This window comes from Streptomyces sp. NPDC054770 (genome assembly GCF_053611985.1).
Genome location: NZ_JBSHBL010000038.1, coordinates 56,514 through 111,276, shown reverse-complemented (window position 1 = coordinate 111,276; position 54,763 = coordinate 56,514). Strand labels below are relative to the sequence as shown.

Sequence of the window (54,763 nt, the reverse complement as noted above, 5' to 3'; positions counted from 1 at the left end):
GTCGCGCTCGACGACGCCCGTGTAGATCTGGCGCGGGCGGCCGATGCGGGAGCCCGGCTCCTTGATCATTTCCTGCCACTGGGCGATCCAGCCGGGCAGCCGGCCGAGGGCGAACAGGACCGTGAACATCTCGGTCGGGAAGCCCATGGCCCGGTAGATCAGGCCGGTGTAGAAGTCCACGTTCGGGTAGAGGTTGCGCGAGACGAAGTAGTCGTCGGAGAGCGCGTGCTCCTCCAGCTTCAGCGCGATGTCCAGCAGCTCGTCGGACTTGCCGAGGGCCGAGAGGACGTCGTGCGCCGCCGCCTTGATGATCTTGGCGCGGGGGTCGAAGGACTTGTACACCCGGTGGCCGAAGCCCATCAGGCGGACGCCGTCCTCCTTGTTCTTCACCTTGCGGATGAAGGAGTCGACGTCACCGCCGTTGGCCTGGATGCCCTCCAGCATCTCCAGGACGGACTGGTTGGCGCCGCCGTGCAGGGGGCCCCACAGCGCGTTGATGCCGGCCGAGATCGAGGCGAACATGTTCGCCTGCGAGGAGCCGACCAGACGGACCGTGGAGGTCGAGCAGTTCTGCTCGTGGTCCGCGTGCAGGATCAGCAGCTTGTCCAGCGCCGAGACGACGACCGGGTCGAGCTCGTACTCCTGCGCCGGCACCGAGAACGTCATGCGCAGGAAGTTCTCCACGTAGGAGAGGTCGTTGCGCGGGTAGACGAACGGGTGGCCGATCGACTTCTTGTACGCGTACGCGGCGATCGTCGGAAGCTTGGCGAGCAGGCGGATCGTGGAGAGGTCCCGCTGCTTCTCGTCGAACGGGTTGTGGCTGTCCTGGTAGAAGGTGGACAGCGCGGAGACGACCGACGACAGCATGGCCATCGGGTGGGCGTCACGCGGGAAGCCCCGGTAGAAGTTCTTGACGTCCTCGTGCAGCAGGGTGTGCCGCGTGATCTCGCTCTTGAAGGTGCTGAGCTCGTCCACGGTCGGCAGCTCACCGTTGATCAGCAGGTACGCCACCTCAAGGAAGGTGGAGCGCTCGGCCAGCTGCTCGATCGGGTAGCCGCGGTAGCGGAGGATGCCCGCCTCGCCGTCGAGGTAGGTGATGGCGGATTTATAGGCAGCGGTGTTGCCGTAGCCGCTGTCCAAAGTCACGAGACCGGTCTGGGTGCGGAGCTTCCCGATGTCGAAGCCCTTGTCGCCGACGGTGCTGTCGACCACCGGGTAGGTGTACTCGCCGTCGCCGTACCGCAGTACTACAGAGTTGTCGCTCACGTCTTCCCTCACCGACGTAGTGCCTCATCTTCGAGGTGCCCTGACTGTCTCTACCATCCCCCATTTGGCTCAGGAGAGTGCACTCGGGGTCGACCATTGGGCCTATCGGCGGCACTCAGTGCCGCCAACCTGCTCATCCTGCCCCCTTGTTTCCCAATCGGAAAGGGCTCTGTGACCTTCACGACTCATTTGATCGATCATTTTTCCGGAGATCGCTCCGCCCAAGCCGGAAGTCCAGTGCCGTACAGCGCCGGCCTGCCGAGACCGTGCGCACGGCCTGCCCGATCGCCTTGCGCGAACCGACCAGGACGACGAGCTTCCTGGCCCGGGTGACCGCCGTGTAGAGCAGGTTCCGCTGGAGCATCATCCACGCTCCGGTGGTGACCGGGATCACCACCGCGGGATATTCACTCCCCTGTGAACGGTGGATGGTCACCGCGTAGGCATGGGCCAGTTCGTCCAGTTCGTCGAATTCGTACGGGACCTCCTCGTCCTCGTCCGTCAGCACCGTGAGGCGCTGGTCGACCGGGTCCAGCGAGGTGACCACGCCGACGGTGCCGTTGAAGACGCCGTTCTCGCCCTTCTCGTAGTTGTTGCGGATCTGGGTGACCTTGTCGCCGACCCGGAACACCCGTCCGCCGAACCGCTTCTCGGGCAGGTCGGGCCGGGCCGGGGTGATGGCCTGCTGCAGCAGTCCGTTGAGCACGCCGGCGCCGGCCGGTCCCCGGTGCATCGGCGCCAGCACCTGCACATCGCGCCGCGGGTCGAGCCCGAACTTGGCCGGAACGCGCCGGGCGGCGACATCCACGGCGAGCCTGCCCGCCTCCTCCGTCTCGTCCTCCACGAAGAGAAAGAAGTCCTTCATGCCGTCGGTGACGGGCTGCTGCCCGGCGTTGATCCGGTGCGCGTTGGTCACCACCCCCGACTGCTGGGCCTGCCGGAAGACCTGGGTGAGCCGGACGGCGGGGACGGGGCTGCCGTCGGCGAGCAGGTCCCGGAGCACCTCGCCCGCCCCGACGCTGGGCAGTTGGTCCACATCCCCCACGAAGAGCAGATGCGCACCGGGCGGCACGGCCTTCACCAGCTTGTTGGCGAGGAGCAGATCGAGCATCGAGGCCTCGTCGACCACCACCAGGTCGGCGTCCAGCGGGCGGTCCCGGTCGTAGGCCGCGTCGCCGCCCGGCTTCAGCTCCAGCAGGCGGTGCACGGTCGACGCCTCCGCCCCGGTCAGCTCGGCGAGCCGCTTGGCCGCACGGCCGGTGGGGGCGGCGAGCACCACCTTCGCCCGCTTCGCCCGCGCCAGCTCCACGATGGACCTGACGGTGAACGACTTGCCGCAGCCGGGCCCGCCGGTCAGCACGGCCACCTTCTCGGTCAGCGCCAGTCTGACGGCGGCCTCCTGCTCGGGGGCCAGGTCGGCGCCGGTGCGGTCCTTCAGCCAGGCGAGCGCCTTGTCCCAGGCGACGTCCCGGAACGCCGGCATCCGGTCGTCGCCGGTGCGCAGCAGCCGCAACAGCTGTGAGGCGAGCGCGACTTCGGCCCGGTGGAACGGGACCAGGTAGATGGCGGTGACCGGTTCGGCATCCGGGGTGGCACCGGGCAGCTTCTCCCGTACGACCCCCGGGTCCTCCCCCTCCTCGGGTGCCGCCGCCAGTTCGGCGAGGCAGTCGATGACGAGACCGGTGTCGACCTGGAGCAGCTTCACCGCGTCCGCGATGAGCCGCTCCTCGGGGAGGTAGCAGTGCCCCTGGTCGGCGGACTGGGACAGCGCGTACTGCAGCCCCGCCTTCACCCGCTCCGGACTGTCGTGCGGGATCCCGACGGACTGCGCGATCTTGTCGGCGGTCAGGAACCCGATGCCCCACACATCGGCGGCGAGCCGGTACGGCTGGTTCTTCACGACGGAGATCGACGCGTCCCCGTACTTCTTGTAGATCCGCACGGCGATCGACGTGGACACCTCGACGGTCTGGAGGAAGAGCATGACCTCCTTGATCGCCTTCTGCTCCTCCCAGGCGTCGGCGATCTTCTTCGTCCGCTTCGGCCCGAGCCCCGGCACCTCGACCAGCCGCTTCGGCTCCTCCTCGATGATCCGGAGGGTGTCCACCCCGAAGTGCTGGGTGATCCGGTCGGCGAACACCGGCCCGATGCCCTTGACCAGCCCCGAGCCCAGATAACGCCGGATGCCCTGCACGGTGGCGGGCAGCACGGTCGTGTAGTTCTCGACGGTGAACTGCTTGCCGTACTGCGGATGCGACCCCCAGCGCCCCTCCAGCCGCAGCGACTCCCCCACCTGGGCACCGAGCAGCGCACCGACGACCGTGAGCAGATCGCCGGCGCCTCTGCCGGTGTCGACCCGGGCGACCGTGTAGCCGCTCTCCTCGTTGGCGTACGTGATGCGTTCGAGCACGCCTTCGACGGTGGCGAGCCGTCGTTCGCCGGTGGGGGTCCCCGTCTGCTGAGCCATGACCCCGACGGTACTGGTGGGGACCGACAGCCGGCGGGGGCCTGTGGATATCAGGGCGCCACCGTCATGATGCTTCGCAGGATCTCGGAGTGCCTCGGAGGTGCTGCATGCGATGGTTCCGCCCGGGTGAGACCGCTGTCCGCCGTGACGTGTTCCGCCGGAAGGTGTGGAGCGCCCATGCGTTCCATGTGGTCGAGGACAGTGCCGAGGCGCTGGTCGTCGGGTGCCCGCCCGGCGCGGACGTGCTGGCCCCGACGAGCTGGATCGAGTGGCTGCTGACCGGGGACGAGGAGGCCAGGATCAGGGCCCTGCCGAACCTGGCCGACGGCAGCTGGCGGCTCGGGCGCTGGTCGTGGCGCGACACGGCACATCTGCAATGGGTCCCGCCGGACACCTGGTTCAGCGTGAACGCGTTCTACGACGTCTCGGACGGCCACCGGCTGACGCACTGGTACGTCAACTTCCAGCGGCCGATGCGCCGCACGGACCTGGGCTTCGACACCTTCGACCTCCTCCTGGACCTGGTGGTGGCGCCCGACCTGTCGCGGTGGGACTGGAAGGACGAGGGCGAGTACGCCCACGGCCGCCGGCTCGGCGTGGTGAGCGAGGCGGATCACCGGGCGGTCGAGCGGGCCCGCGGGCAGGCGGTGGCCATGATCGAGGAGCGTCGCGGACCGTTCGCGACGGAGGCGAACTGGCGTACCTGGCAACCCGATCCCGACCGGCCGGCTCCGTCCTTGCCCGGTGACATCCAGCGCCCGGGCTGTGCCTGAGCGGTTGCCAGAGGGCAAGGCGGTGCCGTTCGGGATCAGTCCTTGCGCGGTGCGCGGATCCGGCGGCCTACAGGCCGCCGACCTTGGCCGGGAACTTCTGGATCGTCGCGACGACGGTGTCGGGGTCTTCCAGGTCGACGAAGTCGACCGGCTGCTGCAACTGGAACAGGTCGCCCCGCGGGGGGTACTGGGTCAGCTGCCCGACGAGCGTGAACCGGTTCTTCGTGGTCAGGACCAGCGGCTCGCTGCCCGGCTGTTCGATGACCATGGTGCAGGGGCTCAGGACCAGGGAGCACTCGTACTTGGGCGGGAACTGCTGCGTCAGCCTCAGCAGGCTGGCCGAGTCGACGTCGATGTCACTCTGCTCGATGGTGATGGAGCCGCCTTCGGCTCCCCCGTCGTCCAGTGCGGGGAGTTCCGCGCTCGTCTTGAAGCCGACCAGCCGCAGCCGGACGCTGTTCATCGGGTCGTTCGGGTTGACGTCGACGCGGTGCTTCCAGCCACCGCGGAAGTCCACGGAGACGAGCTTCTTCCGGATCTGCAGGGGGGTGTTGATGGCCAGCGAGCTGCACGGGATCTCGGCGCCGATCGGGGGAAGAGCGGGCATGCGGCATTCCTTCGCGTTGCGGGGTGGGATGGGGACCCATCACCCCACCCTTGGGCCGCGCACGAGCCCCGCGCGAACGGTGCCGTCCGTACAGCCCACAGGTTCACCCCCGGCACGCGCCGGTGCCGTCCTCGGTCAGCCGCGCCGTCGGCACGGGCTTCGGTGCGGTCGGCTCGGGCAGGGTGCGGAAGAGCAGCCAGCTCAGGGCGGGCATGAGGATCAGCGGTGCCAGGGCGGTGCGCAGGGAGGTCGCGTCGGCGATGCTGCCGATGAGGGGGCTGACCAGGCCGCCGATGCTGACGGTCAGTCCCAGCGTGACCCCGCCGGCGGTGCCGACGCGGGTGGGCAGGTAGTCCTGGCCGAGGGTGACGTGCAGGGAGAAGGGGACGTACAGGCCGGCCGAGGTCAGCGCCACGAACACGTAGAACACCGGACCGGGGACGAACACGGTTCCCGCGACGGCGGCGACGGTGAGGAGGTACGACCAGCGGGCGACGGTGACCCGGTCCCAGCGGTTGGCCAGGCTGCCGCCCAGTACCGAGCCCAGCGCACCGCCGGCGTAGAGCACGAACAGCGCCGCGGTGCCCGCTGCCGTACCGCCGCCCGTGCGCTGCCGGGCGTAGAGCGAGATGAACGTGCTCAGGCCGACGAAGACGACGGACCGGAAGACCACGGCCAGCGACAGCTTCACGAACGACGCCCTGTCGTCGACGCCCACCGCGACCGCGGTGCCGGGGCCGCCCGGCGCCGTCCTCTTCCGGAGCACGCGCAGGACGGGCAGGCAGAGCAGGCAGCCGGCGAGGGCGGGCAGCACCAGCAGGGGTGACCGGTGCAGGCCGCCGGAGGCGACGACGGCGGTGACCATCAGCGGCGCGGCGGCGAAACCGAGGTTGCCGCCGACGGAGAACCAGCCCATCGCGCTGTGGCTGCCCTCGCTGGCGAGCCGGGCGATGCGGGCGGACTCGGGATGGTAGGCGGCGACCCCGACGCCGGACACCGCCACGAACACCAGGGTCAGGAGGTAGGAGCCGCTCAGGCCGCTCAGGGCGATGCCGAGTCCGCCGAGGACGGTGCTCACGGGCAGGATCCAGGGCATCGCCCAGCGGTCGGTGAGCAGGCCGAACACGGGCTGGGCCACCGAGGACAGCACCGACGCGGCGAGCACGATGCCCGATACCGCGGCGTAGCTGTAGGCGCGCTCGGCGACGAAGAAGGGGACGAGAGAGGCGACCGCGCCCTGGTAGATGTCCACACAGGCATGGCCGACCGACAGCAGGGTGATCGATCTGTTCCTTGACACATCACCATGCTCACGGCCGGGCAGCGTGTCGCGCTTCCGATAAACTGCCAAGCAATGACAGAAATCCGCCACCAGGCCGTGGCGCCGACCCGCACCCAGTGGCTGGCGCCCGGAGCCGGCATCGACGCGCACCGCCACGACGACCACCAGATCGTCTACGCGGGCCGGGGCGTGCTCGCCGTGACGACCAGCACCGGCACATGGATCGCGCCGGGCACCCGCGCCATCTGGGTGCCGGCCGGCACCGTGCACGCCCACCAGGCCCACGGCGAACTGGAACTCCATCTGGTCGGCCTGCCCGCCCGCGCCAACCCGCTCGGCCTGGACCGGCCGACCGTCCTGGCGGTCGGGCCGCTCCTGCGGGAGCTGATCCTCGCCTACACCCGCACCCCGCACAACGACAGCCCCGAACGCGGGCGGCTGCGGGCCGTGCTGCTCGACCAGCTGCGGGCCTCACCCCAGCAGCCCCTGCACCTGCCCACCCCGACCGCCCCTCAGCTCAAGGCGGTCTGCGAGATCCTGCGCGCCGACCCCGCCGACGACCGCACCCTGGCAGCCCTCGGCAGGGAAGTCGGCGCCGGCGACCGCACCCTCTCCCGCCTCTTCAAGGCCGACCTCGGCATGACCTTCCCGCAGTGGCGCACCCAACTGCGCCTGTACCGCGCCCTGGTCCTGCTGGCCGAGGACACCCCGGTCACCGCCGTGGCCCACCTGTGCGGCTGGTCGTCCGCCAGCGCCTTCATCGACGTCTTCCGCCGCACCTTCGGCCACACCCCGGGAACGCACCAGCCGCGCCGGCGGGCGGATTGACCGTCACCGGGACCTCGCCCTACGCGGTGCCTTGATCCCCTCGACGAAGGCGGCGAAGGCTCCCGCCGGGAAGGTGAGGGTGCGAGCGGCGGGGGCTTTGGAGTCGCGGACGGAGGTGTGGGTGGGGGTGGTGGCTATTTCGACGCATTCGTTGCCGTCGCCGCCGCCGGAGTAGGACGACTTCCGCCAGTTGTCGGGAGTGGTCATCGCTGCCTCACAGCTCCTTGGCCAACCTGTTGATGAAGTCGCACGAGCGCCCGGGGTCGAGTGACACCGCTTCCAGTTTATGGAAGCGCACTCGGAAGGCGTTCAGTTGAGCCTCAGAGTCGATGAAGACGGTGCCATGAGGAGCGTCACGTACGACCGTGTCGAGTTTTGGAACGGTCCCACCCACGTAAGTCATAGCGCTACCAGCTTGGGAGAAGCCGTCCAAGTCGAAGGGGATCACCCTTACCGAGACGTGCTCCGCATCCGAGAGTTCCAGGACTCGGCCGAGTTGAGCGCGTGACACCGCGCGGTCGCCGACCCTGATGCGTAGGGCAGCTTCGTGGATCACGACCTGAAGGTGGATGGGCGTGGGGGCCTCGATGATCACACGACGCGCCATGCGGTGGCGCACCCGCAACTCAAGTTCGTCTTCGGCAAGTTCCGGGATCCTGTCGGAGAACACGGCGCGGGCGTAGCCCTCCGTCTGCAAGAGGCCGGGCACGTAGGTGATGGCCACGTGCCGCTGAAACCGGGAGTGGTGGTCCAGCTCAGCCAGATCGAGGAACGACGTGGGCAGCGACCCCCGGTACTCCTCCCACCAGCCCCGTGTCCGATCGGTCGCCATCGCGACCAGGGCGCCGATGAACTCCTCGTCCGTGCAGGCGTAATGGGACGCCAGTCGGCGCAGCCGCTGCTCACTGACGCCTGACAAGCCTGCCTCGATCTGGCTGATCTGGACGTTGCTCACACCGAGCAACTTGGCTGCCTCGCGGGCCGTGAGGCCGGCCGCGTCACGTAGCCTGCGCAGCTCCGTCGCCAGGCGCAACTGCCGGGCCGTTGGTTCGCGCCTGGTGCCCATCGACCGCTCCTTGCTCCAACGCGTCTGTCGACACGACTCGTTCGGGGGTCAGATTACGCGACCGGCTTGCCCTGCCGAAACTTTCAGGTCTACCGTCAGTGACGCAACGCTCACGCAGCGGAAGTGCACCGCCCCGCCCTGCCACGGTGGCCGCGGCAACGCCACCCTGCCTGAAACTCCCCCACAACCACCGGAGTTGATGACGCATGCCCGAAGCCTGGGAGTACACGCTCACCATCCCCAACGACCTTCGTGCCGTCACCGTCAGCCGTCACGCGCTCAGACTCATCCTCACCGCACACGAACTGACGCGCTTCCTCGACGTCGCCGAGCTGCTCGCGACCGAGCTGGTGTCCAACGCCGTACGGCACACGAAAGGACCCGCCGCCCTGCGCATCCGCTGGTCGCCACCTGGGACGCTGCGCATCGGCGCGTGGGACGCGGACCCCGAACCGCCGGAGCCGCCGGTGCCGTTGGAGCGGATCGGGGAGGTGGAGGAGGGGCGGGGGCTGGCGCTGGTGCGGGCCTGTTCGGATCTGTGGGGGTGGCAGCCGCTGTCGCGGTTCGGCAACCGGGGGAAGTACGTGTGGTGCGAGCTGGCCGCGGCGTGACGCAGGGTTCAGGCGAACCTGGCGGCCAGGCGGCGGAAGAGAGCGGGGGCGGCGCCGTGCAGGCGGGCCGGGAAGCGCATCCAGGTGGGGGTGAAGGATTCGTCCCGGTGGCCGCCCACCGCGCGGAGGACGGTCTCCGCGACCCGGTCGGGTGGGATCCGGGCGGGGAACCCGCGGCCGTACGGGATTCCCCGGCGTTCGAAGAACGGCGTGTCGACGGCGCCGGGTACGACGACGGAGACCCGTACCCCGGCTCCGACCTCGTAGCGAACGCTTTCGGCGAAGGCGTTCAGGCCCGCCTTCGTGGCGGAGTACACGGCCTCGCCGCCGACGGCGACGCAGCCCGCGATCGAGGAGACGAAGAGCAGGTGCCCGCGTCCGCGCCGCACCATGCCCGGCAGGAGTGCCCGGGAGAGGTGGAGGGGGGCCAGGAGGTTGACCGCTAGCAGCCGGTCGATCATCTCGGGGGGCGTGTCGGCGAAGGCCCCGGCCCAGCCGATTCCGGCGTTGGCGACCAGCAGGTCCACCTCGCCGACCAGGTCGAGCGTGGCGGCGGCCAGCTTCTCCGCGCCGCCGACGGTGTCGAGTTCCATGGGGAGGGTGAGTCCGCCGGTACGGTCGGCGACCCGGGAAAGCCGTTCCTCGTCACGGCCGTTGAGCACCAGCCGCCACCGGCCGCTCGCCGCGAGCCGGTCCGCGACGCAGGCCCCGATGCCGGAGGAGGCCCCGGTCACCAGGGCCACGGGCAGCGTCACCGGGCCGCCCGGGCGGGCAGTACGGCGTCCCAGGTGACCGGCACGGCCACCGGGCCCGGCACGACGAAGTCCTCCCGGTAGACGATCCGGTCGAGCGGGACCGCCGGGCGGACGGTGGGTATCCGGCGCAGCAGCGTCTCGAAGACCACCTTCAGCTCCAGGCGGGCGAGTTGCTGCCCGACGCACTGGTGCGGTCCGTGGCCGAAGCCGAGATGCGGCACCGGCTTGCGCCCGATGTCCAGCACGTCGGGGTCGGGCAGGAGGGCCTCGTCCCGGTTGGCGTCGTGCAGGACCGTGACCACGTAGTCGCCCGCCGACACCGGCAGGTCCGCTATGCGGGTGTCCTCGGCGGCCCTGCGCAGGACGGTGCCGGGGAGGCTGCTGGTGCCGAAGCGGATCAGCTCCTCCACGGCGCTTCCCACCAGTTCGGGCTCCGCGAGCAGCCGGTCCAGCTGGGCCGGCTGCTCGAACAGGGCGAGCAGTCCGAAGGAGGCGACACCGGCGGTGATGGCGAAGCCGCCCACCAGCAGAGCGGCAGTCGTCACGGCCAACTCGGCGTCGGTGAAGGGCCGTTCGCCCCGCTCTCCGTGGGCGATGATCCGGCTGAGGACGTCCTCGCCGGGATTCTTCCTTCTGTCCTGTACGAGGTTCAGCGCGTACTCGAAGAACGGCGCCCCGGCCTCGATCACCTCGTCCGCGCTGGACCCGGTGTCGAGCAGGGTCATGGTGATCGTCTGGAACAGCCCGCGGTCGGCGTACGGAACGTCGAGCAGCGCGGCGATGACCTGCGTGACGATCGGCATCACCAACTGGGCGTGGAAGTCGACGGGACCCGGCGCCGCGGCCACCTCGTCGATCACGTCGTCGACGATCCGCTGGACGGCGGGGCGGAACAACTCCAGCTGGCGGGGGGAGAGTTCGGGGGCAATGGCCCGGCGGAACCGCTCGTGCTCGGCGCCGTCCATCCGCGGGAAGTCGCCCTCGATGATGGGCGAGTCGGGGTTCATGCCGTAGACGCGATGGGCGATGGATCCGGGCTGGGAGCTGAACCGTGCGGAGTCCGCGAACACCTCACGGACGTCGGCGTACCGGGTGACCAGCCAGGCGTCGATGCCGGTGGGGCAGACCACCTTGGCCGTCGGGACCTCGGTCCGCGATCGGGCCGTCTCCGGGGTGAAGCCGAAGGGGCATCCCGGCCCCTGTTCAAAGGTACTTTCGCCAGACAATACCGATCACCCCTGTTCGCTTCCGGAACGGCCGCGATCAAGCTAACTGCGAAAACAGGACAGGGAGGAAAGACCGGTACGAAGAGACATCCACGCCTTCCCGTTCGTACCGGGTGAGCATCCGCATCGGCTCAAGCCAGGCCACTTTGTCGTCACTGGCCATGTCCCGACCGCATGGGCACCCGTTGTGATGGAGGCTGATTCCGTCACCGAGAGGCCGTGATGACCATGCCGCCGCGCACCCGTTCCTTCGTCCAGGTCGACGTGTTCTCGACGAGCCCCTACCGCGGCAACCCGGTCGCCGTCGTCCTCGACGGGGCGGACCTGACGGACGAGGAGATGCAGCTCGTCGCGCGGTGGACCAACCTGTCCGAGACCACGTTCGTGCTGGCTCCCACCGTCCCGGAGGCGGACTACCGGCTGCGCATCTTCACCCCCGACGGCGAACTGCCGTTCGCCGGGCACCCCACCCTCGGCTCCGCGCGCGCCTGGCTGGACGGCGGCGGTGCGCCCCGGCACGCCGACCGCATCGTGCAGGAGTGCGCCGCCGGTCTGGTCACCGTGCGCCGCGGTGACGGCGTGCTGTCCTTCGCCGCCCCGCCGCTGGTGCGCGAGGGCGCACTCGACGACGGGTACCTGGAGCGGATCGTGGCCGCGTTCGGCATCGGCCGTGACCGGGTCCTCGCCCACCAGTGGGTCGACAACGGGCCGGGCTGGGCGGTGCTCCGGCTGGCCACGGCCGAGGAGGTGCTGGCCCTCGAACCCGACCTCTCCCGCATCCCGGACGCGATGGTGGGCGCGATCGGCGCCTACCCCGAGGGTTCCCCGTACGACTTCGAGCTGCGCACCTTCGCGCCTCGCGTCGGAGTGCCCGAGGACCCCGCCTGCGGCAGCATGAACGCCGGCGTCGGGCAGTGGCTCACCGGCACCGGCGCGGCCCCCGCCGCCTACCGGGTCTCCCAGGGCGCGCGGGTGGGCCGGGCCGCGACCATCGAGGTCTCCGCCGACGCGGACGGCACGGTCTGGGTGAGCGGCGCCACCACCGTCTGCATCCGCGGCACCATCGTCGTGTGAGCACAAAATTGCGCGAGACGATCTGCTAGCACAATTCTGTACTCACAATGCGGCGCAACTTGCTGCCAATATTGCCCAGATCGGCTCACTTCCGCACGTCCGTCGGTCACTCTTGACGACGTCACACCGACGGACCACGGAAGGGCACGCAACCATGCCGGGCAGCAGCACAGTCACCGTCCACGCCGATCGTGAGGTCCTCCCCAACCGCGCCGTGGCACCGCCCATCTACCAGACGGCCGCCTTCTCGGCCCCCGACGGCGACACGTTCGCCCAGGCCGCGGTCGAACCGCGCGGCCAGGACTTCTACACCCGCTTCGGCAACCCGAACCACGCCCAGGTCGCGGCCGTCGTCGCGGAACTGGAGAGCACCGAGGCGGCCATGGTCACCGCGTCCGGGATGGCCGCGCTCACCACCGCCGTACTGGCCCTGGTGTCCGCCGGCGACCACGTCATCGGGCAGCGGTCCACCTACGGCGGTACGGCGTCCGTCCTGCTGAACCTGCTCCCCCGGTTCGGCGTGTCGACCACCCTGGTCGACCAGACCGACCCCGAGGCGTTCGCGAAGGCACTGACCCCGCAGACCCGCCTGATCCTCGTGGAGACCCCGAGCAACCCGCTGCTCCAGATCACCGACCTGCGCGCCGTCGCGGACCTGGCCGGCGCGCACGAGGTCCTGACCATGGCCGACAACACCTTCGCCACCCCGCTGAACCAGCGCCCGGCGGACTTCGGCATCGACCTGGTCTGGCACAGCGCGACCAAGTACCTCAACGGCCACACCGACGTGTCCGCCGGGGTGCTGGCCGGCCCGGCCGAGCTCCTGGACCGGGTCTGGGACGCCGGTCTGCTCACCGGTGCCGTGCTCGGCCCGTTCGACGCGTGGCTGCTGCTGCGCGGCATGCGCACCCTCCCGCTGCGGCTGCCCCGGCACAACGCCAACGGGCAGGCGCTCGCGGAGGCGCTGGAGGCCCACCCCGCCGTGAGCCGGGTGCACTACCCCGGCCTGGCCTCGCACCCGCAGCACAAGCTGGCCGCCGAGCAGATGAGCGGGTTCGGCGGGGTGCTGAGCGTCGAGTTCACCGACGGCTTCGCGGCGGCCGACGCGTTCCTCGGCCGGCTGCGCTACGCCCGCCGGTCGGCGAGCCTAGGCGGCGTGGAGTCGCTGGCCGTGCACCCGGCGTCCATGTGGCGGGGCATGCTCGACGAGGAGCAGATCGCCGCCGCGGTTCCGGCGGGCCTGGTCCGGCTGGCCGCGGGCACGGAGGACACGGCCGACCTGGTCGCCGACGTGGTCGCGGCGGCCGACACGGTGACGGCCACCGGCTGAACGGCCCCGCGCTCACGGGGTCCTGAACCGCCCCGTACTCACGAGGTCGGGGCGGAGAGCGTCTTCATCGTGACGTAGCTGCTGACGGTGGCGACGCCGGGAAGGTCGGCCAGCCGGTTGGCGTGGAAGTCCTCGTAGGCCGGCAGGTCGGCGACCTCGACCTGGAGCAGGTAGTCGTAGTTTCCGGTGACGTGGTGGACGTGGACCACCTCGGGCAGTCGGACGACCGCGTGTTCGAACGCGGCCACGTCGCCGCGCTTGTGCCGCATCAGGCGGACGCCCGCGAACACGCGGAGGCTGCGCCCGACGGCCGCCGGGTCGATCTCCGCCCGGTAGCCGCGGATCACCCCCGTCTCCTCCAGCCGGTGCACGCGCCGCAGGCACGGGGACGGCGACAGGCCGACCCGCGCGGCGAGCTCGGCGTTGCTGATCCGCCCGTGCTTTTCGAGCACGGTGAGGATGGCCCGATCCACTTCGTCCATGGGGGCAGATTATTGCCCGCCTCGCTCCCCTAGCACCATCTGGTGCCCCGCTCCGGCGCAATTTCCTGCCAACGTTGCCGGGATCCGCTTACATCGACGCGCCGCCCGGGAAGACTTGTCCGCATCACGAATTCGGACAAACAACCACTTTTCGCCAAGTTTCGTAGAGGAGTTTTCTCATGAGGATCCTGCTTACCGGCGGCACCGTGGTCAGCATGGACCCGGCCGTCGGCGATCTCGAACGCGGTGACGTGCTGATCGAGGACGGCGTGATCGTCGAGGTGGCCGGGACCATCGAGGCCCCCGACGCCGAGGTGATCGACGCGACCGACCGGATCGTCATGCCCGGCTTCGTCGACACCCACCGGCACAGCTGGCAGACCGCGTTCCGCGGCATCGGCGCGGACTGGACGTTCCCCGAGTGGGCGCAGGCGATGCACCGCACGCTGAAGCCCCGCTACCAGCCGGAGGACGTCTACCTGGGGACGTTGCTCGGCCGCCTGGAGGCCCTGCACTCCGGTGTGACCACGATGCTCGACTGGTTCCACTGCGCGCAGAGCCCGGAGCACGCGGACGCCGGCGTCGCGGCGCTGCGGGACGCGCCGGGACGGTCCGTCTTCTGCCACGGCGCGGGCTGGGGCACCAACGCCTCGGTCGAGGCCGAGATCCGCCGCGTGCGGTCCGTGCTCTCCGGCGACGACGGCCTGCTCACCATGTCGTTCGGGCTGCGCGGTGCGGAGGACACCTCCTTCGACACCGTCGCCGACGAGCTGAAGCTGGCGGCCGAGCTGAACCTGCGGAGCAGCCTGCACGTCGAGTCCGAAGGGATCCGGCGCCCGGTCGCCGACCTGCACGAGCACGGCCTGCTGCGGGACACCACCACGTTCGTGCACGCCAACGGGCTCGGCGACGACGAGATGCGGATGCTCGCCGACGCCGGCGCCTCGGTGTCCATCAGCCCGGACGTCGAGCTGAAGATGGGCTTCGGCCGGCCGATGACGGGCCGGATGCTCGCCGCCGGCCTGCGCCCGACGCTCTCCATCGACGACGTCCCGTCGGTCGGCGGCGACATGTTCTCCACCATGCGCACCACCTTCGTGGTGCAGCGGGGGCTGGACGGCGGCCTCAACTCCCGTGACCTGCTGGAGTTCGCCACCGTCGACGGCGCCCACGCACTCGGCCTCGCCGCCCGCACCGGCAGCCTCACCCCCGGCAAGGAAGCCGACGTGATCCTGCTGCGCACCGACGACCTCACCGTCTTCCCGGTCACCGACCCGGCCGGCACGATCGTCGCCGCCGGCCACCCCGGCCTGGTCGACACGGTTCTCGTCGCGGGCCGCGTCGTGAAGCGGGACGGCGTACTGGTCGACGTGGACCTGCGGGCACTGCGGACCCGCCTGCTGGAGTCGCGCGACCGGGTCGCGGCGGCCGCCGGCGTCCCACTGGACGGCACCTGGCGCCCGCAGCCGAAGACCGCGTGACCGCTCCGCACAGCTCGACTCGTCTCAGGAACAAGGAGGTTGACCCGTGAAGCTGGTGACATTCACCGAATCCGGGCGGGTGTCGCTCGGCCGCGCGGACGACGCCGGCAGGGTGCACGACCTCGGCGAGGTGGTCGGCGACCGCTCGCTCCTCGACGTCATCGACGCATGGGAGCACTTCGGCCCGCCGATCGCCGCGGCCACCGGTCTGCCGGTGGTGGAGACGCCCCGGCTGCTGGCACCGATCCCGCGGCCGCGCCGCAACCTGTTCGCCGTCGGCAAGAACTACCGCGACCACATCACGGAGTTCGGCCGCTCCGGCTACGAACAGCCGGACCGGGTCGACGCCGTCCCGGCCGTGCCGATCGTCTTCTCGAAGGTACCCACGGCCGTGACCGGGCCGTACGACGAGATCGACCCGCACCTCGGGGTCACGTCCGCGCTGGACTACGAGGCCGAGCTGGCCGTCATCATCGGCCGTGGCGGACGCGGCATCCCCGCGGAGCGCGCCCTGGAGCATGTGTGGGGATACACGGTCATCAACGACGTCACCGCCCGGGACCTGCAACGGGACCACCAGCAGTGGCTGCTCGGCAAGTCCCTGGACACCTTCGCGCCGATGGGCCCGTGGGCGGTCACCGCCGACGAGGTCGGTGACCCCGCGAAGCTGGTGGTCTCCTCCACGGTGAACGGCGAACCCCGCCAGAAGGCACCCGTCGCGGACCTGATCTTCGCCGTCCCGGAGCTCGTCCGCGTCATCTCCGCGGGGATCACCCTGCAGAGCGGCGACATCATCGCCACCGGCACCCCGGCCGGCGTCGGCATCGGCTTCCAGCCGCCCCGCTTCCTCGCCCCGGGCGACGTCGTCGAATGCACCGTCACCGGCCTGGGCACCCTGCGCAACACGGTGCGGAGCAAGTAGGACGGAGAGGGTGGGGGCGAGCCGGGCACGGCGCAGGCTCGCCCCCTACTTCTCAACATCCCGAACATCCTGAGCATCCTGCCCGTCCTGAACGAAGCCGGACCGGGTGAACGCCCGCCGGCTGTGCACGAGCAGTTCGCGCACCGACGGATGGGGCGCGCTCCTCCACACCAGGGCCAGCAGTGCCGGTGCCTCGACATCGTCGATGGTGCGGGCGACGAGCCGGTCACGGTGGCCCGCGGCCATCGAGTCGCTGAGGACGGCGATACCGAGCCCGCGGGCCGCGAGGTCGGCGATGGCGTCAGGGGCGCTGGCCTGCAGCGCGATCGCGGGCCGAAGACTCCGCTCGGCGCAGGCCTGGTCGAACACCGCGCGCAGGCCGGTGCCGGTCGGCATGCACACGATCGGATGGCTCATCAGGTCGCACAGGGTGACGCGCTCCTGCCCGGCCAGGGGGTGTCCGGCCGGGGCCGCCGCGACAAGCCGTTCGCTGATGATCGTCAGCGACTCCAGCCCGTCGGGCGCGGCGGACGCGGCGCCGATGAGCGCCAGGTCCACGGCCCCGCCGCGCACGCCCTCCACGAGCCGGTCGGAGCTGTCCTCCAGCAGCAGGATCTCCACACCGGGATGCGCCTCGTGGAATGCGGCGAGGGCGTCGAACAGCGGGGTCAGGGTGCAGCCGGTGACCATCCCGACGGTGAGCCGGCCCCGGATCAGGCCGGTCACCTCGCCCACCGCCTGACCGACCGCCCCGGCCGCGGTGAGCGCGGCCCGGGCGTAGGCGAGCGCGGCCCTTCCCGCGGCGGTGAGGGTGACCGTGCGGGCCGACCGGTCGAACAGCTCGGCACCGAGCTCGCGTTCGAGCTGGCGGATCTGGGCACTGACGCCGGACTGGCTGATGTGCACCCGCTCGGCCGCACGGGTGAAGTTCCGCTCTTCGGCGACCGCCACGAAGTACTCCAGCTGCCTCAACTCCATGACTCTGGATTCTAGTTTGCAGAACATCAATCTGTTGGACTTCTGATCGGCGGGCGCCCAGGCTGGAGGTACCGGAGCCCGACCTCAGGAGGTATCCATGCCGGAGTACGAGAAGGCCATGCGGCCCGAGGACATCACCCGCCTGTTCGTCGAGCGGTCCAACGCCGGTGACGCGGCCGGGGTCGCGGCGCTCTACGAGGAGGACGCGGTGCTGGCCTTCCCGCCCGGCGAACTGACGGTGGGGCGGGAGGCGATCCGCGCGCTGTGGGAGAAGGTGCTGGCGGGCGGTCCCCGCTTCGAACCGGAACAGCCGCTGCCCACGTTGCTCAGCGGCGACATCGCCCTCACGTCGACCCCGCCGAAGGACGGGACCGGCGCCCGGGCCCAGGTCGTCAGGCGCCAGCCCGACGGCAGCTGGCTGCGCCTGCTCGACCAGCCCGAGTTCGCCCCGGCACCGGAGAGCCGGGGAGCGTGACCCGGCCGCCACCGGAGCCGACCGTAAAACCTCGGTGGTTCCGGTGGCGGGAAAGGGCCGGGACGGTGAAGGTGGGCGGCGGGGAACTTCTTCGCGCGCAGGGAGAAATGCACATGCCCGAGATCACCACTCCGTACCCGACCGGCACCCCGTGCTGGGTCGATCTGATGGCGCAGGACCAGCAGGCGGCGCTGGACTTCTACCGTGACCTGTTCGGCTGGCAGGGCGAGGTCGGCGGGGCCGACTTCGGCGGGTACGCGGTCTGCACGCTGCACGGCAAGCCGGTGGCCGGCATCGGCGCGGCCATGGCGCCGGAGGGGCAGCCGGAGCCGCCGACCGTGTGGACCACCTACCTGGCCAGCACCGACGCCCAGGCCACCCAGGACACCATCGTCTCCGCGGGCGGCACGCTGATCGCCCCGGTGATGGACGTCGGCGACATCGGCCGGATGCTGATCGCGGCCGACCCGCAGGGCGCGGTGTTCGGGGTCTGGCAGCCGGGCGACTTCCACGGCGCCGGGCTGGTCAACGAGCCGGGCACGCTGATCTGGAACGAGCTGAACACCAGCGATGTGCTCGGTGCCACCGGCTTCTACGGCGAGTCCTTCGGGATCGAGATCCAGCCGATGGAGGGCGCCGGCGGGAACTACTGGTCGCTGAACGTCGGCGGCCGGGGCGTCGGCGGCGCCGCCCGGCTCGGCGACGACCGCCCCGGCGTCCCGCCGCACTGGCTCACCTACTTCGCGGTCGACGACGTCGACTCCACCGTGGATGCCCTGGTCAAGCGCAACGGCACCGTGTTCGCACCGCCGTTCGAGATGATGGCCGGCCGGATGGCCGTGGTCGCCGACCCGCAGGGCGCGACCTTCGCGGTGTTCAAGCCGAAGGAAATGTGAGCCGCCGGCGGCAGAGTGGCTCCTTGCCGTAAGCACCAGACCCTGACCCCCTTCCGCTTTCCGTACGGCCCGGGATACCCCTGAGGTGACCGGCGGTGAGGGAACGGAAGGGGACGGGGTCATGGGGACCGGACAGGCCGTGCACGGCTGGCGGGTGGACGAGCGCTGCACGAACTGCGATGCGGCGCGGCAACTCGCCCCGGGGCTCATCGGGGAGGTGTCGGGCCGCTCGGCGGTCCTGCGCCAGCCGCGCGACGCGGCGGAGGCGGAGCGCCTGCACGCGGCGGCGCATGCCTGTCCCACCCGCTCCGTCCGTCCCCCGGGCGGCCGCCTGGACCCGGCGCGGGACCCCTTCCCGCTCGCCCTGGACGACACCGGCACCGTGCTGCTGTGCGGGCACAACTCGCCGCACACCGCCGGCGCCAACTCCTACCTCCTGCAACGCCCCGACGGCACGTCGATGATGATCGACACACCGCGCTGGAGCCCGGCGCTCGCCGCCCGTCACGAGGCGTCGGGGCCCGTCACCGACGTGCTCCTCACTCACCGCGACCACGCCGCGCACGGCCGCCGCTACGCCGACCAGTTCGGCGCCCGGCTCTGGATCCACGAGGGCGATCTCGACGCCGCCCCGGACGCCGACCGGGTGCTGCGCGGCACCGGTCCGACCGAGATCGCCGACGGCGTCCTCGCCCTCCCCTTCCCCGGGCACACCCGGGGCAGCGTGCTCTACCTGGCCGACGAGCGGTACTGCTTCAGCGGCGACAGCTTCTACTGGTCGCGTACGACGGCGGACATCGAGGTGGTCGACAGCGTCACCTGGTACTCCATCCGCGAACTGGCCGCCTCGCTGACCCGGGCCGCCGACCGGCTGCCCTTCGAGTGGCTGCTGCCGGGGCACGGAGACCGCCGCCGTCTCCCCCGCGAGGAAATGGCCGCCCGGCTACGGCACTTGGCGGCCCGCACCCGGGAACTCCGGCCCCGCCCGGTGGACTTCACCGCGGTGCGCTGGTGAGTTTTCTCGCCCGGCCCGACAACCCATGTCCGCGTTCCGCTCCGTCCCCCGCTGTGCGGTGGTAGGACGGAGCTGCAACCAGGGGACGGGGAAGGGGAGTTGGGCATGGCGGCACAGAACATCGATGACGTCGTGGACGGGCTTGCCGGAATCGTGCGGGAGGCCGGCCGCACCGGTGACCGGATCGGGTACTTCGCGGCGCTGTACCGCCAGGTGACCGTCGAGATCCGCGCCGCCATACACGCCGGACTGTTCGACGACGGCGCCCGCATGGACCGCTTCGACACGCTCTTCGGCAACCGTTACTTCGACGCGTACGACGCCTGGCGCCGTGACCGGAGCGGGCCGCGCTGCTGGCGCGAGACGTTCGGGCTGCTCGACGACGCCGACACCGTCATCGTCCAGCACCTGATCCTGGGCGTGAACGCCCACATCAACCTCGACCTGGCCGTCGCCGCCGCACGGACGGTCCCGGGCGAGGACATCCAGGCCCTGCGGCACGACTTCCTGCTGATCAACGACATCCTCGCGCGGGTGGTGCTGGCGGTGCAGGACTCCGTCGACGCCCTGTCGCCCCTGCTGTCGCTGCTGGACAAGGTCGGAGGCCGCTCCGACGAGCGGATCCTCGACTTCAGCGTCCGTGAGTCCCGCGCGGAGGCATGGCACAACGCCGTCCTGCTGGCCGGCCAGAACGAGGAGGAGCGCGCGGCCACCATCGAACGGCTCGACAGCCGGGCCACCGTACTCGCCCGGCTGATAGCGCGGCCGGGCGGCGTCGTCCGGCCGGCCCTGGAGCTGATCCGGCACACCGAGAGCGACGACGTGCCGACGGTCATCAGCCATCTGGACAACGCCGTACAGCAGGCCTCCGCCGCCCGGCGGACACCGTCCGGTTCCCCCGGTCCTGGGTGAATCGGCTGGTGCTGCCGCACGTGACCGGTCGAGGATGGTGGCATGACCGTGCAGCAGGTGATCCTGCGGAAGATGACTCCGGCAGAGTACGGCGCCGCGACCGAGCACCGTGAGGCCGAGTCGGTGCATGTACTGAGCAGGGTCATGCCTGAAGAAATCGCGCGCGAGCGGGTCCGGAGCGGCACGGCCAGGTTCCTGCCCGATGGTCTCGACACGGCCGGCCATCATCTCCTGACGGCGGAGAACGAAGCCGGCGAGGCGGTGGGGAACGCGTGGATCGGCCCGGATCCCGGCCGGGCTTCGGGCAGCGCGAGCTCCGCGTGGCTGTACGACATCAACGTCTTCGAGCCGTTCAGGCGCCTCGGGTACGGATCCGCCGTTCTCGCGGCCGCCGAGAAGATCGTCGCCGGCGAGGGCAGGACGGCGCTGGGCCTGAACGTCGTCGGGGACAACGAGGCGGCCATCGCCCTGTACCGCCGCAATGGCTACGAAGTGACCTCTATGTCCATGCGCAAGACCGTCTAGAGGCCGCGCCGGCGGCGGACGAGGTCTCGGAGGTAGATCGCCAGTTCGCTTCGGGTCATGCCGGAATTCCACAGGTCAGGCCACAAGTGGGCCAGTCCCCTCCGGTTCCCCCTTCGGTCACGATTGGATTTCGGCCAGCTCCGGCCCCTTGCCCGACGCCCGTGTAATCGATTCCAATCCTCGGTACACGAGGTCGTGTAATCGATTCCACGAGGAGGTGGAGCGGCGATGGCGAGCATCAAGGACGTGGCCGCCGAGGCGGGCGTTTCCGTCGCCACGGTGTCCCGGGTCCTGAACGACCATCCGTCGGTCAGCGACGACGCCCGTACCCGCGTACGGGCCGCCGTCCAGACGCTGGGCTACCGCCCGAACGCCGTCGCCCGCTCCCTGCGCACCGACCAGACCCGCACCCTCGGCCTGGTCATCAGCGACGTGATGAACCCCTACTTCACCGAACTGGCCCGGTCGGTCGAGGAGGCGGCCCGTGCCCTCGGCTACAGCGTCATCATCGGCAACGCCGACGAGCGGCCGGAGCTCCAGGACCACCACGTACGGACGCTGCTCGACCGGCGGATCGACGGGCTGCTCGTCTCCCCCACCGACGGCGGCTCGCCGCTGATGCTGGAGGCGGCGCGGGCAGGGACGCCCATGGTGTTCGTCGACCGGTGGATCCCGGGCGTCGACGTGCCGGTGGTACGGGCGGACGGGCAGGCCGCGATACGGGACCTCGTCGCGCACCTGCACCGGCTGGGGCACCGGCGGCTCGCGATCATCGGCGGACCGGCGGCCACCACCACCGGCAGCGAACGTGTGCGGGCCTTCCGCGAGGCCCTCGCCGAGCACGGCGTCCCCCTCCCCGACGCCTACATAGGCCAGGGCGACTTCCAGGCCGAGAGCGGGCGGCGGGTCACCGAGGGGTTCCTCGACCTGCCCGAGCCGCCCGAGGTCGTGTTCGCCACGGACAACCTGATGGCGCTGGGTGCGCTGGACGCGGTGCGGGCGCGGGGGCTGCGGGTGCCATGTGACATAGCACTGGCCGCCTTCGACGACATCCCCTGGTTCGTCCACACCGACCCGCCCGTCACCGCCATCGCCCAGCCGACCGGCGAGCTCGGCCGCGCCGCCGTACGCGCGCTGGTCGACCGTATCGAGGGCCGGCCCGCGCGGTCCGTCACCCTCCCCGCCCGGCTCGTCGTCCGCCGCTCGTGCGGCGAGGGCCACGACCCCCACCCCCCGCAGTCCCCCACCCCTGTGCAAAGGAGCACGTCGTGAGCAACCCGGACGAGTTGCTGCGCATCGAGGGCATACGCAAGTCCTTCCCCGGCGTGGTCGCGCTCGACGGCGTCGACTTCGATCTGCGCCGGGGCGAGGTGCACGTGCTCCTCGGTGAGAACGGCGCGGGCAAGAGCACCCTCATCAAGATGCTCTCCGGCGCCTACACCCCCGACGCCGGGCGGATCCTGGCCGCCGGCAAGGAGGTGCGCATCCATGGTGCGCAGGACTCCGAGCGGCTCGGGATCGCCACCATCTACCAGGAGTTCAACCTGGTACCCGACCTCACCGTGGCCGAGAACATCTTCCTCGGCCGGCAGCCGCGCCGCTTCGGGATGATCGACCGAAAGCGGATGGAGGCCGACGCCGAGGTCCTGCTGAAGCGGGTCGGCGTGACCGTGTCGCCCCGCGCGCGGGTCCGTGAACTCGGCATCGCCCGGCTCCAGATGGTCGAGATCGCCAAGGCGCTCAGCCTGGACGCGCGCGTGCTCGTGATGGACGAGCCGACCGCCGTGCTCACCTCGGACGAGGTGGAGAGGCTCTTCGCGATCGTGCGGCAGTTGCGCGCGGACGGGGTGGGGATCGTCTTCATCACGCATCACCTGGAGGAGATCGCCGCTCTCGGGGACCGGGTGACGGTGATCCGGGACGGGAAGAGCGTGGGGCAGGTGCCCGCCGCCACCCCGCAGGACGAGCTCGTACGGCTCATGGTCGGGCGGTCAATCGAGCAGCAGTACCCGCGCGAGCGAGCCGAGACCGGGGCCGCGCTGCTGTCCGTCCAGGGGCTGACCCGGGACGGGGTCTTCCACGACGTGAGCTTCGAGGTGCACGCCGGGGAGGTCGTGGGGATCGCCGGGCTTGTGGGTGCGGGCCGTACGGAGGTCGTACGGGCCGTCTTCGGAGCCGATCCGTACGACAAGGGGGCCGTGCAGGTCTCCGGTACGGTGCTGCGGCGGTACGACGTCACCGCGGCCATGGCGGCCGGGATCGGGCTCGTCCCGGAGGACCGCAAGGGGCAGGGGCTGGTGCTCGACGCCTCGGTCGAGGAGAACCTCGGCCTGGTGACCCTGCGCAGGGCGACCCGGGCCGGGATCGTCGACCTCAAGGGGCAGCACGCGGCCGCCGAGCGGATCGCCGGGCAGCTGGGCGTGCGGATGGCCGGGCTCGGGCAGCACGTGCGCACGCTCTCCGGCGGCAACCAGCAGAAGGTCGTCATCGGCAAGTGGCTGCTCGCCGACACCAAGGTGCTGATCCTCGACGAGCCGACGCGTGGCATCGACGTCGGCGCCAAGGTCGAGATCTACCAGCTGATCAACGAGCTCACGGCCGCCGGGGCCGCCGTACTGATGATCTCCAGCGATCTGCCGGAGGTCCTCGGGATGAGCGACCGGGTGCTGGTGATGGCCCAGGGCCGGATCGCGGGCGAACTGGCCGCGGACGAGGCCACCCAGGACGCCGTGATGGCACTCGCCGTCAGCACTCCCACCGCAACCGCCGCCCCCACCACAACCGACAAGGAGGCCGGACGTGGCCACTGACACGCTCAAGAACAGCAGCACGGGCGCCGCGGGCGTGCGCCGGCTGCTCCTCGACAACGGCGCGCTCACCGCGCTGATCGTTCTCGTCATCGCCATGTCGGCGCTGTCCGGGGACTTCCTCACCACCGACAACCTGCTCAACGTCGGCGTCCAGGCGGCCGTGACGGCGATCCTGGCCTTCGGCGCGACCTTCGTGATCGTCTCGGCCGGCATCGACCTGTCGGTCGGCTCGGTGGCGGCCCTGTCGGCCACCGTGCTGGCGTGGAGCGCCACTTCGCACGGGGTGCCGGTGTTCCTGGCCGTCGTGCTGGCCGTGGCCACGGGCATCGCGGCCGGTCTCGTCAACGGCTTCCTCATCGCGTACGGCAAGCTGCCGCCGTTCATCGCGACGCTCGCCATGCTGTCGGTGGGCCGCGGCCTGGCGCTGGTCATCTCCGGCGGCTCCCCCATCGCCTTCCCGGACTCGGTCTCCCACCTCGGGGACACGCTCGGCGGGTGGCTGCCGGTGCCGGTCCTCGTCATGGTCCTGATGGGGCTGATCGCTGCCTTCGTGCTCGGCCGGACCTACATCGGGCGTTCGATGTACGCGATCGGCGGCAACGAGGAGGCCGCCCGGCTGTCCGGGCTGCGGGTGAACAAGCAGAAGCTCGCCATCTACGCCTTGTCGGGGCTGTTCGCGGCCGTCGCCGGCATCGTGCTGGCCGCCCGGCTGTCCTCCGCGCAGCCGCAGGCCGCCAACGGCTACGAACTGGACGCCATCGCGGCGGTCGTGATCGGCGGCGCCTCGCTGGCCGGCGGCACCGGCAAGGCGTCCGGCACGCTGATCGGCGCGCTGATCCTCGCGGTGCTGCGCAACGGCCTCAACCTGCTCAACGTGTCCGCGTTCTGGCAGCAGGTCGTCATCGGTGTCGTCATCGCGCTGGCGGTCCTCCTGGACACCGTGCGCCGCAAGGCCGGCGCCACCCCGCTCGCGGCCGGCACCGGGGGCGGCAAGGGCAGGCAGGCCGGGACGTACGCGCTCGCGGCGGTCGTCACCGTGGCCCTGGTCGCCGCGACCTCCGTCCTGCACACCGGCTCCTCCTCGGGCAACCCGAAGATCGGCCTGTCCCTGTCCACCCTCAACAACCCCTTCTTCGTGCAGATCCGGGCCGGTGCCCAGGCCGAGGCGAGGAAGCAGGGCGTGGACCTGACCGTCACCGACGCCCAGAACGACGCCTCGCAGCAGGCCAACCAGCTGCAGAACTTCACCAGTTCGGGGCTCGGCGCGATCATCGTCAACCCGGTCGACTCGGACGCGGCGAGCAACTCCGTGAAGACCGCGGACAAGGCCGATATCCCGGTGATCGCCGTCGACCGCGGCGTCAACAACGCCACGACGGCGACGCTGGTCGCCTCCGACAACGTCGCCGGCGGCGAGCTGGCCGCGAAGACGATCGCCGAGAAGCTCGGCGGCCAGGGCAGGATCGTGATCCTTCAGGGCCAGGCCGGTACCTCCGCCGCCCGGGAGCGGGCGCAGGGCTTCGCCGCCGGCCTCAAGGCCTACCCCGGCATCCAGGTGGTCGCCCAGCAGCCCGCGGACTTCGACCGCACCAAGGGCCTCGACGTGATGTCGAACCTGCTCCAGGCCCACCCGGACGTGCAGGGCGTCATCGCCGCCAACGACGAGATGGCCCTCGGCGCGATCAAGGCGCTGGGTTCCAAGGCCGGTTCGTCGGTCTCGGTGGTCGGCTTCGACGGCACCCCGGACGGCCTGACCGCGGTCAGGAACGGCACGCTGTACGCGTCGGTGGCCCAGCAGCCCAGCCAGCTCGGGAAGATCGCCGTGGACAACGCCCTCAGGGCCGTCAAGGACCAGAAGATCCCGTCGGCGATCAAGGTGCCGGTGAAGGTGGTCACGAAGGACAACGTGGCCGGGTTCACGGGCTGAGCCATCGAGGAGGCGGCCGGGCGGTTGAATTGAGCCCCGGCCGCCTCGACCCGTTTCTCTAGGGAGTCATGTGATGTACGACTACGACCTCCTGGTCGTGGGCTCCGCCAACGCCGACCTGGTGATCGGCGTCGAGCGGCGGCCGGGCGCGGGTGAGACCGTGCTCGGCGGCGACCTCGCCACGCACCCCGGCGGCAAGGGCGCCAACCAGGCGGTCGCGGCCGCCCGGCTCGGTGCCCGGACCGCCCTGCTGGCCCGGGTCGGCGACGACGCGCACGGCAGGCTGCTGCTCGACTCGCAGCGGGCGGCCGGGGTGGACACGGTGGGTGTGCTGGTGGGCGGGGCGCCGACGGGGGTCGCCCTCATCACCGTGGACCCCTCCGGCGACAACAGCATCGTGGTGTCGCCGGGCGCGAACGGCCGTCTCGCACCGGCGGACGTCCGGGCCGCGGTCTGCCTCTTCCACGCCTCCCGGGTGGTCTCCACCCAGCTGGAGATCCCGCTGGAGACGGTCGTGGAGGTGGTACGGAACCTGGCCCCCGGCAGCCGTTTCGTGCTCAACCCCTCCCCGCCGCGGCCCCTCCCCGGTGAGGTTCTGGCGGCCTGCGACCCGCTGATCGTGAACGAGCACGAGGCGCGGGTGATCCTCGGCGAGGCGTGCGTGAGCGAGGAACCGGCCGACTGGGCGCGGCTCCTGCTGGCCAAGGGCCCGAAGTCGGTGGTCGTGACCCTGGGCGCGGAGGGGGCGCTGGTGGCCGACGGCCACGAGGTCGCCTCGGTGCCGTCCGTGAAGGTGGCCACGGTGGACACCACGGGCGCCGGGGACGCGTTCACGGCGGCCCTCGCGGTCCGGCTCGGCGGCGGCGCCACCCTGGCCGAGGCGGCGGCGTACGCGGCGCGGGTCGGGGCGGCGGCGGTGACGAAGCGGGGTGCGCAGGAGTCGTACCCGACGGCGGCGGAGGTGGACGCGCTGCGCTGTGCTGTCCCGGGGGACGCAGCATCCGACAGCGGCTCCGCCGCGGGCCGGACCCCCGGCCGGGGGTCGGACAGCGCGCCCGGGTCTGGTGGTCAAGGCGGGATGCTGTGAAGCGGGCGGGGATCCTCAACCGTCATCTCGCGGGTGCGCTGGCCGAGTTGGGGCACGGGCACAGGGTGCTGGTGTGCGACGCGGGGATGCCGGTGCCGAAGGGGCCGCGGGTCGTGGACCTGGCTTTCCGGGCCGGGGTGCCGTCCTTCGCCGAGGTGCTGGAGGGGCTGCTGGCGGAGCTGGTGGTGGAGGGCGCGACGGCGGCGACGGAGGTACGCGAGGCCAACCCGGCCGCCGCCAGGCTCCTGGACGGCCACTTTCCCGACCTCGCGCTGGTCCCGCACGAGCGGCTGAAGGAGTTGTCCGCGGACGCGCGTCTGGTCGTACGGACCGGGGAGGCCCGGCCGTACGCGAACGTGCTGCTGCGGTGCGGGGTGTTCTTCTAGGGCCGGTACGGCCGCTACGGCTCCGGGAACACCAGGGGCACGCCGTACCGCTTCCCGGCGGCGCGCAGGGCCGGGACGAGGCTGGTGCGCAGCGCGCGGACGGCGTCGGCGTGTTCGGGGGCCGCGAGGAAACGGGTGCGCAGCCTGGCGCGTGCGGGTTCGCGCACGGCCTCGACCGGGCGCATGCAGGCGGCGTACGCCTGGCCCAACTCGTGTTCCCGCGCCGGGAGTCCGCTCGCGTCGGCGGTCTGCATCAGCCGGTCGGCGAGGGCGAAGAAGGCGTTCTCGTCACGGGCCCGGATGCCGTACCGGGCCAGGCAGTCCGGCAGGGTGCGCAGCGCGCGGAGGGTCGCGGGGTCCCGGCGCAGTGCGGTGAGCGTGCCGAACCACTGCCCCTGGACCTCGGCGTAGCGGCCGCGCAGTGCCTTGGCGGCCGCCGTTCCCCGGGCGAGGCAGGCGCGTGTCTCGGCGGCGGTTCCGGTCCGGGCGGGGGCGGGGCTCGCCGACGGCGCGGGCACGGTGGCGCTCTCGCTGGTGCCGTGGCGGTCGATGAAGTCCAGGTCGGGGAGTTCGTAGTAGCGGATGAAGGCGATCGGCACCTGGGCGGGCAGGGTGAAGCCGCGGGCGCGGGCGCAGGAGACGGCCGCGGCCCGCTGCACCTGCTGCACGAACACCTCCAGCCCCTGGCTCCAGCGGGACTCCGCACCGGTCGTGGGCAGGACCATGCGCACGGGGTCGGCCGGCAGGGTGTCGCCGAGCCGGGCCGGGGTCACGGTGGCCGCGCGGGGGCCGGCGGCGGGCTGCGCGGCCTCGCCGGTCGTGCAGGCGGTGACGGCGGTGGCGAGCAGGGTGAGGGTGGCGGCGGCGAGCGCGGGGCGGGCCGAACGGAGCATCCGGATCATGGGGTCCTGCCTACGGGTGGAGGCGGGTGCCGCGGACCGCTCGGGCCCGCGGCACCCATGGAGCTCTTGAACCGGGTCAGTGCGTGATGTGGACGGTGTCGCCACCGTCGATCTTGCTCGCCACCGTGAACTTCGTGTTGTCGCTCACCACGGTGCACAGCGCGTAGGTGGAGTCGTTGACGCTGTGGCTGCCGTCGCTGGCCCAGACGTAACCCTTGTTGCAGGTCACCCAGGTACCGGTGGAGGTGTGGTAGAGGCGGCCGGCGTAGTCGTCGCCGATCGTGGAGGTGGAGTCGTCGGAGTAGGTCAGGTTGAGGTCGTTGCAACTGCTGGTCGCCGACTTCTTCGCCGTGTCGCCGACGCCTTCGTAGGCGCCGGTCTTCAGCGTGACGGTCACGCAGGCGTCCGGGGCTGCGGACGCGGCGGGCGCGAGCACCAGACAGCCTGCGGCGGAGACGAGCGCGAACACGCCGGCGGCGATGGCCTTCCTCATGGTTCCCCCTGGTGGTGATCGGGTGTGGGTGCCTCGGTCACCCGGAACGCTCGCAGAGCACGTGCCACGCGGACCACGTCTTTCGACGGAGCTCTAAAGTCCCTCGCCGGGCCGCGGAGTTCGCCGCTCCGTCGGCGCTCGGGACTTTCACGTGGCCCGTGGGGTGAGACCGGGCCGCGGCGCGCGCTGCGGAGTTGCCCTGAGCATCGCGGCGCCCAGGGGGGTGAGGGTGTGCAGCACGGTGTTGTGGTGGCGCTGGCTGACGACCAGGCCGGCGTCGCGCAGCACGGTGGTGTGGTGGGTGGCCGTGGGCACCGACACCCCGAGGAATCCGGCCAGTTCGGAGGTGGTCGCGCCGAGTGCGAGGGACCGCAGCGCGGCCGCCCGGGTGCGGCCCAGCAGTGCCGCGAGCGAGGCGTCGGACGGGCGCTCGGGGGTGGGCGCGCGGAGGCCGTGCACGGGGTAGACCAGCAGCGGCTGGAGGGTGTCGTCGGCCATCGACACCGGCGACTGCCAGCAGAAGTAGGAGGGGACCAGGCGCAGTCCGCGGCCCGCGAGGTGCAGGTCGCGGTCCTCGACGTAGTCGACGTGCAGGACCGGCGGCTGCCAGCGGATCGCGGGTGACAGGCCGGCGAGGAGTCCGTCGACCCCGGCCGCGAGGGCTTCCCGGCCGCGCAGGGCGCGCTCCGCGGCGACCGTGGCGAGAATGCGGCTCGCATGCGGCGCGATGACCGCTTCGTGGTAGGCGCGCAGGAGTCCGGCCAGCTCCTCCCTGGCCTCGCGTTCCAGCAGCCGGGGCGCCCAGTCGGGGGCGCCGCTGAACCGGTCAAGGAGCTGGATCTCGTGGGCGACCCGCTCGGGCGGGGTGTCGACGATCGCGGCGAGCCCGCGGTCCAGGCCGTCGGCGGCGTCGTGCGGGGTGAGGAAGTCGGGCAGGTAGCGGGCCCGGGGCAGCACGGGGATCAGGAGCCGGCGGACGGCCGCACCGAGCGGGGTGCCGCTGAGGGTGGTCCGGGTCTCGCGGTACCAGTCGGCGTACGCCCAGCGGCCCCGCGCGGTCTGTAACCGGTGCAGGCTGCAGGCGATCTCCCAGAGCGGGTCCGGTTCGCTCGCCATCCGGACGCGGGCCAGATCCTGAGTCGTGAAGTGAATACGCAGCACGAAAACCGCCCCCCGAGTCGAACATTCGTCCCGCTCAGGAGCAGCCTGGGGCACACGGCACTCAGGAACAACACAGGAACCGGCCGCGACGGCACCGCGCCCGCGCGGCGGACCGGGACATGCTTCGAGGGGGCCCGGTCCGTCGACCGAACCCCCTCGGCTTACCCCCTCCGCATCAGAACCCCCGTGATCCCCCCGGATCCCCCTCCGAAAGCCCTGACGCCCAGTGAGACCGGCGGGGTGGGGGGAGGGTTGTACGCCGGAACAAGATTTTTCCGGTCCGGTCCGGGCCGGGCCGTCCCGCGGCGTGGCAACCTCCGACGGGGGCCAGATGGTTACCCGTTCGTGCATCCCTACCGATCTGTGGCATCACCTCGCGAACGCCGACGCCGAAAGCCGCTCACGACGGTGGCCCTCACCCTGACCGCGGTCACCGTCCTGCTTTCCGGCTGCTCCTCCTCGACGAGTCCGCCGGTCGCGGGGGCGGGCGGCCCGGCCGGGGCGGCGGCCGGGGCGGCGGGCCCTTCCGGAGAGAGCGAGCCGGTCTACTCGTACCAGAAGGCCGTCCGGGAGACCGTCTGGGTCGACACCGGGCTCGACGAGGACGGCGACGGAAAGCACGACCGGGTGGCCGTCGACATCGTGCGCCCCGGTGAACCGGCCGCCAAGGGCCGCAAGATACCGGTCATCATGGAGGCGAGTCCCTATTACTCCTGCTGCGGTCGTGGCAACGAGAACCAGAAGAAGACCTACGACGCGGGCGGGCGGCCGGTCCGCTTCCCGCTCTTCTACGACAACTACTTCGTCCCGCGCGGCTATGCCTTCGTCGCGGTCGATCTCCCCGGCACCGGCCGCTCCGACGGCTGCACGGACGCCGGCGGGCCCATCGACATCCGGTCCGCGAAATCCGTCGTCGACTGGCTGAACGGGCGCGCCCCCGGCTACACCAGCCATACGGGCACCACCCGCGCACGGGCCACCTGGACCGACGGCGCCACCGGGATGATCGGCAAGAGCTGGGACGGCAGCATCGCCAACGGGGTCGCGGCCACCGGCGTCGAGGGGCTGAAGACGATCGTCCCGATCAGCTCCATCTCCTCCTGGTACGACGCCTACTTCTCCCAGGGAACCTGGCTGGTCGGCAGCGCGCCCACGCCCGGTGCGCTGATCCGCACGGTCGAGAGCGACGCCGCCGGCAAGCGCTGCGCCGCCGTGAACAAGCCGCTCGGCGAACCGGCCGCCGTCAAGTCCGGCGACTGGTCGCCGCTGTGGGCCGAGCGGGACTATGTGGCGGACGCGGACAAGGTCAGGGCGAGCGTGTTCGTCGTGCACGGTCAGCAGGACCTCACGGTCCGCACCAAGGAGTTCGGCCAGTGGTGGGACGCCCTCGCCGAGAACGGCGTCGAGCGCAAGATCTGGCTCTCCCAGACCGGGCACGTCGACCCCTTCGACTACCGGCGCGGCGCCTGGGTCGACACCCTGCACCGCTGGTTCGACCACGCACTCCTCGGCTACGGCAACGGTATCGACCGCGAGCCGATGGCCGACATCGAACGCACCCCCGACCACTGGACCACGGACGCCGTCTGGCCGCCGAAGGCGACGGCCGCCGTGGCCCTCGGCCCCGGCCAGGGCACGCAGCCGGGGGTGGGCACGCTCGGTACCCACGCCGGGAGCGGGACCGAGACCTTCACCGACGATCCGGAGAAGAGCGAGACCGACTGGGCCGCGCACCTCGACCAGCCGACCGGGGAGAAGGCCGGCTTCGTCACCGGATCGCTGGTGAAGCCCCTCCGCGTCTCCGGGGCCCCGAAGGTCACGGTCACCGCCACCTCGACGACCGCGACCGCGAACCTGTCGGCGGTCCTGGTCGACCTGGGGCCGGCCACCGTCCGCGACTACCACCCGGCCGGCCTGGGCATCTCCACGGTCTCCGGAAAGTCCTGCTGGGGTGAGAGCACGGCACAGGACAGCGCCTGCTACAAGAAGACGGCGGCCGACACCATGCACGTCACGAACACCGTCTTCAGCCGGGGCTGGGCCGCGCTGGGCACCGCCGCCGACGCGCACAGGGTCCAGCCGCTCACGCCCGGCAAGCCGTACACCCTCACGCTCACGCTGGCGAGCACCGACCACGTCGTCCCGGCCGGCCACCGGCTCGCCCTGATCGTCGCCGGGACCGACCGGGGCATCGCCTACCGTGCGGCCGACCGGCCGACGATCACCCTCGATCTGGCCCACACGTCCCTGCGGCTGCCGGTGGTCGGGCAACCCGGCTGGCCCTCCACCTAGTTCCCTGGGTATGGGATCCATGAACACGGCAGGGGCAAAACGGAGTGAACCAGGTGGAGGCGGCGGATACCGAGTGGAGTTTCGAGGAGTTCGTCGCCGCCCGCGGAGACCGTCTGTACCGGGCCGCGTGGCTGCTGACGGGAGATGCCCACGCGGCCGAGGACCTGTTGCAGACCGCGCTGGCCAAGGTGTGGCCGAAGTGGTCGCGGATCGCCGGCGACAACCCCGAGGCGTACGCACGCCGGGCGCTGGTCAACACCCATGCCTCGTGGTGGCGCCGGCGCTGGCGCGGCGAGACCCCCACGCCGGAACTGCCGGACGTCACCGCGGCCCGGGACGTCTTCGCCGAGGTCGACCTGGAGCAGTCGCTGGCCGGCGCGGTCCGGCGGCTGCCACCGAGGCAGCGGGCGGTCGTCGTCCTGCGCTACTTCGAGGATCTCAGCGTCGAGGAGACCGCGCAGGTGCTGGGCTGCCGCCCCGGCACGGTGAAGAGCCAGGCCGCCAAGGCGCTGCGGGTCCTGCGCGGGCACCTCGGTCCGGCACACGTACGGGAGGGCGGTGAGCAGCCGTGACACGTACGACCCAGGACGCGGAGGAATACGAGGAGGGGAACGGGGAGCGGCGCGCGGAGGAGGAACTGCTGCGTGTGGTGCTGGGCCGGATCACACCGCCGGGCCCGAATCCCCGGCGCATGCAGGAGATCCGGCGGCGGGTGGTGGCCCGGCGCCGGCGCCGGGTCGCGCTGACGGGCGCCGCCGCTGTCGCGTTGGCGGCGGCCGTCACGACGCGGGTCTGGGACTCGCCCCCCGCCGGGGACCGGACCGCGGCGACGCGCGAGGTGTCCTGGGCGCCGCCCGGCTTCACCGGACTCCCCCTGTCCGGCCGGTCCGCGGTCCCGCCCGCCGGGTGGCACACCGTGCTGCGTCCGGACGGAGAGCCGGGCACGGCTGTCGTCGCCGCGTTCAGCCCGAAAGCCTCGCCCGCACCGCTGACTCCCGTCGCCGAGGGCGGGGCGCTGGTGTTCTACGTCCAGACCGAGGCCGGAACTCCGCGTGCCGCCGTACGCCGGCTGGACCGGGTCGACGCCTGGTGCGAGCGGGCGGGCGGCTCACAGGAACTGATGCGCATCGCGTCCCCGGCCGGGGACGGGGCTGCGGCGCGCACCGGCTATGCGTGCCTCAACAACCCCACCGCGACCGTGATCCAGCAGACCACCGAAATCCTGGCCACCGCCACTGTCACGCGAAACGACACGCCACAACCGTGAGCGCGTCAATTAACGACAATCTAAGGGAGCCGCGAAGACAGGCCACCCATAGGATCCATAGGATTCGGCGAGCGCGTGAGCGCCCCGACGACACCTGCCCCACCCCGGATCGGACGGGGTGGGGCAGGATCTCAGGGGCGTCGGTCAGCGGACCGTGACGGACACGTTCTTGGAGACGGTGCTGCCGTCCTTGACGCGCAGGACCTCGACGCCCTTCTTGTCGAACTTGTCGGTGAGCTTGTAGGCCGCCTTGGAGACCTTCGCCGTCGCGGGCAGCGAGACCCACTTCTTGCCGTCCTTGACCTGGAGGGTCACCTTGCTGCCCTCCTTGATGCCGTCGACCTTGCCGGTGAAGGTGACGACATCGCCCAGCCTGACCTTGGCGGCGCTCGCCTTGAGGGTGATCGAGGGGGCCGGGGCCGGGGCGGCGACGGCGGCGGTGGCACCGGCGGCGACAAGCGCGGCGGAGGCCACGGCAACGGCGGCGATACGCATGTTCACAGAGAACTCCTTGGTTTTCAATTAGCTTTTCCAACCGCAATTCCAGGCCCTTTGCTCGCCCCTTGCGGCCGACTCGAATCCTATAGACACGACCTGGCCGGACCCGGTTCCGATCGATTGGAAAAAACCTGAACTGACAGGTGAAACACAGCAAATTGAAAAGGGCGGAAGACCGTGAACAGGGAACATAAAAAAGACCTGTGTGAAGAAGTCCTCACACAGGTTCGGTCAGTTCTCCAGCCGGACCGGCATCAGCAGCGAGAAGGCGTCCTCGCCCTCGGGCCGGCGGATCGCGATCGGCGCGGTGGGCGTGCCGAACTCCAGAATCAGCCGGTCACGGGCCCCGGCGGCCAGCGCGGCCAGCAGGAACTCGCGGTTGACGGCGACGAGGTTCGGGTCTTCGCCGGCATCGGCTCCGTCGGCATCGGCGCAGAGGGTCACCGCGCCGCCGTCCTCCACCCTGAGCACGCTGAGTTCGGGCGCCCCTGCCTCGCCGGAGCGGACCGGACCCGTCTCCAGAGCCTGCCGGAAGGCCGCCACCTCGACGACGGCACGGCGCCCGCCGGCCCGGGGCAGGAGCCGACGGTAGTCGGGGAAGTCGTGGTCGAGGCACCGGCCGGCCGCCTGCCGGTCCCCGGCCTCCAGTGTCACGCGGTCACCGTCGAGAGAGAGTCGCGCAGGTCCCTCGCCGTCCAGCAGCGCACGCATCGCGTCGGCGAGCGGAGTGGGCACGATGACCTGCACCCGGCCCCCGTCGTGCCCGGCGACACCGGCCCGCGCGACCGCCATCCGGTACCGGTCGGTGGCCACCGCGTGCAGGCTCTCGCCCTCGATGTCGAACAGCACCCCGCCGAGCATCGGCAGTTCGGGGTCGGTGCTCGCCGCGAAGCGAACCGTGTCCAGCACGGCTGCCAGCTCCGGCGCGTCGACGGACAGACTGACGGCGGCGATGCGGAACGAGGTCATGGCGTTCTCCCTGTGATCGAGTAGCGCTCGGAGCGCGGAGAACTCGCCGCGGGCATCGGACAGCCCCTGTTCGAGACGGCGCAGGTGCGCCGTGAGCAGCTGCCGGACCAGATCGGTGTCCGGGCCGGACCAGCCGGCCAGCACCAGCCGGATGTCCGCCAGCGGCATCCCGGCCCGGCGCAGGCAGGCCAGCACCCGGGCCTCTTCCAACTGCCCGGACTCGTACCACCGGTAACCGCTCACCGGATCCACCCAGGCAGGGACCAGCACACCGGCCCGGTCGTAGAACCGCAGGGCACTCACACCCAGCCCGCTGTCGCGGGCCGTCTCCCCGATGCTGCGCATGTCGTTCTCCACACCCGGCACTCTGGACCCTGCACAAGGTCGAGGGTCAACCACGTGGCAACCGCGCACCCCTGCTCTCGGCGACACGCTTGACGTCCCGCAGCGATTCGCTCAGCCGCCGGGCCAGGTAGCGGAGTTCGTCGCGAGTCAGCCGCTGCTCGGCGAGGAGTTCGGCCGCGTGGTCGAGCAGGTCGCCCGCCATGCCGAGGTGCACGCTCTCGATCTGGTCGGCGAGCCGGGAGACGTATCCCGTCCCGTCACCCACGAGATAACCGGGTTTGCCGTCCGCACCGGTCCACGGAAGCAGGCGCCCGCTCATACGTAGATCTCCACGTGGTCGAGATAGGGACGGACGAGCGGGCTGTCCTCGCCGCGCAGCGGGGCTTCGCGGCCGACATACGGGCACGAGTACGGGTACGCGACCGGTACGACCGGCTCACGGCGCCGCCGTCCGCGAGCGGGCAGGAAGAACCGGAGCAACGGCTCGACCAGCCGGGCCAGGAGATGCGTCATGCCGACCTGCTTTCTCACCTGCGATGACTTCGCTGTGTTGCGATTCCCTCACAGAGTGGGGTCGGGGTGGCTACGCTTCCAGAGGCGGGGACTTGACAGAGCCTTTGTCAGGAACGGGAGTTGGCCGCATGAGCGAGCGCCAGAAGCCTCGGACGCAACGGGAGAAGTACGGAGAGGAGCTGAGGCTGCGGCGCGTTGCGGCCGGTCTGACCCAGGAGGGACTGGGCGAGCTGGTCGTGTGCTCGCCCACGCTGATCAGTCACTTCGAGGCGGGAAGGCGGCTGCCGAAGCCGGATGACGCGCGCCGGATCGACCGGGCCCTCAAGACGGACGGGTTCTTCGAGCGTTGGCTGGAGGATCTGGAGTCCAAGTACACAGATCACTTCGCCGCGGTCGCCGAACTGGAGCAACAGGCCACGCTGATCAACCAGTTCGCGCTCTCGCTGGTTCCCGGCATACTCCAGACCGACGACTACGCGCGCGCCCTCTTCTGTGCCTACCGGCCCAACTACACCCGTGAGGAACTTGACGAGTTCGTTGTCATCCGAACAAAACGCCGCCGCATCCTCGACGGGCCGTCGCAACCTGTCGTCTGGACCTTGCTCGACGAGGCCGTCCTCCGTCGCTGTGTCGGCGGATCGCAGGCCATGGCGGAGCAACTGCACAAGATCGCGGACATGGCGGAGACAGGGCGGCTACGCCTGCACGTTCTGCCGTACGGCGTGGGGGCACACGCTCTCATGCAAAGCCTGCTCACCCTCATGACCTTTGAGGACTCCGCGCCGGTCGCCTACGTCGAGGGTTTCCTCACCGGCAACCTGATGGATGATCCGGCCCTGGTGAGCACCTGTCAGACCGCCTACGCTCTGGCCCTGAGCGACGCGTTGTCGCACAAGGAGTCATTGGCCCTTGTCAGGGCGGCAGCAGAGGAACACGTACATGGCCAGCAGTGAGCACACCGCCACCGGGTGGTACAAGTCCAGCTACAGCGGCGGTGACCAGGGCGAATGCCTCGAAGTAGCTCGCGGCCACGCCACCGTCCCCGTCCGCGACAGCAAGGCCGGTTCCACCGGCCCCGCGCTGGTCTTCTCGTCCGGCGGCTGGGCCGCGTTCGTCGGGGCCGTGCGGGACGGGCGTATCCGTAGCTGACGCCCCCGTGGCCTGCCCGTCATCACGAGACGCGGGCAGGCCAGCGGCCCGTCAGTCCGCCGCGTGTTCCAGGAACCGGCCGGCCGTCTCCGCCAGCACCTCGCGGCCGTCCCTCGCCCACAGCGCGTCGTTGAACAGCTCGACCTCGATGGGCCCGGTGTAACCGGCCGCCTCCACGTACCCCTTCCACTCCCGCATGTCGATCGCACCGTCGCCGATCTGGCCGCGGCCGTTGAGGACGCCCTCCGGCAACGGGGTGGTCCAGTCGGCGAGTTGGAAGGTGTGGATGCGGCCGCCCGCGCCGGCCCGGGCGATCTGCGCGGGCGCCCGGTCGTCCCACCAGATGTGGTACGTGTCGACCGTGACCCCGACCTGGTGGGCCGGGAAGCGTTCCGCGAGGTCCAGCGCCTGGGTGAGGGTGGAGACCACGCAGCGGTCGGAGGCGAACATCGGGTGGAGGGGCTCGATGGCCAGGCGGACGCCGTGCTGTTCGGCGTAGGGGCCGAGTTCGGCGAGGGCGTCGGCGATCCGCTCCCGGGCCCCGTGCAGGTCCTTGGAACCGGCCGGCAGGCCGCCGGAGACCAGGACCAGGGTGTCCGTGCCGAGGGCCGCGGCCTCGTCGACCGCCCGCCGGTTGTCGGCGAGCGCGGCGGCACGCTCGTCCGGGTCGATGGCCGTGAGGAAGCCGCCCCGGCACAGGGTGGTGACCGTCAGGCCGGCCTCGCGGACCAGCTTGGCGGTCGCCTCGACGCCGTACGCCTGGACCGGCTCGCGCCACAGGCCGACGCCCGGCACGCCCAGTTGCGTGCAGGCGTCGGCCAGTTCGGGCAGCGACAGCTGCTTGACGGTCATCTGGTTGATGGAGAAACGGGACAGATCGCCGGTCACTGGTCGACTCCGTACAGGGCGAGGAGGGTCTTCATACGGTCCTCGGCCAGCTTCGGGGCCGGGAACAGGCCCAGACCGTCGGCGAGTTCGTAGGCGCGCGCGAAGTGCGGCAGCGAGCGGGCCGACTGCAGGCCGCCGACCATGCTGAAGTGGCTCTGGTGGCCGGCCAGCCAGGCCAGGAACACCACGCCCGTCTTGTAGAAGCGGGTGGGCGTCTGGAAGAGGTGCCGGGACAGCTCCACGGTGGGGTCCAGGAGGCCGCGGAAGCCCGCCGTGTCCCCGGTGTCCAGGACCCGGACCGCCTCCGCTGCCAGCGGCCCCAGCGGGTCGAAGATGCCGAGCAGGGCGTGGCTGAAGCCCTGTTCGTCGCCCGCGATCAGCTCGGGGTAGTTGAAGTCGTCGCCGGTGTAGCAGCGGACGCCCTGCGGGAGGCGGCGGCGCAGGTCGACCTCGCGCTGCGCGTCGAGCAGGGAGACCTTGATGCCGTCGACCTTGTCGGGGTGGGCGGCGATGACCTCCAGGAAGGTGTCGGTGGCCGTGTCGAGGTCGGCCGAGCCCCAGTAGCCCGCCAGCGCCGGGTCGAACATCGGGCCCAGCCAGTGCAGGACCACCGGCTCGGCGGCCTGGCGCAGCAGGTGGCCGTAGACCTCGAGGTAGTCCTCGGGGCCGGCGGCCGTGGCGGCGAGCGCCCGGGAGGCCATCAGGATGGCCTGGGCGCCCGACTCCTCGACGAGCGCGAGCTGCTCCTCGTACGCGGCCCGGATCTCGGCGAGCGTGCCGCCGGTGATCTGGTCGGTGCCGACCCCGCAGGCGATCTTGCCGCCGACGGCACGGGCCTCGGCGGCGCTGCGCCGGATCAGCTCGGCCGCGCCCGCCCAGTCCAGGCCCATCCCGCGCTGGGCGGTGTCCATGGCCTCGGCGACGCCCAGGCCGTGCGACCACAGGTGGCGGCGGAAGGCGAGGGTGGCGTCCCAGTCGACGGCGGCGGGCGCGTCGGGGTTGGTGTCCGCGAACGGGTCGGCGACGACGTGCGCCGCCGAGAAGACCGTACGGGAGGTGAAGGGGGTGCCGGGAGTGAGGGGGAACGGGTCGGTGCGGGGCTCGTACGCCCGCAGCGACCCGTCCGCGGCCGGGAGGTGGATGGTCACAGCTCGATCTCCGGGACGTCGATGCGGCGGCCCTCGGCCGACGACTTCAGACCCAGCTCGGCGAGCTGCACGCCGCGGGCGCCGGCCAGCAGGTCCCAGTGGTAGGGCGCGTCGGCGTAGACGTGCTTGAGGAACAGCTCCCACTGGGCCTTGAAGCCGTTGTCGAACTCGGTGTTGTCGGGGATCTCCTGCCACTGCTCGCGGAAGGCGTAGGTGGCCGGGATGTCCGGGTTCCAGACCGGCTTGGGGGTCGCGCTGCGGTGCTGGACACGGCAGTTGCGCAGGCCGGCGACCGCTGAGCCTTCGGTGCCGTCCACCTGGAACTCGACCAGTTCGTCCCGGTTGACGCGGACCGCCCAGGAGGAGTTGATCTGGGCGACGGCGCCGCCGTCGAGCTCGAAGACGCCGTACGCGGCGTCGTCGGCCGTCGCGTCGTAGGGCTTGCCGTTCTCGTCCCAGCGCTGCGGGATGTGGGTGGCGGTGAGGGCCTGGACGGACTTCACGCGGCCGAACAGCTCGTGCAGCACGTACTCCCAGTGCGGGAACATGTCGACGACGATGCCGCCGCCGTCCTCCGCGCGGTAGTTCCAGGACGGGCGCTGCGCCTCCTGCCAGTCGCCCTCGAAGACCCAGTAGCCGAACTCGCCGCGGATCGACAGGATCCGGCCGAAGAAGCCGCCGTCGATGAGCCGCTTCAGCTTCAGCAGGCCGGGCAGGAAGATCTTGTCCTGGACGACACCGGACTTGACGCCCTTGGCGTGCGCCAGCCGGGCCAGCTCCAGGGCGCCCTCCAGGCCGGTGGCCGTCGGCTTCTCGGTGTAGATGTGCTTTCCGGCCGCGATGGCCAGCTGGAGGGCCTCCTCGCGGGCCGAGGTGACCTGGGAGTCGAAGTAGATGTCGATGGTGGGGTCGGCGAGCACGGCCGACAGGTCCGTCGAGATGTGCTCGTCGGACAGGCCGTGGCGGTCGGCGATCTCGCGGAGCGCGTACTCGCGGCGGCCGACCAGGACCGGTTCCGGCCACAGCACCGTGCCGTCGCCGAGGTCGAGTCCGCCCTGCTCGCGCAGGGCGAGGATCGAGCGGACGAGGTGCTGGCGGTAGCCCATGCGCCCGGTGACGCCGTTCATGGCGATACGCACCGTCTTGCGGTTCACGTGTTTCCCTTCGTCCGCGTGCGTCTCAGCAACGCAGCAAGCGCTTTCTATATGGTCAGAAGTTAGCCTTTGAACCCAGGTCTGTACAAGACCGTGATGGGGTCGAGTTGTTCGAGGGGGCGAACGACAGGAGTGAATGGCCTTATGGTCTGCACGGCAAGGGGGCTTCCTTTGAGCTGGCTGTTGATCAGTCTGGGTACGACGGCGCACCACGAGATGCGCGACCGGAGGACGACGAGATGACGGTGACCCTGGCGGACGTGGCGGCCCGCGCCCAGGTCTCGCCCGCGACGGTGTCGCGCGTACTGAACGGCAACTACCCGGTGGCGGCGACCACGCGGGAACGGGTGCTGCGGGCGGTGGACGAGCTGGACTACGTCCTCAACGGGCCGGCGAGCGCGCTCGCGGCGGCCACCTCCGACCTGGTCGGCATCCTCGTCAACGACATCGCCGACCCGTTCTTCGGGATCATGGCGAGCGCGATCCAGGCCGAGATCGGCGGTCCGGGCGGGCGCGCGGGCGGCGAGCGGCTGGCGGTGACCTGCAACACCGGGGGGTCGCCGGAGCGGGAACTGACCTACCTGACCCTGCTGCAGCGGCAGCGGGCGGCGGCGGTGATCCTGACCGGCGGTGCGATGGAGAACGCGCCGCACGCGGCGGCGGTGGCGGCGAAGCTGCGCAAGCTGGCGGACGCGGGGACCCGGGTGGTGCTGTGCGGGCGGCCGCCGGCGCCGGACACCGACGCGGTGGCGCTGACCTTCGACAACCGCGGCGGCGGCAAGGAGCTGACCGAGCATCTCATCGGGCTCGGCCACCGGCGGCTGGGCTACATCGCGGGACCCGAGGAGCGGACCACCACCCGGCACCGCCTGGAGGGCCACCGGGCCGCGCTGGCCGAGGCGGGCATCGAGGAGGACCCGCGCTGGACCGTGCACGGCCGCTACGACCGCCGGGCGGGGTACGAGGCGACGCTGGAACTGCTGCGCCGGGACCCGACGCTCACCGCGGTGGTGGCGGCGAACGACTCCGTCGCGCTCGGCGCGTGCGCGGCGCTGCGGGAGTCGGGGCTGCGGATCCCGGCGGACGTGTCGGTGGCCGGCTTCGACGACCTGCCGTTCAGCATCGACGCGGTGCCGTCGCTGACGACGGTGCGGCTGCCGCTGGCGGAGGCGGGGGCGCGGGCCGGCCGCATCGCCATGGGCCGCGAGGAGCCGCCGCCGGGCGGGATCGCGACGGTCCGGGGCGAGCTGATGGTCCGGGGCTCGTCGGGCGTACCCCGCAGCTGACCGCACGCCGGACACGAGGAACCCGACACCGGGGGGCGCGGCTCAGGTGCCCCCGACCATCCCTCGTGGCCCGGTCGTGTTTCGGCTGCGGGTGCGTGGGGGTTGCTCGCGCCCCTGAAGACAGGGGGTTGCAAAGCGCCCCTTCAGGGGCGCGGGGAACTGCGCGACAAGCCCCCACCGGCCCGCAGCCGACCGACGGCCGTCAGCGGTCGTCCGGCAGGGTGCGGCCCAGCAGCGGCAGCGGGGCCTCGCCCCGTTTGCGGTCGCGGTACCAGCGCTTGCCCGTGTCGTAGGCGCGGCGGGCCTGGCGTACCGGGGTCAGTTGCATGGCTAGGTGGGTCTGGTAGCGCCAGGGGGACTGGTGGCCGCCCTGGCGGACCGCCATCGCGTAGGCGAAGTCGACCGGGCCGCGGTCCAGGTAGTCGTCCAGCCGTTCGAACCACGCCATGCTGGTGCGTGCCGCCGCCTGGACGGCGTGCAGTTCCGCGCGGCGGCGCCTGTCGTACTCGCGCAGCGCGACCCGCGGGTCCGGGAAGCGCTTGAGGGCCTCGGACAGCACGACCGCGTCGATCATCGCCAGCCGGGTGCCGGAGCCCAGCGTGAAGTGGGTGGTGTGCGCGGCGTCGCCGGCCAGCACGACGGGGCGGCCGTCACCGCCGTCGACCCAGGTCCGGTTGCTGAGGTGCGTGAACCGCTGCCACTTCGCCGGTGCGCCGCGCGACCTGCTGATCAGGGAGTGGCCGTCGAGTGCCCGGTGGAAGATCTTCTCCAGCAGGGGTACGGCGTCCTCCTCGTCGAGCGTGGCGAGGCCGAGGCCCTGCCAGGTCTCCGGGGAGCATTCCACGATGCAGGTGCTGACGCCCTTGAAGGACGGGTAGGCGTGGAACCAGATCCAGCCCGCCCCGGTCTCCTCGAAGGCGAACACGAAACTGTCGAACTCCCGGTCCGTACCGAGCCAGATGAACGGGTTGCGGCCGGTCTCCAGGCGGGTGCCGAAGTGCTCGGCGCGACTGGCCCGGATCCGGCTGTTCGCGCCGTCGGCGGCCAGCACCAGGTCGGCGTCGGGCAGGTCGGCGGGGTCGGCGAGGCGTTCCCCGTGCCGTACGTCCACACCGAGGGACCTCGCACGCCGGGTCAGGATGCCGAGGAGGGCCGCGCGGCCCATGCTGTAGCCGTAGCCGCCGAAGTGCGCGGTGCCGTCGTACCGGTTGCCGTGCACCCGGATGTCCTGCTGCTGCCAGAGCACCGAGCCGGCACTGACCGCCCGTGCGCTCTCGGGGTCGTTGCGGTACAGGATGTCCAGCAGGTTGTTCCAGTAGACGACGCCCCAGCCGTAGGTGGCCTCGGGCGGGTCCGCCTCCACGACGATGATCTCGTGGCCGGCGTCCCGCAGTTTCGCCGAGATCGAGAAGTACAGCCCGGCCGGGCCTCCGCCCACGCAGACGATCCTCATCCGGTCACCGCCTCCACAGCCGCGGACCCCGCGGGCCCGGGGCCCGCGGGGATCGGGATGCACGGGTCCGGGTGCCCCAGGGGTCGGGCACCCGGACCCATCCTTTGCTGTCAGTTCTGTCAGGGCGCGTCGAACGCTGTGACCTGGCTAGTCGCCCCAGCCACCTCCGCCCCAGCCACCGCCGCCGCCGCCCCAGCCGCCGTAGTCGTCTCCCCAGCCGCCCCAGCCGCCGCGGTCGCCGCCATAGCCGCCATAGCCGCCGTGGCCGCCGTAGCCGCCACCGCCGTAGCCGCCGTGACCGCCGCCGCCGTAGCCGCCGCCGCCGTAGCCGCCGCCGCCGTGACCGCCGCCGCCATAGCCGCCACCACCGTGGCCGCCGCCGCCTCCGCCGTGGCCGCCGCCTCCGCCGTGACCGCCGCCGCCACCGCCGTTGTCCTGGTAGGAGACAACGTGGCCCGGCGCCGCGTGGGTGGCAGCGCTGGCGACTCCGGCCCCGGCGGCGAGCGCCAGGATGGGTGCCGAAATCGCAGCGATGGCAACCCTCTTCATACGTGTGGTGTGCGCGCGCATGGTTCGCCCCTCTCCGAGGGTGTGGATGTCTTACGACGGCCGCCGCATCGGAAGGGCCGACCGCCCTGCGTGCGCTCCAGAGCCTGCGCGCAGCCCTGAGCGCGTCCGCCACCCGCGATGCCGGTTTCTCCGTACCCGTCCGGGCTCTTCGGCGGACCACGTCACGTCCTGGTTGAAACGGACATAAGTGACGTTCGTGTATAAACCTACGGCGCGGGCGCGACGAAGTCAAAAGCAGGACCACGCCCAGGCAAAAAGAACAAGTAAAGCCTGCGGGGCCGCCGTTCGGGCCGACACCTTCCGGCCGGGCGGGGCGGCGGGATAGCCTCGGGTCACGGTATCTCTGACTGAGTCAACCATCGGAGTCCAGCCATGACCGTCCAGGACGTCCGCGCCTTCAACCGCTTCTACACCAACCTCATCGGCGCCCTCGACTACGGCCGCCACCTCTACGCCCCGTACACCCTCACCGAGGCCCGCGTGCTGTACGAGCTCGCGCACGACACCGACACCGACGCGGCCGACCTGCGGTCCGATCTCGCGCTGGACGCCGGGTACTTGAGCCGGATCCTCAACAAATTCGAGGAGGCCGGACTGATCGAGCGCGCCCCCTCGGCGAAGGACCCGCGGCGCCGGCGGGTGTCCCTCACCCCGGGCGGGCGGGCCGCCGCCGAGCTGCTGGACGAGCGGGCCCGGGACTCGGTCGGCTCGCTGCTGGGCACCGTCGGCCCCGGCGAGCGGCCGCGTCTCGCCGAGGCCATGCGCACCATCCGCACCATCCTCGGCGACGGGCACCCCCCGGCCGGCCCCGGCGAGGTCGTGCTGCGCGAGCCGCACCCCGGCGACCTGGGCTGGATCGTGCAGCGCAACGCCGCCCTGTACGCCGCCGAGTACGGCTGGAACGCCGACTACGAGGGCCTCGTCGCCCGGATCGTCGCCGACTACGCCGAGGACCACGACCCGCACCTGGAGCGGACCTGGATCGCCGAGTGGGCCGGGCGGCCGGTGGGCTGCGTGATGTGCGTACGGGACGACGCCCCCGGCACCGCACGGCTGCGGCTGCTGCTCGTCGAACCGGAGGCGCGCGGGCTGGGCGTCGGGGACCGGCTGGTCACCGCCGTGACCGACTTCGCCCGCGGGGTCGGCTACCGGGAGCTGGTCCTGTGGACCAACGACATCCTGGCCGCCGCCCGCCGCATCTACCAGCGGCACGGCTTCGTCCTCACCGCCGAGAAACCGCACCGCTCCTTCGGCAAGGACCTGGTCGGCCAGGACTGGCGGCTGGACCTGCACGGCACCGGCGAGTGAGAAGTAGGTTGGTGAGCATGAAGTTCGCCTTCTCCACCCTCGGTGTTCCCGGTCTGCCGGTGCCGGACGTCCTGGCGCTCGCCACCGCCCACGGCTACCACGGCGTGGAACTGCGCGCCCACCCGGAGGAGCCCGTGCATCCCGGCCTCGGCCCGGCCGCGCGCGCCGACGTGGCCGCCGAGTTCAAGGCGGCCGGGGTGGAGGTGCTGGGCGTCGCCGGGTACGCGCGGGTCGCGGCGCCCGGCGAGGACGCCCCGGTCCTCGACGAGACCCGCCGGCTCCTCCAGCTCGCCCACGATCTGGGCGCCTCCTACGTCCGCGTCTTCCCGGGCGCCGACCCGGACCTGCCGGCCGCCGAGTCCGACGCGATCGCCGCCCGGCGGCTCGGCACCGTCGCCGAGGACGCCGCCGCGCTCGGCGTACGGGTCCTGCTGGAGACCCACGACTCGCACCGCACCGGCGCCGCCGCGATCCGCGTCCTCGGCCCGGTCGGCCACCGCATGGTCGGCTCGCTCTGGGACGTCATGCACACCTGGCTGGGCGGCGAGCAGCCCGCCGAGACCTACGCGGCACTCGCCCCGCACCTCGGTTACGTCCAGGTCAAGGACATCGCCTCGGCCGACGACACCACCCCGCTGCCGCTCGGCGCCGGGGTCCTGCCCCTGTCCGAGTGCGTGGAGGTGCTCTCCCGGCACGGCTGGGACGGCTGGCTGTGCTGGGAGTACGAGAAGCGCTGGTACGAGGCCGCGCCCCCGCTGCCCGGCCTGCTGGCGGCGGGCCGGGACCACCTGGCCCGGCTGCTCAACGACTCGGCGTGACCACGGCGGCCGGGTTCACCGCACGGCGGTGAACCCGTAGCGCCCCCGGTCCCCCACCTCCGCCGCCACCGCCACCGCCACCGCCACCGCCACCGCCAGATCGTCGGCGTGCCGGTGCTCCAGCGGCTGCAGCCGTACCAACTCGCCCTCCAGCAGCGGTCCTTGCCCGATACGGGTCACGCCGGGAGTCTCGCCGACGCGATCACGCGCCGTCGAACGGGATTCCCCAGCCCGCGGCCAGCTCCCCGAACGCCTCGTGGAAGCCCGGGAACGTCTTCCTCACGCACCCGGGGTCGTCGAAGGAGATGCCGGGTGTGCGCAGGCCGGTCACCGCGAAGGACATCACGATGCGGTGGTCGCCGAAGGTCTTGATCTCGGCCGGGACGGGGGTGCCGGGCCGGATCTCGATCCAGTCGTGACCCGTGGCGACCTCGATCCCGAGCCGGCGCAGGTTCTCCGCGCAGGCGTCGAGCCGGTCGCACTCCTTCACCCGGGTGTTGGCCACGTCCTCGATGCGGACCGGGCCGTCGGCGAAGGGGGCGACGGCCGCGAGGGTGGGCATGGTGTCGGAGATGTCCCGCATGGCGACGGTGAGGCCGCGGAGCCGGCCGGTGCCCCGGACGGTCGTGCGGTCCGCGGCGACCTCCACGTCCGCGCCCATCCGCCGCAGCACGTCCACGAAGCCCAGGTCGCCCTGGAGCGCGCCCTGCCCGAGCCCCGGCACGGTGACCTCACGGCCCGTGACGGCCGCCGCGGCGAAGAAGTAACTGGCGGTGGAGGCGTCGGGCTCGACGGCGTAGGCGGTGGCCCGGTAGCCGCCGGACGGGACGACGAACACATCGCCCTCGCGCGCCACCTCCACCCCGAACGACCGCATCATCGCGATGGTGATCTCCACGTACGGCGCGGACACCAGGTCCGTCACCCGGATCCGCAGGCCCTTGCGGGTGAGCGGGCCGAGCAGGAGCAGGGCGCTGAGGTACTGCGAGGACTGCCCGGCGTCGAGCGTCACCTCGCCGCCATCGACCCCGGCCGCCTCGATGCGCAGCGGGTGGTGGCCCTCCGCCTCTTCGTGCCGCAGGTCGACACCGAGGTCGCGCAGGGCGCGGGTGAGCGGGGCGAGGGGGCGGCGGCGCATCTGCGCGGAGGCGTCGAAGCGGTAGCTGCCGTGGCCGGCCGCGGCGAGGGTGGGCAGGAAGCGGGCGGTGGTGGCGCCGTCCCGGCAGTAGACCTCGGCCTCGGACAGCGCGGGGCCCTGCGGGCGGCCGTCCACCTGCCAGGTGTCGGGGGTACGGCCGACGCGGTAGCCGAGCCGGGTCAGGCCCTCGGCGAAGCCCTCGGTGTCGTCGGAGCGGAGGGGGCGGACGAGGGTGGTGACTCCGTCGGCGGCGGCCGCGAGGAAGAGGGCGCGGGCGGTGACGGACTTGGAACCGGGGATCGCGACAGCGGGCATGGGGCCATGATCGCCTGGCGGCAGGTCCGGGTGCGGGTGTTTCCAAGGGGTGGAACAGGTGGTGGGGAGCGTGCCGGCCGGTGGGGGCTTGTCGCGCAGTTCCCCGCGCCCCTTTCAGGGGCGCTTCACTTCCGTCGCTCGCAACCCACCGGTCCCGACTTCAGGAACTCGGGAACCCGGTCCCCGCTCCGCCCGTCCAACGCGCAGGCTGCCGGAAGAGTCTCCGTGGTGTGGTGTCGGCCCTCGCTGCTGGCTGCGATCGCTGACCTACCCTCTCCGCCGCACCACGGCCGTCGGCCCGCCGCCATCGACGTGCCCCCCTCCAATGCGCCGATGGCGGCCCCTTTCTGGTTACTGTGCATTCCCCACCAAAAGGAGCGCACGTGCCCTCCAGACGCAGCGTTCTCGCCGCGACCGCGGGTGTCACCGCGGGACTGGCCGTCGGCTCCGGCGCGCATGCCCTCGGCGACGACGGCAGGAACGCCGACGACCGGAATCCCGACGACAAGAAGCTCCGGGCGCTCGTCTCCCGGATGACGCTCGAGGAGAAGGTCGGCCAGCTGTTCGTGATGCGGGTCTACGGGCACTCGGCCACCGAGCCCGACCAGGCCGACATCGACGCCAACCTCAAGGAGATCGGCGTCCGCACCCCCGCCGAGCTGATCGCGAAGTACCGCGTCGGCGGGATCATCTACTTCACGTCGACGCACAACACCCGGGACCCGCGGCAGGTCGCCGAGCTGTCGAACGGGATCCAGCGGGCCTCGCTGGCGCAGCCGCGCGGTCTGCCCGTCCTCGTCGCCACCGACCAGGAGCACGGCGCCGTCTGCCGGATCGGCAGGCCCGCCACCCTCTTCCCGGGTGCCATGGCGATGGGGGCGGGCGGTTCCCGGGCCGACGCCCGCACCCTCGGCCGGATCTCGGGGGCGGAGCTGCGGGCGATGGGCGTCCGGCAGGACTACTCCCCCGACGCCGACGTCAACGTGAACCCGGCCAACCCGGTCATCGGCGTACGCTCCTTCGGGGCCGGTCCGGACGCGGTCGGGGCGCTGGTCGCCGCCGAGGTGCAGGGGTACCGGGACGCGGGGGTGGCGGCCGCCGTCAAGCACTTCCCCGGGCACGGCGACACCGCCGTCGACAGCCACACCGGCTTCCCGGTGATCACGCACAGCCGGGAGCTGTGGGAGAAGCTGGACGCGGTCCCGTTCCGGGCGGCGATCGCGGCCGGCATCGACTCGGTCATGACCGCGCACATCCAGTTCCCGGCCCTGGACGACTCCGGCGATCCGGCCACCCTCTCCCACCCCGTCCTCACCGGCATCCTGCGCGGCGAGCTCGGCTACGACGGGGTCGTGGTGACCGACTCCCTGCGCATGGCGGGGGTCCGCACGAAGTACGGCGACGACCGGGTGCCGGTGCTCGCCCTGAAGGCCGGCGTCGACCAGCTCCTGGACCCGCCCACCCCGGACGTCGCCTGGCACGCCGTCCTGAAGGCCGTACGGGACGGCGAGCTGACCGAGTCCCGGCTGGACGAGTCGATCCTGCGGATCCTGCGGCTGAAGTCCCGGCTGGGGCTGCTCGACCGGCCGTACGTGCACACCAAGGACGTCGACCGGGTGGTCGGCACGGCGCGGCACCTCGCCGCCGCCGACCGGATCGCCGAACGCACCACCACCCTGCTGGTCAACGCGGGCGGACTGCTCCCGCTGTCCCGCCATACGCACGGCACGGTGCTGGTCGTCGGCGCCGACCCGGACTCGCCGTCCGGTACGACGGGACCGCCGACCAAGGTGCTCGCCGCCGCCCTCACCGAACTGGGCTTCACGGCAAGCGCGTTGTCCACGGGTACGGCACCCTCCGACGCCGCCGTCGACCAGGCGGTCGCGGCGGCGCAGGGGGCGGACGCGGTGGTCGTCGGGACGTACAACGTGACGGCGGGCGGCGGTCAGCAGCGGCTGGTGGAACGGCTGGTAGCGACCGGCCGCCCGGTGGTGGCGGTGGCGATGCGCAATCCGTACGATGTCGCCCAACTCCCCTCCGTCAAGGCCTGCTTGGCGACCTACTCGTGGACCGACGTCGAACTGCGGGCCGCGGCACGGGTGATCGCGGGCGAGGTGGCACCGCGCGGCAGGCTGCCGGTGCCGGTGCAGCGGGCGGACGATCCGGCGCAGGTGCTGTACCCGATCGGCCATGGGCTGACGTACTAGACGTACGTCACGGATCCGGGCGTAACACCCCCAACAGGCGGAAAGCCTCCCATACAGCTGACGTGGACCGTGATCGCGGGCCACGCTGGCAGGGGGGTCGGTATGCGCAGCAGGCGTTGTGTGGGGGTTCTGGTGGCGCTGGCCGTCGTGCTGCTGCCGGCCGGCTGCCGGACGTCGTCGTCCGGGGCGCCGGCGGGCAGCGCGCGGTCGACGGCGAGCCCGACGCTGTCCGGGTACGGCGTGCAGTTCCTCGCGGTCGGCGAGTGCAGCTCGTTCGGGACCGCCGGCTTCACCGAGGTGCCCTGCACCAGCGAACGGGCCGCGGCCCGGGTGATCGCCCGGTACGACGGCGCCGTCGCCGACGGCCCGCTGTGCCCGGCCACCACCGACTTCGTGCTGCACATCGGCGCCCAGCGCACGAACGGCGACGAGGACGGCGACGGAACGATCCCGCAGGGCTACGCCTGCATGCGCAACCTGGAGCCGCCGCATCCCGGTGACCCCGGCGGGGGTGGCGGGCCGCGCACGATCGTCGGCGACTGCGTGTACGGCTCGGGCCACGGCCAGGTCCGGGAGACCGCCTGCGACGGCTCGGGGAAACGGAAGCCGCAGTACCGGGTGGTGCGGGCGGTGACCGCACGGGACGCGTGCCCGGCCGCCACCGACCTGTACGTCCAGCTCGGCGGGGAGCATCCGGTGGGCTGCGCCCGCCGCGTGTGAACGCTCGATGTCAGCGTCGGCCGGAGCCGGGTCTCTCGCCCTAAAGTGGCCCGATGCGTGCGGAGATCGGGCTCAAGGAGGTGGCCGAGCGGGCCGGGGTGTCCATGCGGACCGTGTCCAACGTGGTCCGGGACACCGGGCGCTTCTCGGAGGCCACCCGCGTCCGGGTGCTGCGCGCGGTGGAGGAGCTGGGCTACCGCCCCAACACGGCCGCCCGCCGCCTGCGCACCGGCCGCAGCGGGGTGCTGCTCCTCGCCGTGCCCGAACTCTCCATGCCCTACTTCGCCGAACTCGCCGGGCACCTGCTCCGGGAGGCGGCCGGCCACGGCTGCACGCTCCTGGTGGAGGTGACGGGCGGGCGGGCGGACGCCGAACTGGACATCGCGCTGGGGCGGACGGACCCGCTGGTCGACGGGGTGATCCTCAGCCCGCTCGCGCTGGACGACGAGGCCGCGGGGGCGGCGGGCACCGAGCTGCCGCTGGTGCTGCTGGGGGAGCGGGTGCACGATCTGCCGTGCCCGCACGTCACCATCGACAACACGGCGGCCGCCCGGGAGGCGACGGCTCGTCTGCTGGCCAGGGGACGCCGACGGGTCGCGGTGATCGGACGCCAGACCGTGCCGTACGCCGCGACCTCGGCGACGCGGCTCGCGGGGTACCGGGAGGCGCTGGAGGCGGCGGGCCTGCGGTACGACGAGACGCTCGCGCCCGCCGTGGGCGCCTACGGGCGGGCCGACGGGGCCGCCGCGATGCGGGGGCTGCTCGGCCTGGGCGAGCCGCCGGACGCGGTGTTCTGTTTCGCCGATGCGATGGCGGAGGGGGCGTTGGCGGTGCTGCGGGAGCGGGGGGTGAGCGTGCCGAGGGAGGTGGCGGTGATCGGGTTCGACGACGTCGAGGCGGCCCGGTACGCGGCTCCGCCGCTGACGACTGTGGCGCCGGACAAAGTGGAGTTGGCGCGGCTGGCGGTGGCTGCCCTGCTTCGGCGGATAGACGGGGTGGGGGGAGAAGGACCGACTGTGCTTGTCGCGGGGCATCGGCTGGTGGTGCGGGAGAGCGGTTGAACCGGTCACGGGCCGAAGGAACCGAAGCCGCGCGAGGGAGAGTCGTCGAATCCCGGCGGGTCGATATCCGGGTCGTCCGGGCAGGACAGCTCGTCCGCGCTCATCACGTTCCAGGACCGCCTCTCCTCACCGTCCAGGGGAGACAGATCGTCCAAGACCACCGGCTCGCGCTCGTCGGTGATGACGGTCAGGCCACGTTCGGAGTCGCCCACCGGCTCGTCGGACGGTTCCAGCCATCCGAACTGCTCTGCCAGCCAGTCCTCCAGAACGATTTCGGGCTCGATTTCGGGCTCGTCCGGGGACACGGGGTCCGGGTCGGCCGGGAAAGCCGGCTCGACTGAGCACGAGAACCCGTGCGGTCCCGGGACGCCCGGCGATCCCGGCCCGGAAGGACGCCGAGAACGCGGCGAGTCCGGCTGGTGCGGGCGCTGCGGAGACGCCGGTGCGGGAGGGTCGGTGGGAGCAGCTCGGGGGCAGCCGGGGTTGGACGGTGAGCGGGGTGTCCGCCTGATCCGGGGGGCCGGATCGGGAGTCGGTTCCACCTCCATGACGGACGGGCGTTCGAAAAAAGGCGGCGTCAGGTCGGTGGTGGGGGACGGCAACCGTTCCGCCGCCGGGTCGGGCGGTTCGGCGCACGCGTGGTGCCGCAGCATGCGGTTCAGCTCCCGCAGATGCTTCACATTGATGTTGTGCAGGGCCTCACCCATGAGGCGGGTCGTGTCGTCGACGAGGGCCAGGAAGGTGGGATGCAGAACGTACTTGCCCAGTTTGACCGCCGCCTCCAGCGTCGCGTCGCCGCGGGCCAGGTCGGTGACGAGCGTGGCGGTCCAGCCCGCGGGCGAGGAGTGCGGGAGCATCAGCCGCCCGAGGACGTCGAAGGCATCGGCCGCCCGGACTTCCCCGGGGTGTGGTGCGCCGTCGTCCCCGGGATGTGGCACATCGCCCCGGCCCGGCACGCCGGCCGCGCCGAGGTCGGCATCCGCCCAGCTGTGCGCCCGTACGTGCACGGCGAGAGCGAGAGCGGTACGGACGAATCCCTCCTGAGCTTCGGCTCCGGCGGGCGGGTGGTCCGGCAGGTCGGGCCCCAGCATCGCCTGCGTCCGCCCAGCCAGCATGCCGAGGGCCCAGGTCCGTCGCTCCGGGTCCGGCGGCTCCCCTCGCAGCTCCCGGGCCGCGTCACGAGCGGCCTCCAACACCCCACGGGCCAGCCGGTCGAGTTCCTTGGGTGACGTGGTGGACCACTCGGGCGTCCTCGCCGGGTCGTCGGCATCCATGCTGTTCCCCCTTCCCCGGCCGGTCCGACGGTACGGGCGGAAAAGGCCGGCAGGCCCAGGATGCCCCGCGTGATGCGTTGTCCGGAGTCGGTACGGGGGCGCATTGCGTCAGGCGCTTCTCACCCCCGTACCGCCCCCGCCGTCAGACCCGAGACGAAATGCTTCTGGAGCAGGACGTACACGATCACCACCGGTGCCGACGCGATGACGACCCCCGCGAACAGCAGTGGATACTGGGTGAGGAACTCGCCCTGGAAGTTCAGCAGGGCCAGGGGAAGGGTGCGGTGTTCCTCGGAGCGGATGAACAGGAGTGGGTAGAGCAGGTCGTTCCAGTCCATGACGAAGAGGAAGATCGCTGTCGTCGCGAGGGCCGGGCGGGTGAGCGGGAGGGCTATCGAGCGCAAGGCCCGCAGGGGGCCGGCGCCGTCCAACTCGGCTGCCTCGTAGAGCTCTTCGGGGATCGACCGGAGGAAGCCGCCCAGGATGAACACCGCTGTCGGCAGCGTCATCGTCGTGTCGACGAGGATCAGGCCGAGCAGGCTGTCGGTGAGGCCGAGGCGGTCGAAGAGGACGTACTGGGGGACGATCGCCGCCTGGGCGGGCACCGCGAGGCCCGCCACCAGCACGCCGAACACGATCCAGCCCGCCCGGCCCGGCACCCGTGCGCAGAAGAACGCGGCCAGGCTCGCCACGACCAGGGTCAGCGCGACCGCCCCGGCCGTCACGACGGCGCTGTTGACGAAGGCCGTGCCGAGGCCGCCCTCGTCCACCGCCCGCCGGTAGTTGTCCAGCCGCAGTGAACCCGGCGGGGACAGCGGGGAGTCGAAGAGCTGTGGCAGCGTCTTGAAGGTGCCGAACAGCACCACCAGGAGCGGGAGTACGACGGCGGCGGCGCCCAGCGTGAGCACGGCGGGCCGCAGGGTCTTGCTCATCGGGTCGCCCTCCGTATCGCCCGCCGCTGCACCCAGGTGAGCAGCGCGATCAGCGCCATGAACACCAGGGACTGGGCGGCCGCGTAGCCGAACTGGTTGTTGGAGAAGGTCGTGTAGACGCGGGTGGCGAGGATGTCCAGGGCGGGGGACGGCGGGTTGCCGCCGAGGCCGAGGACCAGGTCGAAGGCCTTGAAGGACTGGACGGTGGTGTAGGCGACGACGATTCCGGTCGCGGGCGCGACCAGCGGCCAGGTCACGTACCGGAAGCGGGCCGCGCGACCGGCGCCGTCCAGCTCCGCCGCCTCGTACAACTCCCTCGGTATCGCCTGGAGTCCGGCGATGAAGACGACCATCATCTGGCCGGCGTGGAACCACACCTGGGTCAGCGCCAGCCAGAGGACCGCCGTGTGCGGGTTGCCGAGGTAGACGGACTGGAAGGAGTCCAGGCCGACCGCGCGCAGGGCGGAGTTGAGGAGGCCGCCGTCGGGGTCGTAGACGAAGCGCCAGACGAAGGCGACGGAGACGGAGGAAAGGACGGTGGGGAGGAAGAACACGGCGCGGAGGAGGGTGGTGGCGCGGGTGGTCCGTACCAGGTAGAGGGCCAGGAGGAGGGCGAGGGCGGTCTGGGCGAGGACGACGGTGACCGTCAGCTTCAGGTTGTTCTCGGCCGCGTTGGCGAAGGTGTCGTCGGCGGTGGCGAGTCGGGTGAAGTTGTGCAGGCCGACGTTGTGGTACGCCGCGCTGTAGCCGTCCCAGTCCGTGAGGGCGTACTGGATCGCCTGGACGGTCGGATAGGCGAAGAAGAACAGGTAGAGGACGAGCGCGGGCACCGGAAAGAGCCACAGCGCTGCCGCGCCCCGAAAGGGGCGCGGGGAACTGCGCGAACAACCCCCACCGGCCCGCACTGTACGCACGGCCCTCCCAGCGGAGCGCTCACCGCTTCTGGTCGATGACACGCTGGGCCTCCTCGGCCGCCTGCGCCGGCTTCTTGCCGCCGACGACGGCGACGGCCGCGTTCTCGACGGCCGTGCGGATGTCGAGGTTCAAGAACTGGAAGCGGGGGGCGAGCAGGTTCTTCCTGGTCAGCCAGGGGGCGATGGCCTTCAGGTCCTTGTTCGTGTAGTCGACGCCCTGCACGGTGACGTGCTGGCCGGTGCCGTTGGCGTAGCTGCCCGCGTTCGCCGGGTCGCTGAGGAACTCCAGGAAGGCGTAGGCGGCCGGCTGGACCTTGGAGGCGCTGTTGACGCCGAGGATGAAGGTGGTGTTGAAGACGCCCTGGTACTTGGCCTCGGCCGCGGTGGTGGTGATCGGAGCGACCAGGTCGAAGGGGAACTTCGCGCCCAGTGCCCGTACCGCCGCCATCTGGAAGGAGCCGACCGCCAGCAGTCCGGCCTTGCCCTGGGCGAAGAGCTGGGTGACGGCGTCGGTGGTGGAGCCGGTGGCGCGGGCCTGGAAGTAGGGCTTCAACTCCCCGTACTGCTCAAGGGTTTTCACGAACCAGTCGTCCGTCGCCTGGTACTCGCCCGACTCGATCTTCGTGAACATGTCGTCGCCGGGCGCGTTGTTCATGACCATCGTGTTGAGCAGCTGCCCGGCGTTGGCCGCGTCGCCGCCCGGCCAGGCGAGCGGGGTGTAGCCCTTGGCCTTGAGGTCGTCGAGGAGTTGGAGGAAGCCGTCCCAGTCGGCGGGGGCGGTGGTGTGGCCGGCCTTGTCGAGGGCGT

General features: G+C 71.6%; 56 protein-coding genes (2 of these 56 only partly in view). 28 read left to right on the top strand and 28 right to left on the bottom strand.

Annotation, left to right across the window (positions count from 1 at the left end; translation table 11 throughout):
* Together ACWGKQ_RS29470 and recD2 are read right to left on the bottom strand one after the other, a co-directional pair.
* On the bottom strand, positions 1–1,266 hold the 5' portion of the coding sequence (locus ACWGKQ_RS29470; protein WP_453295017.1) for a citrate synthase. 24 nt of this gene lie to the left of the window's left edge; the window shows 1,266 of its 1,290 coding nt (coding positions 1–1,266); the start codon lies at positions 1,264–1,266; the stop codon falls past the left edge of the window.
* 178 nt (positions 1,267–1,444) lie between these two features.
* Complete coding sequence (recD2, locus tag ACWGKQ_RS29465) at positions 1,445–3,733, bottom strand: SF1B family DNA helicase RecD2 (RefSeq protein ID WP_453295016.1); 2,289 nt, start codon at positions 3,731–3,733, stop codon at positions 1,445–1,447.
* A 107-nt stretch (positions 3,734–3,840) separates the two neighbouring features.
* On the opposite strand from recD2, the gene ACWGKQ_RS29460 reads away from it, so the two are divergent.
* Positions 3,841–4,506 carry a DUF402 domain-containing protein gene (locus tag ACWGKQ_RS29460; RefSeq protein WP_453295015.1) on the top strand — a complete coding sequence of 222 codons (666 nt, stop codon included), beginning with the start codon at positions 3,841–3,843 and terminating at the stop codon, positions 4,504–4,506.
* Between the two features lie 67 nt (positions 4,507–4,573).
* Here the strand turns inward: ACWGKQ_RS29460 and ACWGKQ_RS29455 are convergent, their stop codons facing one another.
* Together ACWGKQ_RS29455 and ACWGKQ_RS29450 are read right to left on the bottom strand one after the other, a co-directional pair.
* A complete protein-coding gene (locus tag ACWGKQ_RS29455) occupies positions 4,574–5,113 on the bottom strand; it encodes a hypothetical protein (RefSeq protein ID WP_453295014.1) in 540 nt (179 codons plus the stop codon).
* A gap of 103 nt (positions 5,114–5,216) precedes the next feature.
* The gene (locus tag ACWGKQ_RS29450; protein ID WP_453295013.1) at positions 5,217–6,413 is read right to left on the bottom strand and encodes an MFS transporter; all 1,197 of its coding nucleotides are present in this window, start codon (positions 6,411–6,413) and stop codon (positions 5,217–5,219) included.
* Between the two features lie 54 nt (positions 6,414–6,467).
* Between ACWGKQ_RS29450 and ACWGKQ_RS29445 the strand changes: the two genes are divergently transcribed.
* Positions 6,468–7,223: an AraC family transcriptional regulator gene (locus ACWGKQ_RS29445; RefSeq protein WP_453295012.1), complete on the top strand. Its 756-nt coding sequence runs from the start codon at positions 6,468–6,470 to the stop codon at positions 7,221–7,223.
* A 3-nt stretch (positions 7,224–7,226) separates the two neighbouring features.
* Here ACWGKQ_RS29445 and ACWGKQ_RS29440 read toward each other — a convergent pair whose 3' ends face one another.
* Both ACWGKQ_RS29440 and ACWGKQ_RS29435 read right to left on the bottom strand, forming a co-directional pair.
* Complete coding sequence (locus ACWGKQ_RS29440) at positions 7,227–7,430, bottom strand: DUF397 domain-containing protein (RefSeq protein ID WP_453295011.1); 204 nt, start codon at positions 7,428–7,430, stop codon at positions 7,227–7,229.
* Between the two features lie 7 nt (positions 7,431–7,437).
* Positions 7,438–8,289 (bottom strand): helix-turn-helix domain-containing protein, encoded by an 852-nt coding sequence (locus ACWGKQ_RS29435; protein ID WP_453295010.1) that lies wholly within the window; start codon positions 8,287–8,289, stop codon positions 7,438–7,440.
* 206 nt (positions 8,290–8,495) lie between these two features.
* On the opposite strand from ACWGKQ_RS29435, the gene ACWGKQ_RS29430 reads away from it, so the two are divergent.
* The gene (locus tag ACWGKQ_RS29430; RefSeq protein ID WP_453295009.1) at positions 8,496–8,900 is read left to right on the top strand and encodes an ATP-binding protein; all 405 of its coding nucleotides are present in this window, start codon (positions 8,496–8,498) and stop codon (positions 8,898–8,900) included.
* Between the two features lie 8 nt (positions 8,901–8,908).
* On the opposite strand, the gene ACWGKQ_RS29425 is transcribed toward ACWGKQ_RS29430, so the two are convergent.
* The gene (locus tag ACWGKQ_RS29425; RefSeq protein WP_453295008.1) at positions 8,909–9,655 is read right to left on the bottom strand and encodes an SDR family NAD(P)-dependent oxidoreductase; all 747 of its coding nucleotides are present in this window, start codon (positions 9,653–9,655) and stop codon (positions 8,909–8,911) included.
* Positions 9,652–10,881, bottom strand: coding sequence for a cytochrome P450 (locus ACWGKQ_RS29420; RefSeq protein WP_453295007.1), 1,230 nt, complete (start codon positions 10,879–10,881; stop codon positions 9,652–9,654). The genes ACWGKQ_RS29425 and ACWGKQ_RS29420 overlap by 4 nt, the downstream gene beginning before the upstream one ends.
* A 222-nt stretch (positions 10,882–11,103) precedes the next feature.
* On the opposite strand from ACWGKQ_RS29420, the gene ACWGKQ_RS29415 reads away from it, so the two are divergent.
* The gene (locus ACWGKQ_RS29415; RefSeq protein ID WP_453295006.1) at positions 11,104–11,955 is read left to right on the top strand and encodes a PhzF family phenazine biosynthesis protein; all 852 of its coding nucleotides are present in this window, start codon (positions 11,104–11,106) and stop codon (positions 11,953–11,955) included.
* A gap of 154 nt (positions 11,956–12,109) precedes the next feature.
* A complete protein-coding gene (locus ACWGKQ_RS29410) occupies positions 12,110–13,285 on the top strand; it encodes a trans-sulfuration enzyme family protein (protein WP_453295005.1) in 1,176 nt (391 codons plus the stop codon).
* Positions 13,286–13,323: 38 nt separating this feature from the next.
* Here ACWGKQ_RS29410 and ACWGKQ_RS29405 read toward each other — a convergent pair whose 3' ends face one another.
* Positions 13,324–13,767, bottom strand: a complete 444-nt coding sequence (locus ACWGKQ_RS29405; RefSeq protein WP_453295004.1) for an Lrp/AsnC family transcriptional regulator — start codon at positions 13,765–13,767, stop codon at positions 13,324–13,326.
* A gap of 179 nt (positions 13,768–13,946) precedes the next feature.
* Here ACWGKQ_RS29405 and ACWGKQ_RS29400 point away from each other — a divergent pair, with 179 nt between their 5' ends.
* The gene (locus ACWGKQ_RS29400; protein ID WP_453295003.1) at positions 13,947–15,248 is read left to right on the top strand and encodes an amidohydrolase family protein; all 1,302 of its coding nucleotides are present in this window, start codon (positions 13,947–13,949) and stop codon (positions 15,246–15,248) included.
* A 46-nt stretch (positions 15,249–15,294) separates the two neighbouring features.
* A complete protein-coding gene (locus ACWGKQ_RS29395; protein ID WP_453295002.1) occupies positions 15,295–16,170 on the top strand; it encodes a fumarylacetoacetate hydrolase family protein in 876 nt (291 codons plus the stop codon).
* 45 nt (positions 16,171–16,215) lie between these two features.
* Here ACWGKQ_RS29395 and ACWGKQ_RS29390 read toward each other — a convergent pair whose 3' ends face one another.
* Complete coding sequence (locus tag ACWGKQ_RS29390; RefSeq protein ID WP_453295001.1) at positions 16,216–17,148, bottom strand: LysR family transcriptional regulator; 933 nt, start codon at positions 17,146–17,148, stop codon at positions 16,216–16,218.
* A gap of 97 nt (positions 17,149–17,245) precedes the next feature.
* Between ACWGKQ_RS29390 and ACWGKQ_RS29385 the strand changes: the two genes are divergently transcribed.
* From ACWGKQ_RS29385 to rbsD, 10 genes are all read left to right on the top strand, one after another.
* Positions 17,246–17,623, top strand: coding sequence for a YybH family protein (locus tag ACWGKQ_RS29385; RefSeq protein WP_453295000.1), 378 nt, complete (start codon positions 17,246–17,248; stop codon positions 17,621–17,623).
* A 113-nt stretch (positions 17,624–17,736) separates the two neighbouring features.
* Complete coding sequence (locus ACWGKQ_RS29380; protein WP_453294999.1) at positions 17,737–18,519, top strand: VOC family protein; 783 nt, start codon at positions 17,737–17,739, stop codon at positions 18,517–18,519.
* A 121-nt stretch (positions 18,520–18,640) separates the two neighbouring features.
* Positions 18,641–19,534 (top strand): 4Fe-4S domain-containing protein, encoded by an 894-nt coding sequence (locus ACWGKQ_RS29375; RefSeq protein WP_453294998.1) that lies wholly within the window; start codon positions 18,641–18,643, stop codon positions 19,532–19,534.
* A gap of 105 nt (positions 19,535–19,639) precedes the next feature.
* Entirely contained in the window at positions 19,640–20,446 is an 807-nt protein-coding gene (locus ACWGKQ_RS29370) for a DUF5995 family protein (protein ID WP_453294997.1), read from the top strand.
* Positions 20,447–20,488: 42 nt separating this feature from the next.
* The gene (locus ACWGKQ_RS29365; RefSeq protein WP_453294996.1) at positions 20,489–20,971 is read left to right on the top strand and encodes a GNAT family N-acetyltransferase; all 483 of its coding nucleotides are present in this window, start codon (positions 20,489–20,491) and stop codon (positions 20,969–20,971) included.
* 228 nt (positions 20,972–21,199) lie between these two features.
* Positions 21,200–22,243: a LacI family DNA-binding transcriptional regulator gene (locus ACWGKQ_RS29360; RefSeq protein ID WP_453294995.1), complete on the top strand. Its 1,044-nt coding sequence runs from the start codon at positions 21,200–21,202 to the stop codon at positions 22,241–22,243.
* A complete protein-coding gene (locus ACWGKQ_RS29355; protein ID WP_453294994.1) occupies positions 22,240–23,781 on the top strand; it encodes a sugar ABC transporter ATP-binding protein in 1,542 nt (513 codons plus the stop codon). The genes ACWGKQ_RS29360 and ACWGKQ_RS29355 overlap by 4 nt, the downstream gene beginning before the upstream one ends.
* Entirely contained in the window at positions 23,771–25,708 is a 1,938-nt protein-coding gene (locus ACWGKQ_RS29350; RefSeq protein ID WP_453294993.1) for an ABC transporter permease/substrate-binding protein, read from the top strand. The genes ACWGKQ_RS29355 and ACWGKQ_RS29350 overlap by 11 nt, the downstream gene beginning before the upstream one ends.
* Positions 25,709–25,781: 73 nt before the next feature.
* Complete coding sequence (locus tag ACWGKQ_RS29345; RefSeq protein WP_453294992.1) at positions 25,782–26,795, top strand: ribokinase; 1,014 nt, start codon at positions 25,782–25,784, stop codon at positions 26,793–26,795.
* Entirely contained in the window at positions 26,792–27,181 is a 390-nt protein-coding gene (gene rbsD / locus ACWGKQ_RS29340; RefSeq protein WP_453294991.1) for a D-ribose pyranase, read from the top strand. The genes ACWGKQ_RS29345 and rbsD overlap by 4 nt, the downstream gene beginning before the upstream one ends.
* Before the next feature lie 14 nt (positions 27,182–27,195).
* Here rbsD and ACWGKQ_RS29335 read toward each other — a convergent pair whose 3' ends face one another.
* The 3 genes from ACWGKQ_RS29335 to ACWGKQ_RS29325 all read right to left on the bottom strand — a co-directional run bounded on the left by ACWGKQ_RS29335 (position 27,196) and on the right by ACWGKQ_RS29325 (position 29,737).
* Positions 27,196–28,083: a hypothetical protein gene (locus tag ACWGKQ_RS29335; RefSeq protein WP_453294990.1), complete on the bottom strand. Its 888-nt coding sequence runs from the start codon at positions 28,081–28,083 to the stop codon at positions 27,196–27,198.
* A gap of 76 nt (positions 28,084–28,159) precedes the next feature.
* Positions 28,160–28,576: a hypothetical protein gene (locus ACWGKQ_RS29330; protein WP_453294989.1), complete on the bottom strand. Its 417-nt coding sequence runs from the start codon at positions 28,574–28,576 to the stop codon at positions 28,160–28,162.
* A gap of 147 nt (positions 28,577–28,723) precedes the next feature.
* Positions 28,724–29,737, bottom strand: coding sequence for an ArsR family transcriptional regulator (locus ACWGKQ_RS29325; RefSeq protein WP_453294988.1), 1,014 nt, complete (start codon positions 29,735–29,737; stop codon positions 28,724–28,726).
* 408 nt (positions 29,738–30,145) lie between these two features.
* On the opposite strand from ACWGKQ_RS29325, the gene ACWGKQ_RS29320 reads away from it, so the two are divergent.
* Genes ACWGKQ_RS29320 through ACWGKQ_RS29310 form a run of 3 tightly spaced genes read left to right on the top strand, consistent with a single transcriptional unit; the run spans position 30,146 to position 33,296 of the window.
* Positions 30,146–32,029, top strand: coding sequence for a Xaa-Pro dipeptidyl-peptidase (locus ACWGKQ_RS29320; RefSeq protein WP_453294987.1), 1,884 nt, complete (start codon positions 30,146–30,148; stop codon positions 32,027–32,029).
* A 44-nt stretch (positions 32,030–32,073) separates the two neighbouring features.
* Positions 32,074–32,601, top strand: a complete 528-nt coding sequence (locus tag ACWGKQ_RS29315) for a SigE family RNA polymerase sigma factor (RefSeq protein WP_453294986.1) — start codon at positions 32,074–32,076, stop codon at positions 32,599–32,601.
* Positions 32,598–33,296, top strand: a complete 699-nt coding sequence (locus ACWGKQ_RS29310; protein WP_453294985.1) for a hypothetical protein — start codon at positions 32,598–32,600, stop codon at positions 33,294–33,296. The genes ACWGKQ_RS29315 and ACWGKQ_RS29310 overlap by 4 nt, the downstream gene beginning before the upstream one ends.
* A 144-nt stretch (positions 33,297–33,440) precedes the next feature.
* Here ACWGKQ_RS29310 and ACWGKQ_RS29305 read toward each other — a convergent pair whose 3' ends face one another.
* The 4 genes from ACWGKQ_RS29305 to ACWGKQ_RS29290 all read right to left on the bottom strand — a co-directional run bounded on the left by ACWGKQ_RS29305 (position 33,441) and on the right by ACWGKQ_RS29290 (position 35,621).
* Complete coding sequence (locus ACWGKQ_RS29305) at positions 33,441–33,791, bottom strand: hypothetical protein (RefSeq protein ID WP_453295021.1); 351 nt, start codon at positions 33,789–33,791, stop codon at positions 33,441–33,443.
* A 234-nt stretch (positions 33,792–34,025) separates the two neighbouring features.
* Positions 34,026–35,108: a DNA polymerase III subunit beta family protein gene (locus ACWGKQ_RS29300; protein WP_453294984.1), complete on the bottom strand. Its 1,083-nt coding sequence runs from the start codon at positions 35,106–35,108 to the stop codon at positions 34,026–34,028.
* A gap of 46 nt (positions 35,109–35,154) precedes the next feature.
* Entirely contained in the window at positions 35,155–35,427 is a 273-nt protein-coding gene (locus ACWGKQ_RS29295; RefSeq protein WP_453294983.1) for a hypothetical protein, read from the bottom strand.
* On the bottom strand, positions 35,424–35,621 hold the full coding sequence (locus ACWGKQ_RS29290) for a hypothetical protein (protein ID WP_453294982.1): 198 nt from the start codon (positions 35,619–35,621) through the stop codon (positions 35,424–35,426). The genes ACWGKQ_RS29295 and ACWGKQ_RS29290 overlap by 4 nt, the downstream gene beginning before the upstream one ends.
* Positions 35,622–35,749: 128 nt before the next feature.
* Between ACWGKQ_RS29290 and ACWGKQ_RS29285 the strand changes: the two genes are divergently transcribed.
* Entirely contained in the window at positions 35,750–36,574 is an 825-nt protein-coding gene (locus ACWGKQ_RS29285; RefSeq protein ID WP_453294981.1) for a helix-turn-helix domain-containing protein, read from the top strand.
* Positions 36,561–36,770, top strand: coding sequence for a DUF397 domain-containing protein (locus ACWGKQ_RS29280; RefSeq protein WP_453294980.1), 210 nt, complete (start codon positions 36,561–36,563; stop codon positions 36,768–36,770). Before ACWGKQ_RS29285 ends, ACWGKQ_RS29280 begins: the two co-directional genes overlap by 14 nt.
* Positions 36,771–36,821: 51 nt before the next feature.
* Here ACWGKQ_RS29280 and ACWGKQ_RS29275 read toward each other — a convergent pair whose 3' ends face one another.
* From ACWGKQ_RS29275 to ACWGKQ_RS29265, 3 genes are read right to left on the bottom strand one after another with little or no spacing between them, the layout of a single operon-like run.
* On the bottom strand, positions 36,822–37,622 hold the full coding sequence (locus ACWGKQ_RS29275) for a sugar phosphate isomerase/epimerase family protein (protein WP_453295020.1): 801 nt from the start codon (positions 37,620–37,622) through the stop codon (positions 36,822–36,824).
* 32 nt (positions 37,623–37,654) lie between these two features.
* Complete coding sequence (locus tag ACWGKQ_RS29270; RefSeq protein WP_453294979.1) at positions 37,655–38,806, bottom strand: dihydrodipicolinate synthase family protein; 1,152 nt, start codon at positions 38,804–38,806, stop codon at positions 37,655–37,657.
* Positions 38,803–39,960, bottom strand: a complete 1,158-nt coding sequence (locus ACWGKQ_RS29265) for a Gfo/Idh/MocA family protein (RefSeq protein ID WP_453294978.1) — start codon at positions 39,958–39,960, stop codon at positions 38,803–38,805. The genes ACWGKQ_RS29270 and ACWGKQ_RS29265 overlap by 4 nt, the downstream gene beginning before the upstream one ends.
* 239 nt (positions 39,961–40,199) lie before the next feature.
* On the opposite strand from ACWGKQ_RS29265, the gene ACWGKQ_RS29260 reads away from it, so the two are divergent.
* On the top strand, positions 40,200–41,246 hold the full coding sequence (locus ACWGKQ_RS29260) for a LacI family DNA-binding transcriptional regulator (RefSeq protein WP_453294977.1): 1,047 nt from the start codon (positions 40,200–40,202) through the stop codon (positions 41,244–41,246).
* Between the two features lie 202 nt (positions 41,247–41,448).
* Here ACWGKQ_RS29260 and ACWGKQ_RS29255 read toward each other — a convergent pair whose 3' ends face one another.
* Complete coding sequence (locus ACWGKQ_RS29255) at positions 41,449–42,699, bottom strand: FAD-dependent monooxygenase (protein WP_453294976.1); 1,251 nt, start codon at positions 42,697–42,699, stop codon at positions 41,449–41,451.
* Positions 42,700–42,846: 147 nt separating this feature from the next.
* Positions 42,847–43,248, bottom strand: coding sequence for a hypothetical protein (locus ACWGKQ_RS29250; protein ID WP_453294975.1), 402 nt, complete (start codon positions 43,246–43,248; stop codon positions 42,847–42,849).
* 393 nt (positions 43,249–43,641) lie between these two features.
* Here ACWGKQ_RS29250 and ACWGKQ_RS29245 point away from each other — a divergent pair, with 393 nt between their 5' ends.
* Both ACWGKQ_RS29245 and ACWGKQ_RS29240 read left to right on the top strand, forming a co-directional pair.
* On the top strand, positions 43,642–44,577 hold the full coding sequence (locus ACWGKQ_RS29245) for a bifunctional helix-turn-helix transcriptional regulator/GNAT family N-acetyltransferase (protein WP_453294974.1): 936 nt from the start codon (positions 43,642–43,644) through the stop codon (positions 44,575–44,577).
* Positions 44,578–44,594: 17 nt separating this feature from the next.
* The gene (locus ACWGKQ_RS29240) at positions 44,595–45,395 is read left to right on the top strand and encodes a sugar phosphate isomerase/epimerase family protein (RefSeq protein ID WP_453294973.1); all 801 of its coding nucleotides are present in this window, start codon (positions 44,595–44,597) and stop codon (positions 45,393–45,395) included.
* A 15-nt stretch (positions 45,396–45,410) separates the two neighbouring features.
* Here the strand turns inward: ACWGKQ_RS29240 and ACWGKQ_RS29235 are convergent, their stop codons facing one another.
* A complete protein-coding gene (locus ACWGKQ_RS29235) occupies positions 45,411–45,575 on the bottom strand; it encodes a hypothetical protein (protein WP_453294972.1) in 165 nt (54 codons plus the stop codon).
* 22 nt (positions 45,576–45,597) lie between these two features.
* The gene (gene aroA, locus ACWGKQ_RS29230) at positions 45,598–46,848 is read right to left on the bottom strand and encodes a 3-phosphoshikimate 1-carboxyvinyltransferase (RefSeq protein WP_453294971.1); all 1,251 of its coding nucleotides are present in this window, start codon (positions 46,846–46,848) and stop codon (positions 45,598–45,600) included.
* A 383-nt stretch (positions 46,849–47,231) separates the two neighbouring features.
* On the opposite strand from aroA, the gene ACWGKQ_RS29225 reads away from it, so the two are divergent.
* The 3 genes from ACWGKQ_RS29225 (at position 47,232) to ACWGKQ_RS29215 (ending at position 50,836) form a co-directional block, all read left to right on the top strand.
* On the top strand, positions 47,232–49,055 hold the full coding sequence (locus ACWGKQ_RS29225) for a glycoside hydrolase family 3 protein (RefSeq protein ID WP_453294970.1): 1,824 nt from the start codon (positions 47,232–47,234) through the stop codon (positions 49,053–49,055).
* Between the two features lie 102 nt (positions 49,056–49,157).
* Complete coding sequence (locus ACWGKQ_RS29220; protein ID WP_453294969.1) at positions 49,158–49,775, top strand: hypothetical protein; 618 nt, start codon at positions 49,158–49,160, stop codon at positions 49,773–49,775.
* 53 nt (positions 49,776–49,828) lie between these two features.
* Positions 49,829–50,836: a LacI family DNA-binding transcriptional regulator gene (locus ACWGKQ_RS29215; RefSeq protein ID WP_453294968.1), complete on the top strand. Its 1,008-nt coding sequence runs from the start codon at positions 49,829–49,831 to the stop codon at positions 50,834–50,836.
* A gap of 5 nt (positions 50,837–50,841) precedes the next feature.
* Here ACWGKQ_RS29215 and ACWGKQ_RS29210 read toward each other — a convergent pair whose 3' ends face one another.
* The 4 genes from ACWGKQ_RS29210 to ACWGKQ_RS29195 all read right to left on the bottom strand — a co-directional run.
* Complete coding sequence (locus tag ACWGKQ_RS29210) at positions 50,842–52,110, bottom strand: hypothetical protein (RefSeq protein ID WP_453294967.1); 1,269 nt, start codon at positions 52,108–52,110, stop codon at positions 50,842–50,844.
* 119 nt (positions 52,111–52,229) lie between these two features.
* Positions 52,230–53,042, bottom strand: coding sequence for a carbohydrate ABC transporter permease (locus ACWGKQ_RS29205; protein WP_453294966.1), 813 nt, complete (start codon positions 53,040–53,042; stop codon positions 52,230–52,232).
* Positions 53,039–53,872, bottom strand: a complete 834-nt coding sequence (locus ACWGKQ_RS29200; RefSeq protein WP_453294965.1) for a carbohydrate ABC transporter permease — start codon at positions 53,870–53,872, stop codon at positions 53,039–53,041. The genes ACWGKQ_RS29205 and ACWGKQ_RS29200 overlap by 4 nt, the downstream gene beginning before the upstream one ends.
* Before the next feature lie 103 nt (positions 53,873–53,975).
* Positions 53,976–54,763, bottom strand: partial view of an ABC transporter substrate-binding protein gene (locus ACWGKQ_RS29195; protein WP_453294964.1) — the 3' portion only. The gene runs 505 nt beyond the window's last position; 788 of the gene's 1,293 nt are visible here — the last part of the coding sequence; its start codon lies beyond the right edge, outside the window; it ends in the stop codon at positions 53,976–53,978.

What these genes read in the sequence shown, in the direction of transcription:
- recD2 (WP_453295016.1), bottom strand. Translation starts at nt 3,733, where the DNA reads ATGGCTCAGCAGACGGGGACCCCCACCGGCGAACGACGGCTCGCCACC.
- ACWGKQ_RS29460 (WP_453295015.1), top strand. Translation starts at nt 3,841, where the DNA reads ATGCGATGGTTCCGCCCGGGTGAGACCGCTGTCCGCCGTGACGTGTTC.
- ACWGKQ_RS29455 (WP_453295014.1), bottom strand. Translation starts at nt 5,113, where the DNA reads ATGCCCGCTCTTCCCCCGATCGGCGCCGAGATCCCGTGCAGCTCGCTG.
- ACWGKQ_RS29445 (WP_453295012.1), top strand. Translation starts at nt 6,468, where the DNA reads ATGACAGAAATCCGCCACCAGGCCGTGGCGCCGACCCGCACCCAGTGG.
- ACWGKQ_RS29440 (WP_453295011.1), bottom strand. Translation starts at nt 7,430, where the DNA reads ATGACCACTCCCGACAACTGGCGGAAGTCGTCCTACTCCGGCGGCGGC.
- ACWGKQ_RS29435 (WP_453295010.1), bottom strand. Translation starts at nt 8,289, where the DNA reads ATGGGCACCAGGCGCGAACCAACGGCCCGGCAGTTGCGCCTGGCGACG.
- ACWGKQ_RS29430 (WP_453295009.1), top strand. Translation starts at nt 8,496, where the DNA reads ATGCCCGAAGCCTGGGAGTACACGCTCACCATCCCCAACGACCTTCGT.
- ACWGKQ_RS29415 (WP_453295006.1), top strand. Translation starts at nt 11,104, where the DNA reads ATGACCATGCCGCCGCGCACCCGTTCCTTCGTCCAGGTCGACGTGTTC.
- ACWGKQ_RS29410 (WP_453295005.1), top strand. Translation starts at nt 12,110, where the DNA reads ATGCCGGGCAGCAGCACAGTCACCGTCCACGCCGATCGTGAGGTCCTC.
- ACWGKQ_RS29405 (WP_453295004.1), bottom strand. Translation starts at nt 13,767, where the DNA reads ATGGACGAAGTGGATCGGGCCATCCTCACCGTGCTCGAAAAGCACGGG.
- ACWGKQ_RS29400 (WP_453295003.1), top strand. Translation starts at nt 13,947, where the DNA reads ATGAGGATCCTGCTTACCGGCGGCACCGTGGTCAGCATGGACCCGGCC.
- ACWGKQ_RS29390 (WP_453295001.1), bottom strand. Translation starts at nt 17,148, where the DNA reads ATGGAGTTGAGGCAGCTGGAGTACTTCGTGGCGGTCGCCGAAGAGCGG.
- ACWGKQ_RS29385 (WP_453295000.1), top strand. Translation starts at nt 17,246, where the DNA reads ATGCCGGAGTACGAGAAGGCCATGCGGCCCGAGGACATCACCCGCCTG.
- ACWGKQ_RS29380 (WP_453294999.1), top strand. Translation starts at nt 17,737, where the DNA reads ATGCCCGAGATCACCACTCCGTACCCGACCGGCACCCCGTGCTGGGTC.
- ACWGKQ_RS29375 (WP_453294998.1), top strand. Translation starts at nt 18,641, where the DNA reads ATGGGGACCGGACAGGCCGTGCACGGCTGGCGGGTGGACGAGCGCTGC.
- ACWGKQ_RS29370 (WP_453294997.1), top strand. Translation starts at nt 19,640, where the DNA reads ATGGCGGCACAGAACATCGATGACGTCGTGGACGGGCTTGCCGGAATC.
- ACWGKQ_RS29365 (WP_453294996.1), top strand. Translation starts at nt 20,489, where the DNA reads ATGACCGTGCAGCAGGTGATCCTGCGGAAGATGACTCCGGCAGAGTAC.
- ACWGKQ_RS29360 (WP_453294995.1), top strand. Translation starts at nt 21,200, where the DNA reads ATGGCGAGCATCAAGGACGTGGCCGCCGAGGCGGGCGTTTCCGTCGCC.
- ACWGKQ_RS29345 (WP_453294992.1), top strand. Translation starts at nt 25,782, where the DNA reads ATGTACGACTACGACCTCCTGGTCGTGGGCTCCGCCAACGCCGACCTG.
- ACWGKQ_RS29335 (WP_453294990.1), bottom strand. Translation starts at nt 28,083, where the DNA reads ATGATCCGGATGCTCCGTTCGGCCCGCCCCGCGCTCGCCGCCGCCACC.
- ACWGKQ_RS29330 (WP_453294989.1), bottom strand. Translation starts at nt 28,576, where the DNA reads ATGAGGAAGGCCATCGCCGCCGGCGTGTTCGCGCTCGTCTCCGCCGCA.
- ACWGKQ_RS29305 (WP_453295021.1), bottom strand. Translation starts at nt 33,791, where the DNA reads ATGCGTATCGCCGCCGTTGCCGTGGCCTCCGCCGCGCTTGTCGCCGCC.
- ACWGKQ_RS29300 (WP_453294984.1), bottom strand. Translation starts at nt 35,108, where the DNA reads ATGCGCAGCATCGGGGAGACGGCCCGCGACAGCGGGCTGGGTGTGAGT.
- ACWGKQ_RS29295 (WP_453294983.1), bottom strand. Translation starts at nt 35,427, where the DNA reads ATGAGCGGGCGCCTGCTTCCGTGGACCGGTGCGGACGGCAAACCCGGT.
- ACWGKQ_RS29290 (WP_453294982.1), bottom strand. Translation starts at nt 35,621, where the DNA reads ATGACGCATCTCCTGGCCCGGCTGGTCGAGCCGTTGCTCCGGTTCTTC.
- ACWGKQ_RS29285 (WP_453294981.1), top strand. Translation starts at nt 35,750, where the DNA reads ATGAGCGAGCGCCAGAAGCCTCGGACGCAACGGGAGAAGTACGGAGAG.
- ACWGKQ_RS29280 (WP_453294980.1), top strand. Translation starts at nt 36,561, where the DNA reads ATGGCCAGCAGTGAGCACACCGCCACCGGGTGGTACAAGTCCAGCTAC.
- ACWGKQ_RS29275 (WP_453295020.1), bottom strand. Translation starts at nt 37,622, where the DNA reads ATGACCGTCAAGCAGCTGTCGCTGCCCGAACTGGCCGACGCCTGCACG.
- ACWGKQ_RS29260 (WP_453294977.1), top strand. Translation starts at nt 40,200, where the DNA reads ATGACGGTGACCCTGGCGGACGTGGCGGCCCGCGCCCAGGTCTCGCCC.
- ACWGKQ_RS29255 (WP_453294976.1), bottom strand. Translation starts at nt 42,699, where the DNA reads ATGAGGATCGTCTGCGTGGGCGGAGGCCCGGCCGGGCTGTACTTCTCG.
- ACWGKQ_RS29250 (WP_453294975.1), bottom strand. Translation starts at nt 43,248, where the DNA reads ATGAAGAGGGTTGCCATCGCTGCGATTTCGGCACCCATCCTGGCGCTC.
- ACWGKQ_RS29245 (WP_453294974.1), top strand. Translation starts at nt 43,642, where the DNA reads ATGACCGTCCAGGACGTCCGCGCCTTCAACCGCTTCTACACCAACCTC.
- ACWGKQ_RS29240 (WP_453294973.1), top strand. Translation starts at nt 44,595, where the DNA reads ATGAAGTTCGCCTTCTCCACCCTCGGTGTTCCCGGTCTGCCGGTGCCG.
- aroA (WP_453294971.1), bottom strand. Translation starts at nt 46,848, where the DNA reads ATGCCCGCTGTCGCGATCCCCGGTTCCAAGTCCGTCACCGCCCGCGCC.
- ACWGKQ_RS29220 (WP_453294969.1), top strand. Translation starts at nt 49,158, where the DNA reads ATGCGCAGCAGGCGTTGTGTGGGGGTTCTGGTGGCGCTGGCCGTCGTG.
- ACWGKQ_RS29215 (WP_453294968.1), top strand. Translation starts at nt 49,829, where the DNA reads ATGCGTGCGGAGATCGGGCTCAAGGAGGTGGCCGAGCGGGCCGGGGTG.
- ACWGKQ_RS29210 (WP_453294967.1), bottom strand. Translation starts at nt 52,110, where the DNA reads ATGGATGCCGACGACCCGGCGAGGACGCCCGAGTGGTCCACCACGTCA.
- ACWGKQ_RS29205 (WP_453294966.1), bottom strand. Translation starts at nt 53,042, where the DNA reads ATGAGCAAGACCCTGCGGCCCGCCGTGCTCACGCTGGGCGCCGCCGCC.